Here is a 46,818-nt window from a genome sequence, read left to right on the forward strand (position 1 = left end):
TATCTTTTTTCCCATTCCTAACACTCCCCACATATTGTTTACGCCCCCCACGGCTTGGTCCACCCCGGCTTGCCGCCCGGGGGGGCGCGCCGCAACCCCCCCCCCCCGCCCGCGGCATTCCGGCTGAAAGTTTCGCGCGGACACGCCACCGAAAATATTTCGGCGACTGTCGGCCGTCTTAAATCTCTGAACATCCTGTCACAAGGATTGACGCAGGGCGATTTGCCCTGCCAAGGTGCCGAAAAGGATTTCGTCGATGCGCATCGGCTCCGCCCCCACCCTTGTGAAAGGGAGTCCGAACCATGCCCGGATCCAGAACCAACCGCCTGGTCGTCGCGGCCGTCGCCGCGCTCGGCCTCGTGGCCACCGGCGCCTTCGTGGGCACCGCGTCCGCCGGTGAAGGCACCATCCGAAGTGTCGGGGTGCCCGCCAACGACACCGCCAAAGGGCTCGTCTACGACGGCCTGCAGCGCCGGCCCGCCGGACCCTGCGGCGCGGGCCTGCTCGAGGTCAAGGGCACCAGCCCGATCATGTGCACGCACGGGCCGGACACCGCCCCCGCCGGCCTGTCGGTCAAGACCAGCGTGCCCGCCCTGGCGGGCACGACGGGCACCGCCGCGGCGGCGGCCGCGCAGACCCTCGCGGTCTGCGAGGGTGACGGCACCAGCGGCCGGCGGGTCGAGGTGCTGTACATCCACGGCACGACCAGCCGGTACTCGCAGTACCTGGAGACGTTCCGCACCCTCGCCGAGGGCGTGGACACGATCTTCAACGAGAGCGCCAAGGAGACGGGCGGCGAGCGGCACGTCCGGTACGTCACCGAAACCGTCAACGGCGCGTGCCGGCCGGTCGTGCGGGACGTGAAGATCGCCGACGCCGCGCTGAACGCCAACGACTGGGCGCCGCTGCTCAACGCCGTCAAGGCGGCCGGCTACAACCGCACGGACCGCAAGTACCTGCAGTTCGTCGACGCCAACGTGTACTGCGGGATCGGCGGCCTGGCCGGCGACACCCGCAAGAGCGACGCGAACCGGTCCAACACCGGGCCCGAATACGCGCGGGCGGACAACGGCTGCTGGTCGGCCGGGGTCGCGGCGCACGAGCTCGGTCACACGCTCGGCGCAGTCAACAACAACGCGCCGAACGCGTCCGGCTACGGGCACTGCACCGACGAGTGGGACGTCATGTGCTACAAGGACGGCGACAACGTCGTCATCCGCACGGTGTGCACGAACCGGTCCCACGACGACCGGCTCGACTGCAACCACGACGACTACTACCACACCAACCCGCCGGCCGGTTCCTACCTGGCGCAGTACTACAACGTCGCCGACAACCTGTTCCTCATCAAGGGCGGCGGCAGCAACCCCCCGCCGCCGGACAGCAACCTGGCCCGGTCGGCGACGGCAAGCGCGTCGTTCACCTCGGCGTGGGAGTCGGTCGCGGCGATCAACGACGGCATCGACCCGTCGTCGTCGAACGACACGGTCAACCCGCGCTGGGGCACCTGGCCGAACAGCGGCCAGCAGTGGGCCGAGCTGACCTGGTCCGCCAACGTCTCGCTCAGGCGGGCGCAGGTGTACCTGTTCGACGACAACCAGGGCATCGACCTGCCGTCGAGCTGGAAGCTGCAGTACTGGACGGGCAGCGCCTACGCCGATGTCCCCGGCACCTATCCGGTCGCGGCGAACACGTACAACACCGTCACCTTCACGGCGGTCAGCACCACCCGCCTGCGGGTCGTGCTGCAGTCCAACGGCACCAACTCGGTCGGCCTGCTCGAGGTCAAGGCGTACGCGAGCTGACCACCGCCGTGGGCCCGCGCCCGTCCGCAGTGGACGCGCGGGCCCACGCGACGACCGGCGGGACCAGCGTGCCGAGGACCAGCTCCTCGGCACGCTGGTCCCGACCGACCGCGTCAGGAACAACGCCACCGACACCCCGTTGCCGAACGTGTTTGATCAGCGTCGCACCCGCAGCGGCCCGGCCTCCGGAAGTATGCCCGTCATTAGACAAGACGTACGTACGGTTTGGGAAGTCGCCGCCGGGGCCTACTGTGCTGATCAACACGGACCGTCGCGCCGATGCTTGCAACGATGCAACGATGGGCGGACGGCAGAGCGCGTGACCTTGGAAGGATGACGGTGTCGGCACAGGAAAAACTTGACTCGATCTTCACCACGGTGGTCCGCCGCAATCCCGGCGAGAGCGAGTTCCACCAGGCGGTCCGAGAGGTGCTCGACAGCGTCGCCCCCGCCCTGGAGAAGCACCCGGAGTACGCCCAGGCGAAGATCATCGAGCGGATCTGCGAGCCGGAGCGGCAGATCATCTTCCGGGTGCCCTGGGAGGACGACCGGGGCGAGGTGCACATCAACCGCGGGTTCCGGGTCGAGTTCAACTCCGCGCTGGGACCGTACAAGGGGGGCCTGCGGTTCCACCCCTCGGTCTACCTGGGGATCGTCAAGTTTCTCGGGTTCGAGCAGCTGTTCAAGAACGCCCTGACCGGCATGCCGATCGGCGGCGGGAAGGGCGGGTCGGACTTCGACCCGAAGGGCCGCTCCGACCGTGAGGTGATGCGGTTCTGCCAGTCGTTCATGACCGAGTTGTACCGCCACATCGGCGAGTACACGGACGTGCCCGCCGGCGACATCGGCGTCGGCGGCCGGGAGATCGGCTTCCTGTTCGGCCAGTACAAGCGGATCACGAACCGCTACGAGTCCGGCGTGCTCACCGGTAAGGGCCTCGCCTACGGCGGTGCCCAGGTGCGCCGGGAGGCGACCGGCTACGGCGCGGTGTTCTTCGCCGAGGAGATGCTGCGCGCCGCCGGCGACAGCATGGACGGCAAGCGCGTGGTGGTGTCCGGCTCCGGCAACGTGGCGATCTACGCGATCGAGAAGGTGCACCAGCTCGGCGGCCGCGTGGTCGCCTGCTCCGACTCGTCCGGCTACCTGCTCGACGAGAAGGGCATCGACGTGGCGGCCCTCAAGGAGGTCAAGGAGGTCCGGCGGGAACGCCTCGGCGAGTACGCACGGCACCGCCCGCACGCGACCTTCGTGCCGGGTGGATCGCTGTGGCGGGACGTGCCGTGCGAGATCGCTCTCCCGTGCGCCACGCAGAACGAGATCGACGCGGACGACGCGGCCGCGCTGATCGCCGGTGGCTGCACCGCCGTCGTCGAGGGCGCCAACATGCCGACGACACCGGCGGCGGTCCGCCTGTTCACCGAGGCCGGCGTGCGCTTCGCGCCGGGCAAGGCCGCCAACGCCGGCGGGGTCGCGGCCAGCGCCCTGGAGATGCAGCAGAACGCCAGCCGCGACTCGTGGACGTTCGAGCACTCCGAGCAGCGGCTGCACGGCATCATGCGCGACATCCACGCCCGCTGCCACGCCACCGCCGAGGAGTACGGCATGCCGGGCAACTACGTCGCCGGCGCGAACATCGACGGATTCCGGATGGTCGCCGAGGCAATGCTCGCCCAAGGGCTGATCTGACGCACCTCACGCGTTCTGGCGCTCGGCGCGCTGCCGGATCAGCTCCTCGACCGGGGACGGCAGGGTGGTCTCGAAGTCGATGAGCTTCGCCCAGGTGGGGGTGACGACGACACGGACCATGCCGTCGTACAGGGAGCGGACCTCGGCCTCCCACTCGACACGCTGCTCGGCGGACATCTCATAGGTGCCGTTCATCTGCAGGTACTCCGCCGGGATGCCGTCGACGACGTCGAGCTCGGCGCGGCCGCGGATGAGCAGAATCCTCGGCGGGTGGACCTCGGTGTCGACGGTCAGGGCGACCATCGGGTTGGCGCGCAGCGCGTGCAGCTTCGGGGCGTTCTTCGTCGTGCACATGACGATCTCCACGCCGTTCCAGGTGAAGGCGATCGGGATGCTGCGCGGCGTGCCGTCCTTGGCGACGTACGCCAGGCGCGTGATGTCCCGCGCCAGCAGCTCCTGGCTGACCGGCCGGTTCAGGACCTCGGCGATCTCGTGCTGCTGCATGGTGGTGGCTCCTTCGTCGGCTCATGTCGTTTCCCCGGGACGGAGCCGACCGGCCGTTCTCGACAGCCGAGCCGCGGATATTTCGACGATCTACCGCTGAGCGGCGAGGAGGGTGTCGCCGGTCGGGGTGCGGTAGTAGAGGACCGAGCGGCCCGAGCGGCGCCTGGTGACGAGGCCGGCGTCGAGCAGAACGCGCAGGTGGCCGCCGACGGAGCCGAGGCCGGTGCCGGTCAGGGCGACCAGCTGGGTGGTGCTGAGCGGCGTGGCGAGCAGGGTCAGGACCGTGGCGCGCAGCGGGCCGAGCAGCCGGGCGAGGGCGTCGGACTGGGCAGGACCCGGCTCCGCGAGCCAGCCCGTGCAGGGATAGATGACGGCGTACGACGTGGGCGGCTCGTCCCACCCGACCCAGCCCCGGGCGGCCGTGGTGGGGATGAAGAGCAGCGACGCGCCGGTGACGTCCAGCGGCGCGTAGTCGTAGGTGTTGATCTGCAGGCGGCCGTCGCCGAGCCAGCGCATGCCGGGGCGCATCCCGTCCAGGACGGCCGCCCAGCCGCCCGTGCTGAGCCGGTCCGTCCGGGACACGATGTCGGCCTCGAAGACCCGCCGCAGCCGGGGCCAGCCCGGTCGCACCAGATGCGACCACACCCAGTCGACGAGGTCGGCGGCGCGGCCGGCGAGACCGGGCGCACGCAGCACGTCGGGCACGGCGCCGTCCAGGCCGAGGTGGGAGACGGCCAGCTCATCCGGCGTGCGGCGCAGCCGGGCCAGCTCGGTCTGCAACGTCTCGCCGGGCGTGGCGGGCGGCGCGACCAGGAAGTCCGCGATCCAGCCGGGGCGGATCGCGGCGCGCAGGAACGGGCGGACGAACGGGTCCCCGGCGAAATGCGCGTCGAACGCCGGACGGTGCGCGGCGAGCCACTCCCGCTGCGGCGCGGACACGGCGTGCTGGCCGCCGATCGCGGACAGGCACGCGACCGTCTCGGCGAGCGGGGACACGACGAACCGGCTCCCCGCGAGGACGTCGATCCCGATCCGCCAGAACCCCACGTTTCGCCTCCATCCGAAACTGTACGCGCCGCCGGTACCGGCGCCGCAGGATGCCGATCATGCGCACCTATCGACAACTGTTCGGCACGCCGGAGTTCACCGCCCTGTTCGGGACCCTGTCGGGGCAGGTCGCGGCGGGGACGGTGGCCGGCATCGGGCTCGGCACGCTCGTGTACGCGGCCACCGGCTCGCCGCTGCTGTCGGCGCTGAGCATGTTCGGCGCGTCGTTCGCGCAGCTGATCGGCGCGGCGACGCTGCTGTCGTGGGCGGACCGGGTGCCGCCGCGGGCCGCGCTCACCGGGCTCGCCGTGTTCGCCGCCGTCACCACCGCCGTGCTCGCCGTGCCGGGTCTGCCGATCGCGGCGCTGTTCGCCGTGGTGTTCGCCCAGGGCCTGGCCGCTTCCGTCGGCGGTGGCGTCCGGTACGGCCTCCTCGCCGAGATCCTCCCGGCCGACGGCTACATCCTGGGCCGGTCGCTGCTGAACATGTCGGTCGGCGCCATGCAGATCCTCGGCTTCGCCGCCGGCGGCGCCCTCGTCGCGGCCGTGTCACCGCGCGGCGCGGTGCTCGCCGGGGCGGCGCTGCAGGCGGTGTCGGCGCTGGTCGCCCGCTTCGGCCTCACCCGCCGCGCGCCGCGCGCCACGGACCGCCCGTCGGTGCGGGCCACCTGGCGCGGCAACCGTCAGGTATGGCAGCCGGGGGTCTACATCGCGATGTGGGTGCCGAACGGGCTCATCGTCGGCTGCGAGGCGCTGTTCGTGCCGTACTCGCCGGCCGCCGCCAGCGTCCTGTTCGTCACCGCCGCGATCGGCATGCTCGCCGGCGACGCGATCGCCGGCCGTTTCGTGCCGCCGCGGCTGCGGTACCGGCTGAGCGGCCCCATGCGCTGGCTGCTGGCCGCACCGTATCTGCTGTTCTTCCTCGAGCCGTCGCTGCCGGTCGCCGCGGCGCTCGCCGGGGTCGCGTCCATCGGCTACGGCGCCACGCTGCTGCTGCAGGACCGGCTCCTCGCCACCACCCCGCAGGCGCTGCACGGCCAGGCGCTGGGCCTGTTCGGCTCGGGGCTGCTCGCCATGCAGGCGGTCGGCGCCACCCTCGGTGGCCTCATCGCCCAGCACGTCTCCCCCGGCCGCGCGATGGGCATCCTCGCCGTCGGATCCCTGCTGACCTCGGTCGCCCTGTTCGCGGGCAACCGGTTCGCGGCGCCGCGCCCGCAGCCGGTCGTGGCGCGCTGACGCCGGGTGACCGCCGGTCGGCACCATCACCGGCATTGGCCGGTGAGGAGACGCTCGCGGGCGAGGACCGTCCCGCCGTGCACCGCGCCGCAGCCCTGCTCTACCGCCTGGTCGCCGACCTCGACACGCCGTGACCACCGCCGGACGCACCACCGTCGGCCGACCGGCGGTCGGTCGAGAGGCCGGTGAGTTCGCGGTACGCGCCGAAGATGGACGTCGTCAGCTCGGCCAGGTCCGTGGTCGGGTCGTAGTGCGCCGGTGTCGTGCCGTGCGGGTGGGACAGGACGGTGTCGGCACGGTGGACGGCGGCGACGGCGGCGCGGACGGCGGTGGCGTCGCGGATCAGGTCGACGCACTCGCCGGCGAGGCACTTCAGCACCTGGGCGCGGCGGGTGATCTCGGCCTCCAGGTCGGCCAGCGAGGTGCGGACGCGGGCGCGGCGGTCGGCGAGGGCTTCGCGCAGTGCCGTCGGGCCGGCGGGCAGCCGGGACTCGGCGAGGGTCAGGTCGGCGAGCTGCTCGTCGAGGGCCGCGCGGGTGTGCAGCAGCTCAGCGAGGGTCCACAGCGACCCGGCGAGCGCCTCGCGCGGCGTGGGCACGGGGGTCAGGTCGCCGAGGCGGGGCCACAGCAGCAGGATCGTCTGCGCGGCGCTGAACGCGTCGGCGAACACGGCCGCCTCGGCGGGGCGGCGCAGGGCGCGGTGGCGGTGCTCCCAGCCGTGCCGGAGCGCCGACGTGCCGGCCCGGCGCTGGGCGACGCCGACGAGCGGGGTGAGCAGGACCGACGCGGCGGTGCTGGTCGCCGGCCACGCCCCGGCGCGGCGGGGCGGGCCGGGGTGGGTGGTGGGGCGGTCCGGGATGAGGTGGACGATGCCGTCGCGGCCGGCGCGGGACACCGGCCCGGCGAAGGTCGGCTCGTCGAGCGCGACGACGCAACCGCCGGCACCGTCGAGCACGACGAACAGCAGGTCGTCCGCGGCCACAGCGCCAGTCTAACGACGGCCGGGCGATCGAATAGCATGGCTTCGTCGAAGGGACCGCCTTGAGCAATCTCACCCCGGCGCAGATCGGCCGGCTCCGGAAGGCGCGCCGCTGGTTCTGGATCGAGATCCTGGCCGCCGCGGTCGTCATCATCGGCGGCATCGCGCTCATGATCGTGACCGACTACGAGATCTGGGCCGCGGCCGGCGCCGTCGTCGGCGGGTTCCTGATCCGCGTCGCGTTCCAGCTCTGGTCGCAGCACGCGGTCAACGCCGGGCTCAACGCCCTCGGCGCGAAGGCCGCCCTCGACGCGGACCGGGACCGGCGCACCGGCCGTGACCAGCTCACCAAGCGGGAGCGGGCGAGGCGGGCGACCGTGCAGGCGAACATCATGACGGGCCTCGGCGTGCTGAGCGGGGCACTGCTGATCGCCGCGGTGGTCGTCTTCTTCCAGCACGCCGGACGGACCGCGGAGGAGGGCGCACCGCTGGACCTGTGGATCCCGATCAGCCTCGGGACCGGCGTCGCCGCCCTGATCGCGACGCCGCTGCTGCTGAGCCGGGCGAAACAGCTCCGCCCGAGGTAGACACGCTGCCGGGTGCGAAGGGAGCACCGTAGAGTGCGGCAATGGGGCATCCCGCACTGAGCGACGCCGTCAGCACGCCGTTCTGGCTGGACGGCGACAACCGAGCGCCGCACGCACCGCTGCGCGGGGCGACGACCGCGGACCTGGCGGTGGTCGGCGGCGGGTTCAGCGGGCTGTGGACGGCGCTGCTGGCCAAGGAACGCGACCCGGGGCTGGACGTCGTGGTCCTCGAAGGCCGGCGGATCGGCTGGGCCGCCACCGGGCGCAACGGCGGCTTCTGCGCGGGCAGCCTCACCCACGGGCTCGCCAACGGCGCGGACCGGTTCCCGGACGAGATCGGCACCCTGGAGCGGCTCGGCGGGGAGAACCTCGACGGGATCGAGGCGACGCTGCGCCGGCACGGCATCGACTGCGGCTTCGAGCGCACCGGCGAGCTGTCGGTGGCGACCGCGCCGTGGCAGGTCGACGGGCTCCGCGAGCACCTGGGCCTGGCGGAGCGGCTGGGGCGGCGGGTCGAGTTCCTCGACCGGGACGCGATCCGCGCGGAGGTCCACGCCGCGACCTACGAGGCCGGGGTGTGGGACCGCGACGGCACCGCGATGCTCGACCCGGCGCGCCTCGCGTGGGGGCTCGCCGACGCGTGCGCGAGGCTCGGCGTGCGCTTCCACGAGGGCACCCGGGTCACCGGCGTCTCGCCCGCCGGCGCCGGTCTGCGGGTGCGCACATCCGACGGTGAGGTGACCGCGGCGAAGGTGGCGCTCGGCACGGGGGCGTTCCGGTCGCCGTTGCGGCGGGTCCGGCCGTTCATCGTCCCCGTGTACGACTACGCGCTCATGACCGAGCCGCTGAGCGCCGGACAGCTCGCGTCGATCGGCTGGGCCCGGCGGCAGGGCATCGGCGACGCGGCGAACCAGTTCCACTACTACCGGCTCACCGGTGACAACCGCATCCTGTGGGGCGGCTACGACGCCGTCTACTACAACGGCGGCGGCATCCGTCCCGCGTACGAGCAGCGACCGTCCACATCGGACAAGCTGGCGGCGCACTTCTTCGACACGTTCCCGCAACTGGAGGGGCTGCGGTTCACGCACGCCTGGGGCGGCGTCGTCGACACGTGCTCGCGGTTCTGCGCGTTCTTCGGCACCGGGCACGGCGGGCGGCTCGCGTACGCCGCCGGGTACACCGGCCTCGGCGTCGGCGCGACCCGCTTCGGCGCGCAGGTGATGCTGGACCTGCTCAGCGGACGGTCCACGCCGCTGACCCGGCTGCGGATGGTCCGGTCGATGCCGGTGCCGTTCCCGCCCGAGCCGGTCCGGTCCGGGGTGATCCAGCTGACCCGCTGGTCGATCGCCCGCGCCGACGCGCACGAGGGCCGGCGCAACGCATGGCTGCGCACCCTGGACCGGCTCGGCCTCGGCTTCGACTCCTGACCCCACCGCAGCGCCGGGTTCGGCGCGTTCCTGGCCGGGGACCCGACGCCGCGGTGGAGGTCGCGGCTCAGATCGTGAAGCCGCCGTCGACGTTGACGGTGGCGCCGGTGATGTACCGGCCGTCGGGGCCCGCGAGGAACGCGACCGCGGCGGCCACGTCGGCCGGGTCCGCGTAGTGCCCGAGCGCGGTGAAACCGTTGATGGCGCCCGCGTCGGGGCCGTCGGCCGGGTTGAGGTCCGTGTCGGTCGCGCCCGGGTTGACGAGGTTGACCGTGATCGCCCGCGGACCCAGCTCCCGGCCGAGCGACTTCGTCAGGCCGATCAGCGCCGTCTTGCTCATCGCGTACAGCGCGAAGCCCGGAAACACGACCCGCTCCGCCACGTTGCTGCCGATGTTGATGATCCGGCCGCCCGCCGCCATGTGCCGCACCGCCGCCTGCGTGGCGACGAACGGCGCACGGACGTTGACCGCCACCGTCTGGTCGAACTCGCCGAGGCTCAGCTCCTCTATCGGGCCGAGCAGGAACGCGCCGGCGTTGTTGACGAGGATGTCGAGCCGGCCGAGCTCCTCCGCGGCGCGGTCGACGGCGCCGGTCACCGCGGCCGGGTCGGCGCTGTCGGCCTGGATGACCAGGGCACGGCGACCGGTCGCGGTCACGGCGCCGGCGAGTTCCGCCGCCCGCCGCCGGTCGTGCTGAAACGTGAGCGCCACGTCGGCGCCCTGGGCGGCCAGGCGCCGCACCACGGCGGCGCCGATCCCGCGCCCGCCGCCGGTCACCAGTGCCACCTTGCCTTCGAGCGTGTTCGTCGTCATGCGGATCAGCCTGCCGCGCACCACATGCGCCCGTCTGGCGGCGATCGGACGCGGCGTTGCGCTGCGGCATGCCGTGGTCATGACGGTGCGATCGGCGGCATTCGATCTCGACGGGACGCTGACGCGTGGGCCGGCATGTCTTGAGGCGACCGCGCTGCACGCCCAGCCGGCCGGCTACCCGCGGCCCGGCATGGCGCTGGGCCGGAGGCGTCCGGCGCTGCGCGTCTCCCGGTCTACTTCGTCGCGTGGATGCGTTCGATGGAGCCCGCCTTGCGCCGCTCCACCGCCACGACCTGGAACCCGGCGGCGCGGACGAGCGGCAGCTGCCGGCGGGTGAAGTATTCCCCCGCCGTGCGCCGGGTGACCTGCTCCAGCAGCCATTGCGCGGCCCGGATCGGCGGCCAGCTGCTGCCGATGTGGTCCAGCAGCAGCAACCGCCCGCCGGGCACGAGGACGCGGTGCATCTCGGCGACCGCGGCGGCCGGATCGGGGATCGTGCACAACGCCAGCGCGCACACCACCGCGTCGAACGACGCGTCGGCGAACGGCAGGTGCTCCGCGTCCCCTTCGCGCAGGTCCGCGTCGCGGCCCAGGTCGGCGGCGCGCCGGCGGGCGATCGCCAGCATCGCCGGGCTCAGCTCCACCCCGGTCAGCGCGACGCCGTCGCGGTAGTGCGGCAGGCTCCGGCCGGTGCCGATCCCGACCTCGAGGACCCGCCCCTCGGCGCGCGCACCGAGCCACTCCCGCCCACCGGTGAACCAGATGCGTTCGAAGAGGGTGATCTGCTGGTCATACGTGGCCGCGCTGCGATCCCACACCCGCCTGCGCAGCTCAGTCGGATTGTCACCCACGTTGCCGGCCATGACGGTCCCCCTCCCCCGCACATCCGACTCTACGGCCTCGCACCCCTCCAGGCTCGGGCACAAGATTCCGGCAAGACCCCCGAACGGCCGGTGCGCACCCTCTTCCCTCGTCGTACATTGACCACAACAACTCTCGGGGGAGACACCGATGCTGTTCCTCGTGCTCGCAATCCTGGTGGCCGGCTCCGCAGTCAGCGGCCTGATCCTGCTGTCCTCCCGGCGAAAGGTCGACGGCATCCCGCGCGACCTCCGCCGCGCCGGCGACGAAGAACCCACCACCCCGGGCACCACCTTCCGCCGCGCCTTCGGCCGCAGCGCCTGGCAGATGCACAGCCAGGGCTGACCCGCCCCGACGACCCCGCCGCGGGACCACTCGCCAGCGGCCGGTGCTCCGCCAGGAAGCACCGCCGCGCCCGCACCGGGTGGCGTCAACTTGCCTGCGGTAGACGCTCGGCACCACTCGACCGGGCGTCCCGGACAGCATCGGCGATCCTGCCCACGAGTTGCAGCGCCTGATCCAGGGTGATGTCGTGCGCCAGGTCCGTCCCTGACCGGGTCACGAATGTGATGCCGATGAGCGACCGTTCTCCGCTCAACAACCTCTCGACGTTGACCCCGCACCCGGCCCGGTCATCGAACGGCACCGTGCAGTCGGGCACGCCCCCGCCGGGCGTCGACAGGGTGCAATCGCGGCGTTCCACCTGTGCTCCTCCGTGCACTATTCTGGGCAATGTCTGATGCGCGGGACACTCTCGTTCGCGACCCGTGTCACGCATCGGGTTTCCTACGATGAGGAGACCGGAGAAACGACGCGACCGGCAGATGTCGACGTGGTGACTGGGCTTTGTCACCAGTTGATGTCACCAGGTGGAATTGGACATTTGAGCGCATGGCTGAGCGGCAGGGCGACGCGGCGGAGCTGCCCGTGTGGGCGCGTCGTATTCGTGCGGAGCGGGCGGCCCGAGGATGGTCGCAGAATCAGGCCGTTGCGGCGCTTCGCGCGCATGCGGGCGACGACGTCAGGCTCGCCGGGACGTCCAGCCTGCTGCGCAATTGGAAGCGCTGGGAGGCCGGGGACGCTGAGCCGGACGGTTTTTACAAGCCGTTGGTCGCCGCGACGTTCGGCACGGTGACCGCCGCGTTCTTTCCCGCGCCGCAGTCGGACGTCCGTGGCACGGACATTCTTGGCGGCTCGGGCATGGACACGTTGGAGATCCTTGCCAGGTTGGGTGCGTCCGATGTCTCGCCGGCGGTGCTGGACGGTATGCACGTCGCCGTTGAGCGGCTGAACACCGACTACTCCCACGTGTCCCCCGTGGTGCTTGTCGAAGAGGGACAACGGTGGCTTCGGCGGCTCATTTCGCTGCGGGAGGGCAGGCTGTCGCTCGCGCAGCATCGCGAGGTCCTGTCGCTCGCCGGTCAGGTCGCGCGGCTGGTCGGCTGCGTCGAGTACGACATGGGACGCCGGACCGCGGCGGAAGCGACCCGCCGCGCCGCGCTGTCGCTGGGGCTCGAATCGGGCGACGCCGACGTCGTGGGATGGGCGCACGAGATGCGCAGCTGGTTCTCGCTGACCGAGGGGGACCACCGGGCCGCCATCGCAGCCGCGCAGGCCGGGCTCGCCGCGGCAGGCACCGCGCACAGCGTCGGGGTGCAGCTGTGGGCGCATCAGGCGAAGGCCTGGGCGAGGATCGGCGACCGCCGCCAGGTCGAGGTCGCGCTCGACCGCGGACGCGGCCTGCTGGAGGGGCTGCCGTGCCCGCAGAACCCGGGCGACCACTTCGTCGTCGACCCCTCGAAGTGGGACTTCTACACGATGGACTGCTACCGCCACGTCGGCGAGGACCGGCTGGCCGCGACGTACGCGGAGGAGGTCATCCGGTCGTCGAGCACACCGGACGGCGCCGTCCGGAAGCCGATGCGGGTCGCGGAGGCGCACATCACGCTCGGCGTGGTCGCCGCCAGAGCGGGCGACCTCGAAGCGGCGCTGGCGGCCGGGCAGGCGGCGCTCGCCGGTGACCGCCGGTCCCTGCCGTCGCTGGTCATGAACTCCCGCGAGCTGGCCGCCGAGCTGCAGCATCGGTACCCGGACGACGGGCGGGTCGCCGGGTACGTCGGCGAGCTGCGAGCGGCGGCGGCGGCCTGAAGCCTTACGGGGAGACCGGCGTCAGTGCCCGGCGGAGGCGGTGCTCTACCCGGTCGGCGGTGGCGAGGAGGTCGGGGGCGCGCAGGTGGTGGACGCGGGCGTTGTCCGAGGTGGCGCCGTGGCGGGCGAGCATTTCGGTCATGCGGGTGCGGATGTCGACCCGGGCGCCGTCGGGGCCGACGGTCTGGTCGGCGTAGGTGAGGGCGTCGGCGACCGGGGAGAGCTCGCGGGGGAACTCGGTCATCTCGTGCCGCAGGCCGCGGACCTCGGCGACGTAGCAGGCGCCGGAGTGGTGGGCGACGAGGGCGTTGACGCGGGCGGCCCAGCCGGCGGCGCGCAGGAAGCGGGCACCGTCCAGGGGGTGGAAGCCGGTGTCGTGGACCGGGGCGGCGTAGCCGATGTCGTGCAGCCAGGCGGCGGCGACGACGCGGTCGCGGTCGGCGGGGGCCATGGCGAGGGCGGCGCACAGCTCGGCGGCCCGGCGGGCGACGCCCGCGGTGTGCGCCCAGCGCTGCGGCAGGTCGGTGAGCAGCGCCGAAGCGAGCTGCCTGGCGGCGGAGACGTCGACCCGCTGCCGCACCATGGTCGTCATACCTACGACCGTAGGACGCGCACCTGCCGGTGCGCAGAGTCCCGGACGGAGTTCATGTCCGCATCATCTGTTGTTCATCTTTAGGGACCGAACAAGAACTGGTATACGTGACCATGCGCATTCTCGCGATCGACCAGGGGACGTCGGGCACGAAGGCCGTGGTCACCGATGCCCGGGGGACGGTCCTGGCGATCGCGGAGGAGCCGCTGCGCCCTTCGTACGACGCCGGTGGCGCCGTCGAGCAGGACCCCGTGGCGCTGCTCGGCTCCGTGCTCACCGCAGGGCGGCGAGCGGCGGAAGGACACCAGATCGACGCGGTCGCCCTGGCCAACCAGGGCGAGACGGTGCTTGCCTGGGACCGGGCCACCGGGGCGCCGCTCACCCCGGCGATCGTGTGGCAGGACCGGCGGGCGGAGTCGGTCTGCGCCGACCGGAAACCGTCAGCGCAGCGGGTCGCCGAGCTGACGGGGCTGGTCCTCGACCCGTATTTCTCCGCGCCGAAGATGCGCTGGATCCGTGACAACCTGACCACCGACGGTGTCGTCACCACCACCGACACGTGGCTCGTGCACCAGCTGTGCGGCGTGTTCGTCACCGACGCGTCGACCGCCAGCCGGTCGCTGCTGCTCGACCTCGACACCGGCGGGTGGAGCGGCGAGCTGCTCGACGTCTTCGGGCTCGGCGCCGAGCCGCTGCCGGACATCGTGGCCAGCGACACGATCGTCGGCACGACCCACGCGTTCGGCGGCGGCGGAGGGGCAGGCGGTGGCGTGCCGGTGACCGGGCTCATCGTCGACCAGCAGGCGGCGCTGCTCGCCGAGGCGTGCCTGGAGCCCGGCGAGGCGAAGTGCACCTACGGCACGGGCGCGTTCCTGCTCGCCCAGCTCGGCGTGACCCCGGGACGCTCGACGCAGGGCCTGTCGACGTCGATCGCGTGGCGGCTGCGGGACCGCATCGAGTACTGCGTCGACGGCCAGGTGTACACGGCGGCGTCCGCGGTCCGCTGGCTCGCCGACCTCAGTCTCATCCACGATGCCGACCAGCTCGACACCACGGCGGCGGACGACAACGGCGGGGTGCTGTGTGTGCCCGCCCTCGCCGGGCTCGCCGCCCCCTGGTGGGACTCGGGCGCCACCGCCTCGCTGACCGGGATGACGCTCAGCACCGGCCGCGGCGAGATCGTCCGCGCCGTCCTGGAGGGCGTCGCCGCGCAGGTGGCCGCCGTCGCGCGGCTGGCCGGCGACGACCTCGGCGCGCCGCTGACCCGGCTGCGGGTCGACGGCGGGCTCACCCGGTCGCGGGTCCTCATGCAGGCGCAGGCGGACCTCGCGCAGCTCCCGGTCGAGGTGTACCCGTCGCCGCACGCCACCCCGCTCGGCGCCGCCGCCTGCGCCGCGCTCGCCCTGGACCCGGCGCTCACCGCCGCGGACGTCACGGGCGGGTGGCGGCCGTCCGCGACGTACGAGCCACGGTGGTCACCCGACCGGGCCGCCGAGCACATGGCCCGCTGGCACGCGCTGGTGCGGCCGTGACCGGGTATGACGTCGCGGTCATCGGGGGCGGGATCGTCGGCGCCGCGATCGCCCGGCTGCTCGGCGGCAGCAGTCTCAGGACAGCCCTGGTCGAGGCCCGTGACGACGTCGGCGACGGCACCAGCAAGGCCAACACGGCGATCCTGCACACCGGGTTCGACGCCACCCCCGGCACCCTCGAAGCGCGGCTCGTCGCCCGGGGGTACGCGATGCTCGGCGACTACGCGGCGGCCACCGGCATCCCGGTCGAGCGCACCGGCGCGTTGCTGGTCGCATGGAACGACGAGCAGCTCCGGACGCTGCCGAAGCTCCGCGAGAAGGCGTTGCGCAACTCGTACACCGGCTGCGAGATCATCGCGAGCGCCGATGTCTATCGGATGGTCCCCGACCTCGGGCCCGGCGCGCTCGGCGGCATGACCGTGCCCGGCGAGTCGATCACCTGCACGTGGACGACGAACCTGGCCCTCGCCACCGACGCGGTCAACCGGGGGGTCACGCTCCTGCGCGGGCACCGCGTGACGGCCGTCGAGGTCGGTCCTGATTTCAGCCGCCTCGCGTGTACGACCGGCGACATCACCGCCCGCTGGGTCGTCAACGCCGCGGGGCTCGGCGCCGACACCATCGACCGCCTGTTCGGCAACGAACGCTTCACGGTGACGCCGCGCCGCGGGGAGCTCTTCGTGTTCGACAAGGCCGCCCGGCCCCTGGTGCCGTGCATCGTGCTGCCCGTGCCGTCGGCGGCCGGCAAGGGCGTCCTCGTCAGCCCCACCGTCTACGGCAACGTCATGCTCGGCCCGACTGCCGAGGACCTCTCCGCCGCGGACCCCGCCGACCGGACCGCGACCGGCACGTCGGAGCGGGGCCTGCGGTTCCTGCTGGACAAGGGCCGCGAGCTGATGCCGCGCCTGCTCGACGAGGAGGTCACCGCCACCTATGCGGGGCTCCGCGCGGCGATCGACCGCGACGACTACCTCATCGACGTCGACGCGGCGCGGCGGTACGTGCTGGTCGGCGGCATCCGGTCGACGGGGCTGACCGCGGGGATGGCGATCGCCGCGCACGTGGGCGACCTGCTCGCGGGCCACCTGGACCTGACGCCCCGCACCGTCCTGCCGGACCCGCCACGGATGCCGAACCTCGGCGAGGCCTTCACCCGCCCGTTCCAGGACGCCGCGGCGATCGCCGCGGACCCTTCGTACGGGCGGATCGTCTGCTTCTGCGAGCGGGTCACCAGGGGTGAGATCCGCGACGCCTACCTGTCCCCGATCCCCCCTGCCGACCTGAACGGGCTGCGCCGGCGGACGCGCGCGATGAACGGACGCTGCCAGGGCTTCTACTGCGGCGCCGAGCTCCGGTCGCTGGTCGAGACCCGGGGCGGCTCCTTGTGAACGAGGTGAACGAGCACGTGACGGTCGTCGTGGTCGGTGCCGGGCCGGCCGGGCTCACCGCCGCCGCCGCGCTCGCCGGCCGCCATGACGTGCTCGTCCTCGAACGGGAGGCGGCGCCCGGCGGCATCCCCCGGCACAGCGACCACCTCGGTTACGGCATCCGCGACCTCCACCGGTTCGTGTCCGGTCCCGCGTACGCCCGCCGCCTCACCGCCGCCGCGCTCTCCTCGGGCGCCCGGCTGGAGACCGAGGCGACGGTGACCGGCTGGGCCGGGGACCGCGCGCTCGAGGTCACCTCGCCGCGCGGCCGGCGGATCATCTCCGCGTCCGCGATCGTCCTGGCCACGGGCGCCCGTGAACGCCCCCGCCCCGCCCGGCTCATCCCCGGCGACCGGCCCGACGGCGTCTACACGACCGGGCAGCTGCAGCAGCTCGTCCACCTGCGGCACCTCGACATCGGGAGACGCGCGGTCATCGTCGGCGCCGACCTCGTCAGCTGGTCGGCGGTCCTGACTCTCCGCCACGCCGGCTGCCGCCCCGTGCTCATGACGACCCCGTCGACGTATTCGACGCCGGGCCGGTTCCCGTTGTTCGTCCCCGTGCTCCGCCGGACCCGCGTCGTCGCCGTCAACGGCCACGGCCGCGTCACGTCCGTCGACATCGAGGACCTGCGCACCGGTTCGCGGCGCCGCATCCCTTGCGACACCGTCGTCGTCACCGGCGACTGGGTGCCCGAGCACGAGCTGGCCCGCCTCGCCGGCCTGCCCCTGGACCCCGGCACCCGTGGACCTCGCGTCGACACCGCCCTGGCCACCGGCCGCCCGGGCGTGTTCGCCGCCGGCAACCTGCTCCACCCCGTCGACACCGCCGACCTGGCCGCCCTCGACGGCCGCCACGTCGCCCCTGCCGTGACAGCCTTCCTGGCCGGCGTTCCGGACGACGCCCCCGACGATGTCCGAGGCGTCCTGCTCCGCTGCGAACCCCCGCTGCGCTGGATAGCCCCGCAGATCGTCCGCCCGGACGGCCCACCCCCGGTCCGCGGCCGGCTCCAGCTGTGGTCCGACGCGTACGTCAGGTTCCCCCGGGTGGTCGCCACCCAGGACGGCCGCCGGCTCGCCTCGACCCGCCTGCCCTGGCCGGCCGCCCCCGGCCGCGTCTTCCGCGTCCCGTTCACCCTCGTCGCCCGCGCCGACCCGACCGCCGGCCCGGTCACCGTCACCCTGACCTGAACGGCCACGCACCCCTGTGCCGGCGCGTGATCTGATGGGGTCTGTGCACCGACGATCGCTGGGCCGTCCGTTCGGGTGGCTGTGGGCCTCCTACGCCGTCAGCGCCTACGGGTCGGGGCTGGCGTTCGGGGCGTTGCCGCTGATCGCGGTGCTGGTCCTGCACGCGGGGCCCGCGCAGGTGTCCGCGCTCGCAGCGGTCGGGCCGGCGGTCGGGGCGTTGATCGCCCTGCCGCTCGGGCCGTGGGTGGAGTTCCACCGGAAGCGGTCGGTGATGATCGCGATGAACCTGGTGCGGTTCGCCGTCATGATGTCGATTCCGGTGGCGTACGCCCTGGGCCGCTTGACCTTCGTCCAGTTGCTGGTCGTGTCGGCGGTGGTGGCGTCGGCGCGGATCGCGTTCACCGCAGCCAGCGGCGCATACCTCAAGGCCCTTGTCCGCCCTGAGGACCTGCTCGTGGCGAACGCGCGGTTCGAGTCGACGACGTGGAGCTCCATCGCGATCGGCCCGCCGCTCGGTGGCGCGGCGATCGGCCTGTTCGGCCCGGTGACCACGGTCGTGGCGGACGCGGTCAGCTACCTGCTGTCGGCGCTCGGCATCACCGCCGTCCGCGGCCCCGTCGAGGAGCCGAAACGGTCCAGCGGTCTGCGCCCCGCTGACCTGCTCGACGGCTGGCGGCACCTGCTGACCCATCCCGGCCTGCGGCCGCTGTTCCTCAACCAGCTCGTCGTCAACGGTCTCATCATGGCCACCGAGCCGCTGCTGGCGGTGCTGATGCTGGGGCAGCTCGGGTTCGCGCCGTGGCAGTACGGGCTCGCGTTCGCCCTCCCGTGTGTCGGCGGCCTCATCGGCTCCCGCCTCGCGTCTCGCGTCGTCGGCCGGTACGGGCAGCCCACCATCCTGCGCGTCGTCGGCACGCTGCGGGTGGTCTGGCTGATCGGGCTCGCCTTCATCCAGCCGGGCGTCGCCGGTCTCGCCACGGTCATCGGCGTCGAGCTCGCCATCATCATCTTCATGAGCCTGTACAACCCGGTGCTGGCCACGTACCGGCTCGAACACACACCGAAGGACCTGACCGCCCGCACGCTGACGGCGTGGACGGTCAGCACCAGCGCCTCGATCGCGGTCCTGAGCGCCGTGTTCGGGCTGCTCGCCGCCGCCACCAGCCCCCGCACCGGCATCGCGGTCGCCGGCCTGCTCATCCTCGCCAGCCCGCTCCTCCTCCCCCGCCGACGCCGCCACCGCACCGAGGTGGACACGGCAGGCAGCGAGCAACCCGCGCGGGTGAGCGGATGACGCACCGGTCCGTGACGAGGTCCTGTGCGAACACGGCCAGGATCCCGTGAACTACCGTGCGGCGCGGAGCCAGCGGAGGGCGGCGTCGGCGGTGTCGTCCGGGGTGCTGTTGAAGGCGATCGCCGCGTCCGGGGCGTGCCGGCGGACGAGGTTGACGGCCTGTTCGAACAGGTGCAGGAGCGGCTCGTGTTTGCGGATGCCGCCGCCGACGACGACGCAGGTGTAGGGCTTGCGGGTGAGGGCTTCGACGATCGCGGCGGTGGTGTCCTCGTCGGGGGCGAGCAGGCACAGGTCGGCCTCGATGTCGTGCTCGGCGAAGCGGGCCTGGCCGCGGGCGATCGCCGCCACGACCGGCTCCGGGTCCCAGCCCGGGATTCTGGCCGGATCGAGGCCGATCACCAGGACGGGCCCCCGCGTCATGCGTTCCACGGACACGATGCTGCCACATGACGGCCGAGCTGGTGTGCGACGATCGCACGGTGAGTGCCGGATGGTTCACGGATTTCGCGGAGCGGGAGGCGCGCGGGGTTTCGCCGGTGTACGAGCGGCTGTGCCGCGCCGTCGCCGGGGACGAGGAGATCCTCGCGCTGCTGGAGACGCTGCCGGCCGCGAAACGGCAGCCGAACCTGCTGCTCGGCGTGGTGCGGCTGCTCGGCGGGCCGGTGCACGATCCGGCGGCGTTCCACGCGTTCACGGTGGCGAACTGGGCGGCCGTCGAGGCGGAGCTGCTCGTCCGCGCGACGCAGACCAACGAGGCCGGCCGGTGCGCGCTGCTGCTGCCGGCGCTCGCCGCGCTGCCACAGCCCCTGGCGTTGCTCGAGGTCGGCGCCGCCGCGGGGTTGGGGCTGTATCCGGATCGGTACCGCTACCGGTTCGACAACGGCGACGTCATCGGCGAAAGCGGGCCGGTGCTCGACTGCGCCCTCACCGGCGCCGCGGCGCCGCGGCGGTTGCCGGAGGTGGTGTGGCGGGCCGGGCTGGACCTGAACCCGCTCGACGTCACCGACCCGTCCGACGTCGCGTGGCTGGAGGCGCTGATCTGGCCGGAGCACCAGCACCGCCGCGACCGGTTGCGTGCCGCGGCCGCCGTCGCCGCCGCCGACCCGCCGCTGCTGCGGCGCGGGGACCTCGCCGACGACCTGCCGGGCCTCGCCGCGCGGGCGCCCCGCGACGCGACCCTGGTCGTGTTCCACACGTCGGTGCTCTATCAGGTGCCATCAGCGCGACGCGACGTTTTCGCAGGTGTGGTACGACAGCTGCCCGGTCACTGGATCGCCGTGGAGGCGCCGGACGTCCTCACGTACGACGGGATCCCACCGGCGCCGGACGGCCGGCTGCACAACGTGCTCGCCCTCGACGGCGTGCCGCTGGCCTGGACCCTGCCGCACGGCCAAGGGATGGCCTGGTTCGGTTAGCGTCCCAGGCGGGTCCGCACCACCAGGTCGTGCAGGGCGTCGACGGCCGCCGGGTCCGGGTGGTCCGGCAGCGCCGACGCGTCCCGCGCCGATCATGCCACCGCGCCCGGCCCGCTCACCCGGGAAGGCGGGTGAGGCGGCCGTGCAGGAAGCCGGTGATCTCGGCGCGAGCGGCCCTGGCGTGCGGGACGACGCCCGGCATGCTGAGGAACGCGTGGGTCGCTCCGGGGTGCTCGGTGAGGCGTGCCGGGGTGCCCGCGTCGCGGAGTCTGCCGGCGTACGCCCTGCCGTGGTCGGCCACCGGATCCAGGGTCGGCACCACGACGAGTGCCGGGGCGAGGCCCGCGAGGTCGTCGGCGTACAGCGGTGACACGGCTCGCGCGTCCGATCCTTCCGGGACGGCGAGCCGGCGGAACAGCTCCATCTGCGGCACGGTCAGCGTCGGGCTGTCCGCGTGCTCGCGCATCGACGCGTAGTCGAACGCCGTCGCGGTCAGGTCGACGCACGGGTTGACGAGGACCTGCGCGCGCAAGACCAGACCGGTGTCCCTGGCCCGGATCGCGGCGATGGCGGCGACCACGGACCCGGCGCTCTCGCCGAAGACCGCCGCGCGTGCCGGGTCGACGCCCCACTCGCCGGCGTGGCCGAGCACGTGCCGCAGCGCGTCCCAGCCGTCGTCGACGGCCGCCGACAGCGGGACCCCTTCGGCGAGGAGCCGGTGCTCGACGGACACGACGAGGGCGGGCAGGTGCGCCGCGAGGTGGCTGTTGATCCAGTCGCTCTGCACGGCCGTGCCGACGAAGCCACCGCCGTGCACGTGGAGCACGAGCGGCAGACCTTCGTGTGTGCCGCGGACCGGCCGGTACACGCGGATCCGGACCATCCTGTCGGGCAGCCGCAGCTCCTGCCAGCCGATCTCGGCGCCGCGGGCGGGGAACCCGGTGACGACCCGGATCAGCGGCGCGGACCGGCGGCGGTTCTCGGCGACCCGGAACGCGTCCAGGTCCTCCGCCGGCATCGCCGGCCAGTCGGGCTCCTTCCGCAGGGCCCGCAGCACCCGGATGCCCAGTGGTGCTCTCATGACGCGCCTCCTCCGCAATTACGCTACTTGAAGTATCGATACTATGAGTAGCACAACTGGGTAAGGTTTGGCCATGCCCACCAGACCACCAGGCCGCCCCCGCTCCGGCGTCGACGCCACGGTGTTCGCGGCGACCTTGAGCACGGTCCACGAGCTGGGCTACGCGCACGCCACCGTCGACCGCATCGCCGCCGCCGCGGGGGTCGCGAAGACGACCGTCTACCGTCGCTGGCCGTCCAAGGGCGCGCTGATCACGGCCTGCCTCGTCGACGCGTTCGGCCCCGTGCCGCTGACCGGCGCCGACCGGCCCTCGGTCCTGGCCTCAGCCATCCGCTGGATCGCGGGAAAGATCGGCGAGCCGGGCGTCGGCGCGGCGTTCGCGGGCGTGTTCACCGACGCCGTCAACGATCCGGCGCTGCGGCAGATCCTGTCCACGCGGCTGCAGGACCCGTACCGGATCGTGCTGCAGGACGCGCTGGACGAGCCGGAGCAGCGGGTCCTGTTCTTCATCGACGTCGTGGTCGGCACCCTGCTGCACCGGCTGGGCATGACCGGCGAGCCGATGACCGACGACGACGTCGACGCCCTCGTCGCCATGGTCCTGCACGCCCTGGGCTGACCCGCCCGGCCCGTCGGCGCCGGCGGGCGGCCGGCCGGCGACGGTCAGGCGCGCGGGCGGCGGGCCCGCTGCACGGCGCGGGCGATCGCCCAGCCGTCGGCGACCGGGCCCAGGTGGCCGAGCTTGTCCGGGTTCGCCACCGAGCGGATCATCTGGATCCGCCCGTCGAGCACGTCCAGCGTCACCGTGCCGGCCACGTTGCCGTCGCGGTCGCGGAGCACCGCGCCGGGCTGGCCGTTCACCTCGCGCCGCTCCAGGCTCATGTCGGTGCGGAACACCAGCGGGAAGACCGACGCGAGCAGCCGCGCCACGTTGGCCGCGCCGGACACCGCGTTGGCGAGGGCGGGCGCCTTGCCTCCCCCGTCGCCGACCATCTGCACGTCGGCGGCGAGCAGCTCGCGCAGCGCGGCGACGTCGCCGTCACGCAGCGCGTCGAAGAACCGGGCCGCCAGTTCGTCGCGTTCGTGGCGGTCGGCCTCGAAGCGCGGGCGCCCGACGTCCATGTGCCGGCGGGCCCGGACCGTCAGCTGCCGGCACGCCGCCTCGGACCGGCCGACCGCGGCGGCGACCTCGGCGAAGCCGAAGCCGAACGCCTCCCGCAGCACGAACACGGCCCGTTCCAGCGGCGTCAGCCGTTCCAGCAGGAGCAACGCCGCCATCGACACCGAGTCCGCGAGCTCGGCGGAGCGTGCCGGGTCGGCGTACGGGTCGGCGAGCAGCGGCTCGGGGAACCATTGCCCGACGTACGTCTCGCGGCGCACCCGTGCCGAGCGCAGCACGTCGATCGAGATCCGGGTGACCACCGCCGACAGGAACGCCTTCGTCGACGCGGGGCGGGTCTGCACCGAGGAGAACCGCAGCCACGTCTCCTGCACCGCGTCCTCGGCCTCCGCGACGCTGCCGAGGATGCGGTACGCGATCGCGAACAGCAGCGGCCGCAGCTCCTCGAACTCGTCCGACCGGCGCGTGCTCACGCCGCCACCTCCGCTACGCTCCGGCGTCGGCCTGAGCCGAAACCGCCACACGATGAGCGGCCCGAGCCGCTCCGCTGCCCGCTCACGCCGCCACCTCCGCTACGCTCCGGCGTCGGCCTGAGCCGAAACCGCCACACGATGAGCGGCCCGAGCCGCTCCGCTGCCCGCTCATGCGAGCGCCTCCTTGAAGCCCTGCCGCCACGTCGGGTACCGCAGCCGCCAGCCGAGGTCCCGCTTGGCCTTGGCGTTGGAGAAGCCGCGCCCCTCGACGAGCGCGCCGACGGCCATCTCGCCGGCCAGGAGCCGGGCCAGCCACACGGGGATCCGCCGCGGCGGCTTCGCCCCGACGCATCCGGCGAGGTACGGCAGCCACTCGCTGACCGGTGCCGGCTCGTCGTCGACGATGTTGAACACGCCGTGCGCCCGCCGCTCGACCGCCAGGACGGTGGCCTCCGCGGCGTCGTCGATGTGCACCCACGAGACGTGGCCGGTGCCGCGGCCCACGATCGGGACCAGCCGCTTGCGGATCAGGTGGACCTGGTCGTCGTGGGCGCCCTCGCCGTAGAAGCCGCCGTACCGCAGGACCGCGCCGCCGGCCGCGACGACCGCCTGCTCGAGGTGGGTGATCGCCCTGGTGCCCTCCACCACTTCGAGGGGGTCGTCCTCGGTCTTGACCCAGCCGCCGCTGCGCCCGCCGTTCATGCTCGCGTGCCCCTGCGCGACGAGGTGCGACACGCCGGTCGCCTCGGCCGCGGCGAGCAGGTGGTCGACGCCCTCGCTGCGCAGCCGGTTGGTGGCGGCGAAGAACCGGTCGGGGCGGCGCGGGTTCGGCTTGCCGGAGTGCCCGGCGGACAGCGCCGTCATCTGGTGCACGATCGCGTCCGGGCGCGCCGCCGCGACCGCCTCGCCGACCGCCGCGCCGTCGAGGCCGTCCATGACGACGCCCTCGGCGCCGAGCTCTTCGAGCAGCGGCAGCTTCGCCGCGGTGGTCGTCGTCGCGGTCACCTGATGCCCGCGGGCCACCAGCAGCGGCACCAGCCGGCGCCCCATGACCCCGCTCCCGCCTGCCACGAACACGCGCATGTCGTCATCCTCCTCGTCCCGGGGTGCCGCGGAAGGCGCCCTCAACCCCGAGACGAGACAGCGCGCCGACCTGTGACACGGCACGGCACGGCACGGTCAGGAATGCGCGAGCACCATGCCGCCGGTCGCTCCCCCGCTCGCGTGGTGCAGGAGACGGACCTCGGTGCGGAAGCCGGCCCCGTCCAGCCACGAGACCATCCGTGCGAATGTCATCCAGCCAGCCGGTCCCCGTCATGGCGGCCGACTTTACCGGCGGCTTCCGGGTAGGGTACGACCGATGATCCGATCTGCGTTCCTGGATGCCGCCGCGATCACCTCGACCCTGCTGCGCGAGCCGGGACTGGCCGAGCGCTGGTCCGCCCCGAGTGCCCTGCCCGACCTCTCCACCGGCGGGCTCGCCCGTCACCTGGCCAATCAGGTCATCGCGACCCTCCCGCGTCTCGCCACGCCGCCGGGCGACACTGCGATCCCGCTGCTGGAGCACTACACCGGCAACGCGTGGGTGACTTCCGGCATCGACGGCGGCGACAACGTCACCATCCGCCGCCGCAGCGAGGAGCTGGCCTCGGCCACGACCCCGGCCGCCCTGGCCGACGAGGTCGACGCCGCGCTGGCCGACCTGCGCTCGACCGTGCCGGCCCAGGCCCCGGAGCGCGTCGTCGACCTCGGCGACTACGGGCTGCGGATCGACGACTTCCTGCTGACCCGCGTCATGGAGCTGGTCGTGCACGCCGACGACCTGGCGGTCAGCCTCGGCGTGCCGACCCCCGCGATGCCGCAGGACGCGACGACGGCGACGATCCACCTGCTGAGCAGCATCGCCGCCTGGCGGCACGGCCCCTTGGACGTGATACGCGCCCTGTCCCGCCGCGAACGCGCGCCCTCGTCGATCGCCGCGCTCTGACGCGGTCGCGGGGCACGTCAGGCCGGCGGCTGGAACGGCGGCAGGCCCAGGGCGGTGAGGAAGCGGTCCGTCTTGTCCTCGACGAACGGTGAGTCGTCGGCGGGCTCGTCGTCCTCGTCGTCCTTGGCCAGGTACAGCAGCACGGCCGCCGCCTTGGCCGCGAGGTCGGCGCCCGTCACAGCGTCGCGGCGGGCGGCCCACCAGGCGGCCAGGCCCGCGGCCTCGCGGTGCACGTCGGTGGGCGGGGACGCGGCCGGGTTCTCGAAATACACGCGGGGCGTGAAGCCGAGGAACGCCACACCGGTGCCCGGGCCGGCGGGCCGGTACGTGACCGCCGCGAAGTCGCTGTCATGGATGTCGACGTGGAGCCAGGGGCCGCCGCCCGGAGCGACGACATCGTCGATGTCGACCTCCGTCCAGGTCTGGCCGTCGAACAGGAACCCGCCGAAGAAACCCACTTCACCCATCTCCGTAGTGGATCAACGTTTTGCCATGATCGCACAACGGGTACGCGCCGTGCTCGCTTGACCTGGAGCGCGCTCCAGGTGCCAGGGTCGAGGCATGACGCAAACGACGCAGTCCCCGCTGGTGCTCGGGGCGATGATGTTCGGCACCACCATCGACGAGGACACCTCGTTCGCGCTGCTGGACCGGTTCGTCGAGCGCGGCGGGGTCTGGATCGACACCGCGGACTGCTACGCGTTCTGGGCCAGCGCCAGCGGCCACGGCGGCGACAGCGAGCGGGTCATCGGCCGCTGGCTGGCCGCGCGCCCGGGCGTCCGCGAGCGGGTGAGGATCGCGACGAAGCTCGGCGCGGAGCCGGTCGAGCCCGGGTCGTGGCCGGACCGGCGGGCCGGGCTGTCGCCGGACGCGGTGCGGTCGGCGTTCGCCGGCAGCCTCGACCGGCTCGGGATCGACCGGGTCGACCTGCTGTGGCTGCACCAGGAGGACCGGTCGGTCCGCATCGAGGACACCGTCGAGGCCCTGGCCGGCCTGGCCGCGGACCGCTTCGGCGTGTCCAACCACCCGTCGTGGCTGGTCGAGCGCGGCCGGGTGCACGCGACGGCGATCGGGGCGGTGCCGTTCGACGCGCTGCAGCTCAACGCCACCTACCTGCGGCCGCGGCCCGGGACCCTGCCGCCCGGCGTCGAGCACCGCTTCGGCGTCCTCAGCGACGAGCAGGCCGACTACGCCGCCGAGCACGGGATGGACGTGTGGGCCTACACGCCGTTGCTGTCCGGCGCCTACGACAACCCGGAGAAGGTGATTCCCGAGGTGTACGACCATCCGGGCAACACCGCCCGGATCGCCGCGCTGGACGCGGTGGCGGCCGAGACCGGCGCCGCCCGCGGCCAGGTCGTGCTGGCCTGGCTGCTCAGCCGCGGCCTGCGCCCGATGCTCGGCGGCAGCAAGGTCGGGCAGCTCGACTCGGCCCTCGACGGCGTCGCGCTCACCCTGGACGCCGGGCAGCTGCAACGCCTCGACGCCGCGGACCGCTTCGCGTGGGCCTCGCCGTACGCCAAACGCTGAGGACCCGGGCCTCGCGTCACGTGACGCCGCCGTCCTCCGACGCGTCCCGGTGCCCGGTGACGCGGTCCGGGGTGACGGTGGCGCCTGCCGGATCCCTCGCGGAGCGTCACCAGGGTCCCGGGTCTATAGTGCCGCCGTGTCCGAGACAGTGTGCGTGACCGCGGCGGTCACCATCGGGGCGCCGCGCCTGCGGGCGTGGCTGGACGCGCCGGTCAGGCCGGCGTCGAGCTGGCAGGACTGGGCCGGCGTCGCCGCCTCCTCGCACGACGAGCTGCCCGCCGCCGTCGAGGAGTGCGACGGGTGGCTCTCCGGCGACCACGCCGGCGTCCTGCGCGACCTGGTCGAGGACGAGCTGCTGCTCCGGTACGACGAGAGCACCGGCGCCCTGGTGGTCGAGTTCGCGTCCAGGGCCGACTTCCGGCTCCCGGCGCTCGTGTGGGCGTGCGCCGTGCTGCGCGGCCTTGCCGACTTCATGGCGGACGACGACCGTGGCCTGGTGACCGTGACGAACGACTGGGACGACGGCACCGTCCTGCTGCACCTGGGCGCGGGCGGTTCGGCGTTCCTGGACCGGGCCCGCGACGCGCGGCGCATCGCGGAGGCGCACGGCTGGGAGATCGACGTGCGAGCCGCGGCCCTCGACGCCGACGAGGACGTCGATTGGCTGCACGGCGTGCCGTAGGCTCTCCGGCCATGCACCGCCGTCCCCTCCTCGGCTGGGTCCTGCCCGCTGTCATCACCGTGGTGATCGCCGTGTATCTCGGCGGTGCCCTCGCCGGCCGCTGGGACCCGACGGCCACGAGCGGCGCCGACGCGAACACGGCCGCGGTTCCCGAGTCGACGGACCCCGGGCACCGCAAGGCCCAGCAGGAGCTGTGCCCGCTGATCAGCGAGCCCGAGATCCTGGCGATCGTCGAGCAGCCGCCGACGAACAAGGGCACCGGCACGTCGTACGACCCGGGCGGCGCCTGGCACCAGTGCACCGTGTCGCTGCCGCACAGCGCGCTGCGGCTCAACGTGTCCCGCGACGGCACCCGCATCGCCGACTACCAGAAGCTGTTCAACGAGGCGCAGCCCCGCACCGTGCTCGGCCGGCCCGCCCTCTGGCTCGTCGACCCCGCGCCGGTGGTCAACATCCCGTTGAAGAGCGCGTCGCTGCTCGTCGCGTGGGACCGCGGCGACACGGGCGGGATGGTCGAGGTCTCGATCCTCCGCGACACCATCGACCCGGCCGACGAGCCGAAGGCCACGCAGATCGCCGAGCGGCAGCTCCCGGGCCTGCCCGACTGGCCCTGACCACCACGGCTCCCAGCTCCGCGCGCCGGCAGGTGCGGGCGGTCCCGGTCCTGAAAAATCGTTGGCCGCCCGGCGGTGGACGGCGTCGCATCGTGGGGGTGGGGATCGCTGTGGTGGACGAGCTGGACAGCGGGGCGCGGCGGAAGGTCCGCTCCGCGCGACCGCTCGTCGGGGCGGTCCCGCCCGACCGGGTGCCGGCGCCTCTCTACGCCGTGCTCACTGCGGCGGACCCAGCTCACGGTGCACCGCGGCGATGATCGCCGCGGGGGTCGCGCCCGTGGACAGGGCGCGGTGGACGAAGTCCGCGGCCGCGAGCCGCAACAGGTCGGCGGCGGCCGGCACGGGGACCGCGGTGGCGACGCTGGTGCCGCCACCGCGGCGCGACTCGACCAGGCCGGCGGACTCCAGCTCGCGGTAGGTGCGCGCGACCGTGCCCACCGCCAGGCCCAGGTCGCCGGCGAGCTGGCGCAGCGGCGGGAGGCGGGCGCCCGCGGGGAGTGCCCCGGTGGTGATCAGCGCGGCGAGCTGGCGGCGGAGCTGTTCGTACGGCGGTGTCGGGTCGGACGCGACCACCACCAGCTCGGTCACCGGGCGGCCACGGCAGGCACCGTGCCGGCCGCTGTAGGTGCCGTGGGCGGGATGAGCAGCGCCGCCCCGAACCAGCCCAGCGCGAGCACCGCCAGTGCGGCGAGCACGAGCAGGCCCTGACCCGCGGCGGTCCACCAGGAGTGGCCGCAGGTGTCCGCCAGGCGGTGCAGGGCCCAGCCGCCGCTCACCGAGACCGCCGCGAGGGGTGCCGATACCAGGACGCCGGACGCGGCGGTCACGGTGCGCGCGGAGCGGCGCCGGGCCGCGTCGTCGTCCAGCCACGGCCGGCGCGTGACCCGCCGGAGGGTGAGCGCGGCGAGCAGCAGTCCCCCGCCGACGACGGCTCCGGTGGGGACGGTGGAGTACGCGCCGGGAAACGGCCCGACCGCGGCGCCGCCGCACTCCAGCAGCCGCCCGTGCCCGGCGAGCGAGGTCGTGCCGGTCGACACGCCGAGCAGCAGCAGCGAGGCGCAGCCGGCGACCGTGGCGGGCGCGGGCGGCAGATAGTCGGTGACGCGGCGGACGCGCAACGAGGCCCGCCGGACCGCTCCCCCGGGCCGGGGCGCGAAGAGCTCGCCGAGCAGCACCCCGGCCACGATCCCGGTGCTCAGCAGCGGCACGGCGAGGAGCACGCCCGTCCCGGAACGCACCGCGACCCACGCCGCCACCACACCGGCGAGCACCCCGGCAGCCCTGAAGACCGACATTCGGCACCCCCTCTTGTATCAATCATCTGATACAAGAGGGGGTGCGCGCAAGGTCAGCAGGTACGTCGCGGTGAGCGCGACCGCGCGGTCCGGATCGGCGGTCAGCTCCGCGAGGGCCCGGGTCGTCGTGGCGCCCGGAATCTCGGCAAGGGCCTGGGTCAGCCGCCGCCGCGCGGCGGGCTCGGCGGTGCCGCCGGACAGCCGGCCGACGAGCCCCGAGGCGATCCCGTCCGCCAGCGCGGGATCCGCCGCCAGCGCGCCCAGCGCATCGGCCGCGTCGGTGTCGTTCACCCCTTCGACGATCATGTCGATCAGGGTCGGGACCGCCGCGGCGCCCCCTCGCGCGCCCAGCGTCATCGCCGCGCGCCTGCGGACCGCGACGTCGGCGTTCGTCAGGGCGTTCTGCAGCAGTACACCTGCCGCGTCGTCGCGAAACGCGGCGATCGCCTCCACGGCGCGCCGCCGCACGCCGGCGTCCGCGGCGGTGACGGCAGAGGCCAGCAGCGAAAGGCCGCGGTCGCCGGACTGCGCCAGCGCCCACCGCAGCGCCCCGGCGACGTTCGGGTCGGTCTCGTGCAGCGCCGCCTCGACCAGGGCCTCCACCGGCACCGGACCGTCGTCGGGCGGGGTCAGCGCCGCCCGCAGCCGCTGGTCGGGGCTCGACGACCCGAGGCCCTGCAGCAGCGCGACGACCTGCAGCACCTCCTGCCAGTCCTCCGGCTCCGCGGCCCCGATCCGGCTGAGCCGGTTGAGCAGCTCGTTCTCCGCCGCGATGCGGTCGCGGGTACGGTCGATGAGATCGCCGACGAGTGCCGCCGGCGTGAAGGCGGGGTCGTCCAGGGCGCGCCCGACCTCGCGCAGCGACAGTCCGAGCGACCGCAGCATCTCGATGTGGAAGATCCGCCGGATGTCCTCCCCGGAGTACTCGCGGTAGCCGGACCCGGTCCTGCCCGTCGGCCGGACCAGGCCCAGCGTGTCGTAGTGCCGGAGCATGCGGGCGCTGACCCCGGACCGTCGCGCGACGTCACCGATCAACACTGCCTGTCATCCCTCCTGAGCGTCGGGCCCCAGTGCCACGATGCGCTTCGCCTCCTCGATCGCGAACTCGAATCCGGCGTCCGGGTCGCGCAGGAGCTTTTCCGTCGCGGCCGCATGCCGCCGTACGCGCGGGTCAGGGCTCGCCGTCGCGACGCTCAGCGCGGGCCTGACCACCTCACCCAGGGCGGTCAGCGCCCGGCTGAGGCTCAGCTGCGTCTCCCGCCCGCCGCGACCGAGCTGGGTCACCAGCACCGCGGCCAGTCCGGCCGCTTCGCCTCCGACCCTCGCACCTGAGGCCGTCTCACCTGACGCAATCTCACCCGAGGCAGTCGCACCCGAGGCAGTCGCACCCGAGGCCGTTTCGCCCGAGGGCAGTAGCACGACCGCCGCCCGCCAGGCGCTGCGCGCCACCTCGTCGGCGGGGTCGGTCAGCAGCGCCCGGGTGATCGCCGGCCACGCCCGCTTGTCCCCGATCTTCGACAGCGTGTGCAGCGCCTGGCTCCGGGCCTGCGGGACCGCCGAGCCGAGCTCCGCGACGAGCCGCGGCACCGTCGTCGCCGCCGGGTGGCGGGTGAGCGCCCAGGTGAGCATGTCGCGCACGTAGAAGTCGGGCTCGACCGCGCACCGCTCGACGAGCGCTTCGATCAGCCCGGGGTCGGGGTGCGTGCCGACGGCCAGCGCCGCCTGCAGCCGCACCGACGCCTTGCCGTGCTCCAGCGCCCGCATTGCCTGTGTCGTGGTCATGGCCACAGTCAAGAGGTTGTCACGGTGTCAAGGTCAAGCCTCGATGACGGTGGTCAGCTTCTTCAGCAGCCGGTTGAGGGTGGCCAGCTCCCGCTCGGACAGTGCGCCGAACAGCTCCTCCTCGGCGCGGCCGCGCAGCATCATGGCGCGCCGCCACACGGCGACGCCGGCGGTGGTGGCCTCGATGGTGACGCTGCGGCGGTCGGTGGGGCTGGGGGTCCGCTTGACGTAGCCGGCCTTTTCCAGCGTGTCGAGCCGGCCGGTCATCCCCGCCGGGGAGACACCCAGGTCCTCGGCGAGCGTGCGCGGCGAGGCGGTGCCGGGCGTGTCGCGGATCATCAGCTGGTGCAGCGTCTCGTACTCGAACGGCTGCAGGGCCACCTCGGCCGCCGCGGCCTGCATGCTGTCGCGGAAGTGCCGGGCGATCCGCGCCAGACGGACCGTGGCGGTCTCGATCGCGTCGTCGAACGGCACGTCGATCCAGTGGTCCCGCCAGCGGGCGACGTGGCGGTCGGCGAAGTCCTGGCCCATGACCGGATCCTAACAGTCTTTCGGTAGCGAACAGTTCGTTGACAAAAGGTTCGCTGGCGAAATACTTTCGAGGACATGCCCACTGTTCTGGACCGGCCGCACGAGACGGCGTCCCCGTGGCGGTCGGGACCCTTCCGCTGGTTGCTCGCGGGCCGGACGCTGATCGGCCTCGGCTCGGCGATCACGCCCGTGGCGATGGCCCTCGCCGTGCTGCACCTCGGCGGCTCGGCGACCGACCTGGGCCTGGTCGTCGCCGCGTATGCGCTCGTCGACGTGGTCACCACGCTGTTCGCCGGCGTGCTCGGCGACCGGTTCTCCCGCAAGCTGCTGATGCGCGGCGCCGCGACCCTCGCCTGCCTGTCGCAGGCGGTCGTGGCGGTGAGCCTGGCGACCGGGTCGGCGACCGTGCCGATGCTGGCCGTCATGAGCGCCGTCAACGGCGGGCTCGCCGCCGTCGCCGGCCCGAGCTCGCGCGCCGTGGTGCCGCAGACGGTGCCCGCCGCGGCGCTGCCGACCGCGATCTCCGTGCTGCGACTGTCGCAGAACACGGCGATGGTGCTCGGATTCAGCGCCGCCGGCCTGCTCGTCGGGCTGTTCGGGCCCGGCTGGGCGATCGCCGTGGACGCCGCGACGTTCGCCGCGGCGGCGGTCTGCTTCACCGTCATGCGGGTCGCCCCGGTCGCGATCCCCGCGGCCCGCTCGATGCTGGAGGACCTGCGCGCCGGCGCCCGCGAGGTGTTCCGCCACACGTGGCTGTGGACGCTGCTCGTCCAGGCGCTGATCTACCACCTGATGTACGGCGGCGCCCAGGGCGTCCTCGGCCCGGTCCTGGTGACCCGGCGCTTCGGCGACGCGGCGTGGGGCTGGGCCCTGGCAGCGCTCATGGTCGGCTTCATGGTCGGCGGGGTCATCACGCTGCGGTACCGCCCGAGCCGGCTGCTGCTGTCGGGCACCGCGTTCCTCGGCCTGACCGCCTGCTTCCCCCTCGCCATGGCGCTGCCGGTCCCGCTGACCGTCGTGATGGCGGGCGCGTTCCTGCACGGGCTGGGCCTGGAGATCTTCAGCGTCAACTGGGACCTGGCGATCCAGGAGAACGTCGCCCCCGACAAGCTCGCGCGGGTGTTCGCGTTCGACCAGGTCGGCTCGTTCGTCATGCGCCCGCTCGGCCTGGCGCTCACCGGCCCGGTCGCCGCGAGCGTCGGCGAGCACACCTGGCTCCTGGTCACCGCCACCGTCATGGCCGCGGCCGCCCTCGTGGCGCTGGCGCCGTCGTCGGTGCGCCACCTGCGCCGCCTACCGGAGGGTGGCGGGCGACACAGCGCGTGACTGGATTCCATCACGCCCGGGCGCGTAGCGTCGGAACCGAGCTTCTGAATCGATCCAGAAGCCCGACCGATGGAGGAGCAGACATGTTGCCGCTGCCGTACGTGCAACCCACCGCCGCCCGCCGGCTCATCCGCGACGCGTGGCGCCGGCTCGACGGCTGGACCCTCCGGGCGTTCAACCCGGTCTGGCCGCCGCGCCAGCGTTCAGCGCCGCGCAGTCCGACAGGGGTAGCGACGGTCACGGATGCATATTACATATAAGATCGACTGACTTAATAGGGAAATCTGGGCCGTCATGTTGGCTATGTCATAGTCAGGAAGATCCGGCGTCGGGCGGGATGTTACCGGTCGTCATGAGCCGACTCTTCGCTCCGCTGACCCTGCGTGGCGTCACGTTCCCCAACCGCGTCTGGGCCGCCCCGATGTGCCAGTACTCGTCCGTCGACGGGCACCCGACCGACTGGCACCTCGTGCACCTCGGCGGCATCGCCCGCGGCGGCGCCGGCGCGGTCATCGCGGAGGCGACCGCGGTGCGCCCCGACGGCAGGATCTCCCCGCAGGACGCCGGGATCTGGAGCGACGCGCACGCCACCGACTACGCGCGGATCACCGCGTTCATCCGCGGCCAGGGTTCGGTGCCCGGCATCCAGCTGGCGCACGCCGGCCGGAAGGCGTCGACGTTCGCGCCGTGGCTGGGCCGCGGCAGCGTGCCGCAGACCGAGGGCGGCTGGCCGACCGTCGCGCCGTCCGCGGTGGCGTTCGACGGCTACGCGACGCCGGTCTCGCTGACCGTCGAGGAGATCCAGGCGCTCCTGCGGGACTGGTCCGCGGCCGCCCGCCACGCCGCCGACGCCGGCTTCGACGTCATCGAGATCCACGCCGCGCACGGCTACCTCATCCACGAGTTCCTGTCGCCGCTGTCCAACCTGCGCACCGACGCGTACGGTGGCGACCTCACCGGCCGGTCCCGCCTCCTGCTGGAGGTCGTCGACACCGTCCGCGCCGCGATCCCGGACCGCCTGCCGCTGGTCGTGCGGGTCAGCGCCACCGACTGGGTCGAGGGCGGCCTCACCGTCGACGAGGTCGCCGAAGTGGCTTCGGTCCTCGCCGGCCGCGGCGTCGACCTGGTCGACGTGTCCAGCGGCGGCAACGACGCCGGCCAGCAGATCACCCTCGGCCCCGGCTACCAGGTGCCGTTCGCCCACGCGGTCCGCTCCCGCAGCGGCCTTCCGGTCGGCGCCGTCGGGCTCATCACCGAGCCGGGCCAGGCCGAGAAGATCCTGGCCGAGGAGTCCGCCGACGTCATCCTCCTGGGCCGCGCCCTGCTCCGCGAGCCGTCCTGGCCGCAGCGCGCGGCCCGTGAGCTCGGCGCCGCGCTCGATTGGCCGCGGCAGTACCGCGCCGGCATCCCCCGCGGGTAGCTGGGTAGGTGGGTGAGATGTCGACGCTGCCGCTGACCCCCGACGAGCTGCTGACCACGACCCGGTCGGTGCGCAAGCGCCTGGACCTCACCCGGCCGGTGCCGATCCCGCTCATCCGGGAGTGCCTGGAGATCGCCCTGCAGGCACCGTCCGGCTCCAACGCGCAGAGCTGGCACTGGATCGTCGTCACCGATCCGGGGCGGCGCGCGGCGATCGGCGAGATCTACCGCCGGGCGTTCCGCTCGTACGCCTCGGCCGGCGGCACCCGTGCGGACCGCTACGCCGGCGATCCCGCCCGCCAGGCGACCCAGCTCCGGGTCGGCGAGAGCGCGGCCTGGCTCGGCGAGCACATGGGCGACGTGCCCGTGCTGGTCCTCGCCTGCCGCCGCGTCGCCCGACTGTCCGCAGGCAGCCAGGCCGACGTGTGGGGCTCCCTGCTGCCGGCCGCGTGGAGCTACATGCTCGCCGCCCGCGCCCGCGGCCTCGGCACCGCGTGGACCACCCTGCACCTCGACCATGAGCAGGAGGTGGCCGACCTCCTCGGCATCCCTGACGACATCCGTCAGGGCGTCCTCATCCCGACCGCCTACTACACCGGCGAGACGTTCAAACCGGCCCCGCGCGACCCCCTCGACACCGTCCTGCACCTCGACCACTGGTGACCGTCTCCCGCCGGTGGCCCTCACGACGCCGCAGCCCATGGGGCGCGGCCGAGCGCTAATGCGATCGACGCGCCGGGCGCGGCGTGTGATCCTGCCCGGATGACCGACGGGGACGCGGTGGCCGCGGACGGGCACGGACCCATGCCACGGCGCAGGCCGGTGGGCGGGCTGCTGCGGACCCGGAACTTCGCCCTGCTGTGGACCGGGCAGTCCACCAGCGCGATCGGATCCGCGATGACGACGGTGGCGCTCCCGCTGGTGGCCGTCACGACCCTGCACGCCGGTCCGGCCATGGTCGCCCTGCTCACCGCCGCCACCTGGTTGCCGTGGCTGCTGATCGGGCTGCCGGCCGGGGTCTGGGTCGACCGGTGGCCGCGCCGGCGCACCCTGCTGATCGCCGACGTCGTCTCCGCGGCGGTGCTCGTCGTCATCCCGGTCGCGGCCTGGACCGGCGTGCTGAGCATGACGATGCTGGTGGCGGCCGCGCTGCTCGCCGGGACCGCCGGCGTCTTCGCCACCGTGGCGTTCAACGCGTTCCTGCCCCGTCTCGTCCGGGCGGAAGACCTCATGGAAGGCAACGCCAAGCTGCAGACCAGCGCGTCGGTCGCCCTGGTCGTCGGGCCGGGCCTCGGCGGGCTGCTGGCCCAGGCGGCCGGCGCGGTCAGCGGCGTCCTGATCGACGCCGTGACGTTCCTGGTGTCGGCGGTCTGCCTGCTCGGCCTCCGGTCCGAGCCGGAGCCGCGCCCTGCCGCGGGCGACCGTCCGGGCATGCCGCGCCAGATCGCCGAGGGCATCGCCTTCATCATGCGCGGCCGCCTGCTGCAGGCCATGCTGGTCGTGGCGGCGGTGACCAACTTCGCGATGCTGGGCATCACGGCACTGCGCGTCGTCTTTCTGGTGCGGACCGAAGGCGCCGCGCCCGGAACGGCGGGCCTGGTGATCGGCGTGGGCAGCCTCGGCGCCGTCCTCGGCGCGGCGCTCGCATCGCGGGCATCCCGGCGCTTCGGCAGCGCCCGCACCTATCTGGTGGCGAACCTGGCGGCCGCGCCGTTCGTGCTGTTGCTGCCGCTCGGCGGCCACGGACCGCGCCTGACGCTGTTCGCGGCGGGCTCCTTCATCGCCCTGGCCGGAGCCACGATGTCGAACGTCATGACCATGACGTTCCGCGGCACCTTCGTCCCCGCGCACCTGCTCGGCCGGGTCACCGCGGCATCGCGGATCTTCGTGTTCGGCACCGTCCCGTTCGGTGCGGCCACCGCCGGCCTCCTGGCCTCGGCGTTCGGCATCCGGTCCGCCATCTGGGCACTCGCCGTCCTCTACGCCACCGCCCCCCTGCCCCTGCTCGCCACCGAGGCCCGCACGCTGCGGGACCTCCCGGCCCACGGCACCCCGGCCGCCGTTGCGTGACGCGCACGTGTACACCGTCGGCGGCGGGGTGAGCCTGGCGCCGGGCGCGTTCCTGGCCCTCGACGTGGAGAGCGCATACGGCCTCGGCAGCGCTGACAGCGTCCGGCTCTACCAGCCTGACGGCACCCTCGTCGATTCCTACTCCTGGTCCGGCCACGCGGGCAAGACGTACGGCCGCTGCCCGAACGGGAGCTGCCCGAACGGGACCGGGGCGTTCGTCGGCACGAGCGCCGCGACGAAGGGCGCCGCGAACGCGTGCCCGCCGCCGGCGCCGGGCGCGTGGCCGGGCGGGTCGACGGTCGCCGACGCCGACGCCGACGCGGGCAACGCCTTCGGCGAGAACCTCAGCGGCCTGTCGTACGAGTCCGCGTCGGTCGTCTGGGCCGTGCGCAACGGCGCCGGCACGCTGTACCGGCTGACCCCGAGCGGCTCGGGGTGGCAGAAGGCAACGACAACAGCCACGCGCTGCGCGGCGGCACCCTGTCCTGCTGACGCGTCAGACGGCGTAGTCGAACCAGTCGAACCGGACGGTGCCGGAGACGGCATACATGCCGATGACCCGGCCGGTGAAGCCGCCGGCGACCTCCGTGGACAGGTAGCGGCCGTCGAGCGTGGCCCCGGACGTGAGTGTCCCGTCCGGGGCCACGACGCCGAACTCCAGCACATCGGGTCCGCGGCGAGGGTCGTCGCTCGGCTGCGCCGGCGTCACGTCGACCCCGAGGACGACGGGTCCGGCCGGCACGGACCACGACGCGACCACTCCACGCAGCGGACCTATCCGGGCCAGCACGGTGGCCGTGCCGGCGAAGACCTCGATCTCGTAATGGTGGTCCTCATCCAGGCGGACCACCAGGCCACCGCGACCCGTCCCCGGGTCGAGCAGCGTCCTGACCCGGCAGGAGAGGTGCTGCTGGCGCCGGGCGACCAGCGTGACGTCCGGGTCGTCGAGCGAGCCGCCTGCCGCGTGCAGGGTCAGCCAGCCGGGCCGGTCCGCCGTCACGTCCGGCGGCCGCCGCAGCGACACCCATCGCGGATGCAGGGGCCCGTCGAAGTCGTCCCGCACCGGCAGGTCGACGACGGGGGACGGCCCGGAGGACAGCGGGCCGACGACCGGCCAGCCGTCGTCCCACCGGACCGGCGCGAGGAACGTCTCCCGGCCCAGGACGTGCCAGCCGGGCGTGCCCCCACCCGGGCGGACGCCGAGCAGCACCATCCACCACGAGCCGTCGGGCGCCTGCACCAGGTCGGCGTGGCCGGTGTTCTGGATCGGGTGGTCGGTGCCCCGGTGCGTGAGGACGGGGTTGGACGGGCACGGCGTGAACGGGCCGGACGGTGACGGGCCCCGGGCGACCGACACGGCGTGGCCGCGCTCCGTGCCGCCCTCCGCCAGCAGCAGATACCACCAGGAGCCGATCCGGTAGAGGTGCGGCGCCTCCGGTGCCTTCGCCCCTGGCGTACCCGACCAGATCCGCCGCGCGGGACCGAGCACCGACCCGGTCGACGGGTCGATCCGCACCTGCGAGACACCGGCGACGGTGCAGTAACAGGTGCCGTCGGTGTCCCACGCGAGGTCCGGGTCGATGCCGGCGACCTCCGGCAGCGGCACGGGACCCGACCAGGGACCGGCCGGGTCGATGGTGGTGTAGAGCTGGTTGCCTCCGCCGCTGACGTTCGTGACGATCAGCCAGAACCGGCCGTCGTGGTGGCGCAGCGTCGGCGCGTAGATGCCGCCGGACGAGGGGGTGTCCGCGCGCAGCGGCACCCGGTCCAGGACGTTGCCGATCTGCGTCCAGTGCACCAGGTCACGGCTGTGCAGGATCGGCACGCCGGGGAAATACTCGAAGCTGGAGCAGGCGAGGTAGTAGTCGTCGCCGGCCCGGCAGATGCTCGGGTCGGGGTGAAATCCTGCGACGACGGGTTCGGTGATGACCCGCATCCTCGCACAGCCGGGCGGACGGTCTATTATTCCACCAAACGTTCGTTTAGTTCTCGGTTGGTTGGAGAGCCGCCATGACCACTCCCCTGCTCCGGAACCATGTCCTCGGCACCTGGCACACCGCCGGCGACGACGGCAGGCCCGTCCACGACGCGGTCACCGGCGAGGAGGTCGCGCGGGTGTCGTCCGCCGGCGTCGACTTCGCCGCCGCGCTGGACTACGGCCGCCGCACGGGCGGCCCGGCGCTGCGGGAGCTCACCTTCCACCAGCGGGCCGCGCTGCTCAAGGCGCTCGGCCTGCACCTGCGCGAGCAGCGGGAGCGGCTCTACGCGGTGTCCGCGCGGACCGGCGCGACGCTCGGCGACTCCAAGTTCGACGTCGACGGCGGCATGGGCGTCCTGCTCTCCTACGCCAGCAAGGCCAAGCGCGAGCTGCCCAACGACACGGTGTATGTCGACGGCGCCGTCGAGCCGCTCGGCCGCGGCGGCACGTTCCTCGCCCAGCACGTCTGCACCTCGCTGCGCGGCGTCGCCGTCCAGATCAACGCGTTCAACTTCCCGGTCTGGGGGCCACTGGAGAAGTTCGCCCCGGCGTTCCTCGCCGGCGTGCCGACCATCGTCAAGCCGGCCACCCCGACCGCGTTCCTCACCGCCGAGCTCATCGAGGTCATCGTCGAGTCCGGGATCCTGCCCGCCGGGACCCTGCAGTTCGTCTCCGGCAGCCTCGGCGACACGTTCGAGCACCTCACCGGCCAGGACCTCGTCTCCTTCACCGGGTCGGCGTCCACCGCACAGCTGCTGCGCACGCACCCGGCGCTGGTGCGCAACTCCGTGCGCTTCAACGCCGAGGCGGACTCGCTCAACCTGTCGGCGCTCGGCCCCGACGCCGTCCCCGGCACCGCCGAGTTCGACCTGTTCGTCAAGGGTCTCGTCGCCGAGATGACGGTGAAGGCCGGGCAGAAGTGCACCGCCATCCGCCGCGCGTTCGTGCCCGCCCACCTCGTCGACGCCGTCGTCGAGGCCGCGTCCGGCCGCCTCGCGCGCACCGTCATCGGCAACCCCGCGGACGGGACCGTCCGCATGGGGGCCCTCGCCAGCCTCGACCAGCGCGACGAGGTCCGCCGCAGCGTCGGCGCCCTCACCGGCGCCGGCCGCATCGTCTACGGCGACCTCGACAAGGTCGACGTCGTCGACGCCGACCCGGACCGCGGCGCGTTCCTCTCCCCGATCCTCCTCGTCGGCGACCCGGACCGGGCCGAGCCGCACGAGATCGAGGCGTTCGGCCCCGTCGCCACCGTCATGCCCTACGACACCGTCGACCAGCTCGTCGACTACGCCGCCCGCGGCCAGGGCAGCCTCGTCGGCTCGGTCGTCACCGCCGACACCGCGTTCGCCCGCGACGTGGTCCTCGGCGTCGCCCCGTGGCACGGCCGGCTGCTGATCCTCAACGACCGCGACGCCCAGGAGTCCACCGGCCACGGCTCTCCCCTGCCGATGCTCGTCCACGGCGGCCCCGGCCGCGCCGGCGGCGGCGAGGAGATGGGCGGCATCCGCGGCGTCCTGCACCACATGCAGCGCACCGCCGTCCAGGCCGACCCCGACACCCTCGCCGCGATCACCGGCCGCTGGGTCACCGGCGCCTCCCGGCGCACCGGCGACGTCCACCCCTTCCGCAAGCACCTCGAAGAGCTGCGCCCCGGCGACACGATCGTCGCCGGCCCGCGCCGGGTCACGCAGGAGGATGTGGAGCACTTCGCCGAGTTCACCGGTGACACGTTCTACGCCCACATGGATGCCGAGGCCGCCGCCGCGAATCCGCTCTTCGGGGAGCGTGTCGCCCACGGATACCTGGTCGTCAGCCTCGCCGCCGGGCTCTTCGTCGACCCCGACCCGGGCCCGGTCCTCGCCAACTTCGGCGTCGACTCGCTGCGCTTCCTCACCCCGGTCAAGTTCGGCGACGAGCTCACCGTGACGCTGACCTGCAAGCAGATCACCCCGCGCGAGTCCACCAACTACGGCGAGGTCCGCTGGGACGCCGACGTCACCCGGCAGGACGGCTCGTCGGTCGCCCAGTACGACGTGCTGACCCTCGTCGCCAAACTTGCCTGACGGGCGCGGCCGGCCTCCCCGGTACAGCCGCGACGAGCTGCTCGAAAAGGTCGTCACGGTCTTCAACGAGCGCGGCTACGAGGCCACCTCCATGGAGGACCTCGCCCGCGCGACCGGCCTCAACAAGTCGTCGTTCTACCACCACTTCAACGGCAAGGAGGAGCTGCTCGGCCTCGGCGTCGGCCGGGCCCTCGACGCCCTCGCCGCCGTGCTTGCCGAGCCCGCCGCGTGTTCGGGCCCGCCCGCGCGGCGCCTCGAGCACGTCGTGCGCCGCACCGCCGAGGTCCTCGTCGCGGAGCTGCCGTTCGTGACGCTGCTGCTGCGCGTCCGCGGCAACACCGAGGTCGAGCGGGAGGCGCTGGGCCGCCGCCGCGACCTCGACGCCCGCGTCGCCGACATGGTCCGCGCCGCCGCCGACGCCGGCGACATCCGCCCCGACATCGACCCCCGTCTCGCCACCCGGCTTCTCTTCGGCATGGTCAACTCCATCACCGAGTGGTACCGCCCGGACCTCCGCCCCACTGCCGGCCCGGCCGTCGTCGACGCCGTCGTCACCCTCGCCATGCACGGCCTCTCGACGCGCTCAGCGCAGTAGCCGGCGAGGGCCGCCGACCGCGGTGAGATCATGACGCGATGAGATTCGAGGCCGGGCAGCGGATCGTGTTCATCGGCGACAGCATCACCGACTGCGGGCGGCGGGACGTGCGGGCGCCGTACGGCGACGGCTACATGAGCCTGGTCCGGGCGCTCATCACCGCCAGGTTCCCCGACGTGCCGCTGACCTGGGTCAACCGCGGCGTCAGCGGCAACACGGTGCGCGACCTGGCCGCGCGCTGGGACCGCGACGCGGTCGCCGAGCGGCCCGACTGGCTGGTCGTGATGATCGGCATCAACGACGTGTGGCGGGCGTTCACCGGGCAGCCCGAGCACGCCGTGCCCCTGGAGGAGTACGAGGCGACCCTGCGCACCCTGCTGCGCCGCGCGGTCGACGCCACCGGCTGCCGGTTGCTGCTCGCCGGCCCGTACCTCATCGAACCCGACCGCACCGAGCCGCAACGCGCGCAGAGCGACCGCTACGCCGCCGCGATGGCCGAACTGGCCACGGAGTTCGGCGCACCGCTCGTGGCGGCACAGGAAGCGTTCGACGCCGTCCTGGCCGTCTCCCCGCCGGCGCTGTGGGCCGACGACCGCGTCCACCCGGACCTCCCGGGCCACGCCGTCCTCGCCGAGGCGTTCCTGCGCGTCATCACCGGATAGCGTCAGCGGGTGCGGCCGGGCGGGCGCAGGAAGTCGGTGTCGGCCCGCCCCGGCACGTCGGCCACCCCGAACTCCTCCGGCGCGGTGTCGAGCCTGCGCTGCACCGCCGCCCGGATCGCATCCGCGTCCTCGGCCGCGTTCTCCGTCGCGTTCTCCATCGCGTCGGGGTCGGCGTGCACACCGCGCAGCAGCGCCGACAGCTCCGTGAGGTCGAGGTAGTCGGCACCCCGCACCGCGGCGTCCAGCCAGTCCGGCGGGAACTCGTCCAGCACGGCACCCGCACCACCGCCCATGGCCCGGTTGTGCACCCCCAGCACCCGCGCCAGGTGCCGCACGCCGGCCGGGCCCGTGTCCGCCGCCGGCCCCTCGGCGGCGATGCGCAGCCACAGGTCCCCGGAAGCGTCCCAGAGCACCTCCATGAGGTCCCGCAGCAGGTATCCGCGCCGGTGGTCGACCCAGGCCTGCGCGGGACGCCAGCGGCGGGTGGCGCGCAGGTGGTCGAACCCGCCGCCGGACGTCACCGTCTCCAGGGCGTCGATCGCGTGCCGGCACGGCAGGATCGATGCCCGCGGCACGACCCCCGCCATGCCGGTCAGCGACACCCACGACCAGCCGGGCTCGTCGGAGTCGACGAGGTCGTGCCAGCGCCCGCCGTCCAGCAGCGCGACCTGGCAGTGGTTCGCGTCGACGACCGACACGACCACCGCCACGCCGCGGTCCTCATCGCGCCAGGTGTACGAGGGGTCGTCGCCCGGCTCGGCCACGGCCAGCATCCGCTGGATGTCGCCGGGTGCGGTCGGCTGCAGGGTACGGGTGATGCCGAAGATCCGGTGCTCGATCACGAGCCACTGTAGACGTCAGTCCCAGGTCCACCGGTCGCCGCGGTCAGCGCGGTTGCCGGCGCCGGTGCCGAGCTGGACGCCGGAGCTGGTCTGCGAGACGTCGGTCCCCCGGGAGATCGGCGTCGATGGGACAAGTCTTTGACTTAACCTCCTTTAGCTGACTTACTCGGTTCAGTTCGCAACCGACCGCCAGCGGAAGGAACCCCTCATGCTCCCTGTCCGAAAGCTCGGCGCCGCCCTCGCGGTGTCGGCCGTCGTCTGGGCCGGCGCCGCCGTCGCCGCGCCGAAGCCCGCCTCGGCGGCGCCGACGCCCACCGGCACCGCCACCGTCGCCGACGTCGTCAACTACCTGCAGAGCATCACCGGCCGCAACATCCTGTCCGGCCAGCAGGACGGCCCCAGCTCGGCGCCGAACACCTGGCAGCAGAAGGTCCGCGACATCACCGGCGAATACCCGGGCTCGTGGGCCGGCGACTTCGCCTTCGAGCAGAACGACATCAACGCCCGGCCGGCGGTCATCGCCCAGGCGAAGGCGGTGTGGGCGGCCGGGTCCATCCCCGCGCTGGTGTGGCACATGTGCCCGCCGACCGTCGCCCTGTCCTGCCACTGGGACTACGGCACCGGCGCCATCATGAGCAAGCTGACCGACGCGCAGTGGACCGAGCTCGTCACCGACGGCACCACGCTCAACACCGCCTTCAAGCGCCGCCTCGACGAGGCCGTGCCCTACCTGCAGGACCTGAGGAACACCGGCATCCCGGTGCTGTTCCGCCCGCAGCACGAGATGAACGAGGGCTGGTCCTGGTGGGGCGGGCGGCCCGGCGCGAACGGCAGCCGCAAGCTCTTCCAGATCACCCATGACTACCTGTCCGGCACCAAGGGCCTGGACAACCTCGTCTGGGTCTGGAACCTCAAGGACATCGCCGGCGGCGAGAGCCACGTCGCCGACTACTGGCCAGGAGCGTCCTATGTGGACCTCGCCACGCTCGACGCGTGGTCCAACAAGCAGCCGACGCAGGCCTGGTACAACGCCATGCTGAACATCGCGGGCGGCAAGCCGATCGGGCTGTCGGAGGTCGGCACCGTGCCGACCCCGGAGACCATCACCGCCCAGCCGCGCTGGACCTTCTTCAGCGTCTGGATCAGCTGGCTCACCGACCCCGCCTGGAACACCAACGACGCCGTCAAGCGCACCTACTACGACCCGCGCGTGCTCAACCGCGGCGAGATCCACTTCGGCGGCACGACCCCGCCGACCGGCACCGGCCCGGTCACCGGCCTGGCCGGCAAGTGCCTGGACGTCGCCGCCGCCGGCACCTCGAACGGCACGAAGATCCAGCTGTACGGCTGCAACGGCACCACCGCGCAGCGCTGGACGGCCGGCACCGACGGCACCCTGCGCGCCCTCGGCAAGTGCCTCGACGTGGCCGGCGGCGCCGCCGCGGACGGCACGAAGGTGCAACTGTGGGACTGCAACGGCAACGGCCACCAGCGCTGGACCCGCAACGGCCAGCGCCTCGTCAACCCGGACACCGGCCGGTGCCTCGACGTGACCGGCCAGTCCACCGCCGACGGCGCCCAGATCCAGATCTGGACCTGCAACAACCAGACGAACCAGAACTGGACCCTGCCGTAGGACCACCCTGGGGAGCCGTGCTGCGGGAGCACCCGTGATCTGGCTCCGGCCGCGACCCGGGACGCCCAGCCCGGGCCGCGGCCCTACACCTCGCCGGCTCCGTCCGTGTCGCCGGCAAGCACCGCGTAGAGGTCGGAGTCTCGCCACGCCCCGTTGGTGAAGACATGGCCACGGAGCCGACCCTCGTATCGCATGCCCAGTCGCGACACCACGGCAAGCGACGCCTGGTTGTCCGGGCCGACGGCCGCTGATATGCGGTGCAGACGCAGGTGCTCGAACCCGAATGCAACCAGGGTCCGAGCCGCGTCGGTGGCGTAGCCGTGCCCCCACTGGTCGGCCCGGATCGCATAGCCGAGTTTGGCCGCCTGAACACCGTTGAAACCCAGCCGGGCAAAGCCGATGAGTTCGTCGCCGGGGAGGGTGACGGCGAGGTAGTACTCGGTCCGCGGCCGCAGCCTCGCACGTTCGATCGCCGCGTTGATGATGGCGGTGACTTCTTCGGGAGTACGACTGTCGAAGGAGAGGGAGGCGGTGACGGCGTCGTCTCCGAAGATACGAAAGGCTCCGGCCGCATCGTCGGCGCGGAATTCGCGGAGCACGACGGCGCGGCCGGTGAGAGTGACGGGGTACATGCCCTGATCCTCGCTCAGCGGGTAATGGCCTTCAGCGGCGTCCTCGTAAATGCCTCGATCGCGTCGACAAGACCAGCGGCGTCTTGGGCGAGTCCGGCACGGATCACTGCGGCCTGGACGCGGAGCACGGACTGGATGATGCCGTTGATGCGCTGCTCGGGAGGCAGGTCAAGGACCGGTGCGATGGCCTCCTCGGCGCCTCCGACGTTGTGGTCGGCGAGTCGGGCGATGGCGAGGTTCGCGTGTGCGCCGGCCTGGTCACCGAACGCCCAGGACGGATCGTTCGGGTTGCTGAATGCGTCCACGGCGCTGGTGGAGTACCTGATCGCATCGTCGGCCTGGCCGGGTAGCCACGCGAGGGCGTCAGCGGCGTAGTAGAGCGTCCGGGGCTGGTTGAAGACGCAGATACCGCCGAGCTCGTCCAGCTCGTCGACAGAGACCCGGTCCCACGCGCCCTCGGCGCCGCGGATGGCGAGAATTGCCTGCTCAGCGTTGCCAAGTGCCGCATGCGCCCGTGCCGCGCTCAGCGGCAGCCAGACCGCAGTCGTGCCGCCGGCGTCGGCGACGAAGGACGAGCCCTGCTCCGCGTAGCGCAGGGCCTCGCGGTAGCGTCCGGCCCAGTAGGCGACCAGCGACTGGAGACCGCGAAGCCACGCACGCAAACCGGCGTGGTCGGCCTGATCGGCACAGAGGATCGCGGTCCGCGCCTGGATCATCGCCGCGTGTGGCTCGCCGGAATCCTGGGACGCCTTGGCGAGGAGCCCGCTCGTGACGGCAGCGAGGAAGTGCAACTGCCGTGCCTGGGCGAGCGGCTGTTGCCGTTCCAGCAGGGTGAACAGCAGCTCCTGCGTCTCGACCAGGTCGCCGAGTAGATCGGTGACAGGGCGTTGCGGGTAGGCGAGGGCGAGTCGCGCTACATCGGAGCGTAGTTGCTCGATGAACTCGGGGGCGGTTGCCTGGGCCGTGTTCAGCGTGAACCGGCGAGCCCTGTCAGCGGCCATGGTGAGAACGCTCCTGTCGACATCGACCACGATCAGCCCTGTTGAGCTGGCCTCGTGGTTGCGGACCGTGGGAACGTCAGCCGGTGACCATGGGCGAAGCAGTTCCTCAACAGGTAGCGAAAACATCGCCTGAAGCGCGCGGCGGGTTGCCGGGTTCGTACCGGCCATCCCCCGCTCGCCGCGGGCAAGCCTGCCGAGGTGCCGGGCGCTGATCGGCACCCGCTCCCCGGTGCGGCCGATCTCGTCGGCGAGTTCCTCATACGTGTTGTCTCGCTGCTGGATCAGATGCTCCAGCAGCGTACGGGGCTCGCGCCGTGCAGTCGTCACGGATGCCTCGTCTCCTGCGTCATGGGCTGACCTGCTCACCGTCGCTTACCGCACCACGTCGGCTCAATCGATGTCCCTCAGGTGTCCGGCCCTGGTCCTTCAAAGGTCCTCAACCGGACCTCGATGGGTCCGACGCCACTACTCCATGCTTCCACTGCGTCGCAGACGAGTGACATTCCGACAGGCTTGCGGAACGCGACTTTCGACCGGATTCAACAACCTGGCCCCATGGCCAGAACGAACGGAGACGAACCAATGAGAGCGTCAGCGTCCCGGGTCGCAGGGACACCGGTCGCGCCACAGCCGGATCTCGACCTTGACATCCGGACGCTGCGGTCATGGCTCGCGGTCGATGACGACGGCGATCCGGTGCTCGTGGTCAAAGACGACGACGTGACCGTGGTCGTCGACTACGGCCTCGGTGGCTCGTGGGACACCGCCATCCGAGCGGCCGAACGACTCAGTGACACGTCCCTCGCCTACGCGGCGAGGCTTCGCGAGGTGATGGCCGCTCAACAGACGCCGGACCGGAATCTGTCAAGATCATTGAGACAAGATCTTTTTAGTTGTTCTGTATGACTGTTTCCAGGGCTGGTCGGTTGATCCAGACCTGCTGCGGGAGG

48 protein-coding genes and 1 pseudogene are annotated in these 46,818 nt (G+C 73.0%); 26 read left to right on the forward strand and 23 right to left on the reverse strand.

Annotated features, from left to right (window positions below):
- Positions 1-302: 302 nt before the first annotated feature.
- Complete coding sequence (locus ABZS58_RS45080) at positions 303-1,805, forward strand: hypothetical protein (protein WP_354790363.1); 1,503 nt, start codon at positions 303-305, stop codon at positions 1,803-1,805.
- A 339-nt stretch (positions 1,806-2,144) separates the two neighbouring features.
- Positions 2,145-3,491 carry an NADP-specific glutamate dehydrogenase gene (gene gdhA / locus ABZS58_RS45085; RefSeq protein ID WP_354790364.1) on the forward strand — a complete coding sequence of 449 codons (1,347 nt, stop codon included), beginning with the start codon at positions 2,145-2,147 and terminating at the stop codon, positions 3,489-3,491.
- 6 nt (positions 3,492-3,497) lie between these two features.
- On the opposite strand, the gene ABZS58_RS45090 is transcribed toward gdhA, so the two are convergent.
- Together ABZS58_RS45090 and ABZS58_RS45095 are read right to left on the reverse strand one after the other, a co-directional pair.
- A complete protein-coding gene (locus ABZS58_RS45090; protein WP_354790365.1) occupies positions 3,498-3,995 on the reverse strand; it encodes a pyridoxamine 5'-phosphate oxidase family protein in 498 nt (165 codons plus the stop codon).
- Positions 3,996-4,085: 90 nt separating this feature from the next.
- Positions 4,086-5,042: a transcriptional regulator gene (locus ABZS58_RS45095; RefSeq protein WP_354790367.1), complete on the reverse strand. Its 957-nt coding sequence runs from the start codon at positions 5,040-5,042 to the stop codon at positions 4,086-4,088.
- Positions 5,043-5,101: 59 nt separating this feature from the next.
- Between ABZS58_RS45095 and ABZS58_RS45100 the strand changes: the two genes are divergently transcribed.
- Complete coding sequence (locus tag ABZS58_RS45100) at positions 5,102-6,277, forward strand: MFS transporter (protein ID WP_354790369.1); 1,176 nt, start codon at positions 5,102-5,104, stop codon at positions 6,275-6,277.
- Between the two features lie 100 nt (positions 6,278-6,377).
- Here ABZS58_RS45100 and ABZS58_RS45105 read toward each other — a convergent pair whose 3' ends face one another.
- Positions 6,378-7,259, reverse strand: coding sequence for a hypothetical protein (locus ABZS58_RS45105; protein WP_354790370.1), 882 nt, complete (start codon positions 7,257-7,259; stop codon positions 6,378-6,380).
- 59 nt (positions 7,260-7,318) lie between these two features.
- Here ABZS58_RS45105 and ABZS58_RS45110 point away from each other — a divergent pair, with 59 nt between their 5' ends.
- Both ABZS58_RS45110 and ABZS58_RS45115 read left to right on the forward strand, forming a co-directional pair.
- Positions 7,319-7,843, forward strand: coding sequence for a hypothetical protein (locus tag ABZS58_RS45110; RefSeq protein ID WP_354790372.1), 525 nt, complete (start codon positions 7,319-7,321; stop codon positions 7,841-7,843).
- Positions 7,844-7,884: 41 nt separating this feature from the next.
- Complete coding sequence (locus ABZS58_RS45115; RefSeq protein WP_354790374.1) at positions 7,885-9,273, forward strand: FAD-dependent oxidoreductase; 1,389 nt, start codon at positions 7,885-7,887, stop codon at positions 9,271-9,273.
- A 67-nt stretch (positions 9,274-9,340) separates the two neighbouring features.
- Here the strand turns inward: ABZS58_RS45115 and ABZS58_RS45120 are convergent, their stop codons facing one another.
- Complete coding sequence (locus ABZS58_RS45120) at positions 9,341-10,087, reverse strand: SDR family oxidoreductase (RefSeq protein ID WP_354790375.1); 747 nt, start codon at positions 10,085-10,087, stop codon at positions 9,341-9,343.
- Positions 10,088-10,320: 233 nt separating this feature from the next.
- Positions 10,321-10,950: a class I SAM-dependent methyltransferase gene (locus ABZS58_RS45125; RefSeq protein WP_354790377.1), complete on the reverse strand. Its 630-nt coding sequence runs from the start codon at positions 10,948-10,950 to the stop codon at positions 10,321-10,323.
- A 148-nt stretch (positions 10,951-11,098) separates the two neighbouring features.
- On the opposite strand from ABZS58_RS45125, the gene ABZS58_RS45130 reads away from it, so the two are divergent.
- Positions 11,099-11,293 (forward strand): hypothetical protein, encoded by a 195-nt coding sequence (locus tag ABZS58_RS45130; protein ID WP_354790379.1) that lies wholly within the window; start codon positions 11,099-11,101, stop codon positions 11,291-11,293.
- 85 nt (positions 11,294-11,378) lie between these two features.
- On the opposite strand, the gene ABZS58_RS45135 is transcribed toward ABZS58_RS45130, so the two are convergent.
- Positions 11,379-11,651 carry a hypothetical protein gene (locus ABZS58_RS45135; protein ID WP_354790380.1) on the reverse strand — a complete coding sequence of 91 codons (273 nt, stop codon included), beginning with the start codon at positions 11,649-11,651 and terminating at the stop codon, positions 11,379-11,381.
- Positions 11,652-11,839: 188 nt separating this feature from the next.
- On the opposite strand from ABZS58_RS45135, the gene ABZS58_RS45140 reads away from it, so the two are divergent.
- Positions 11,840-13,096, forward strand: a complete 1,257-nt coding sequence (locus ABZS58_RS45140; RefSeq protein ID WP_354790382.1) for an XRE family transcriptional regulator — start codon at positions 11,840-11,842, stop codon at positions 13,094-13,096.
- 4 nt (positions 13,097-13,100) lie between these two features.
- On the opposite strand, the gene ABZS58_RS45145 is transcribed toward ABZS58_RS45140, so the two are convergent.
- A complete protein-coding gene (locus ABZS58_RS45145; protein WP_354790383.1) occupies positions 13,101-13,688 on the reverse strand; it encodes an HD domain-containing protein in 588 nt (195 codons plus the stop codon).
- 113 nt (positions 13,689-13,801) lie between these two features.
- On the opposite strand from ABZS58_RS45145, the gene ABZS58_RS45150 reads away from it, so the two are divergent.
- From ABZS58_RS45150 to ABZS58_RS45165, 4 genes are read left to right on the forward strand one after another with little or no spacing between them, the layout of a single operon-like run.
- Positions 13,802-15,220 carry an FGGY family carbohydrate kinase gene (locus ABZS58_RS45150; protein ID WP_354790434.1) on the forward strand — a complete coding sequence of 473 codons (1,419 nt, stop codon included), beginning with the start codon at positions 13,802-13,804 and terminating at the stop codon, positions 15,218-15,220.
- Entirely contained in the window at positions 15,217-16,608 is a 1,392-nt protein-coding gene (locus ABZS58_RS45155) for an NAD(P)/FAD-dependent oxidoreductase (protein WP_354790384.1), read from the forward strand. Before ABZS58_RS45150 ends, ABZS58_RS45155 begins: the two co-directional genes overlap by 4 nt.
- A gap of 17 nt (positions 16,609-16,625) precedes the next feature.
- Complete coding sequence (locus tag ABZS58_RS45160; protein ID WP_354790386.1) at positions 16,626-17,837, forward strand: FAD-dependent oxidoreductase; 1,212 nt, start codon at positions 16,626-16,628, stop codon at positions 17,835-17,837.
- Positions 17,838-17,880: 43 nt separating this feature from the next.
- Positions 17,881-19,131 (forward strand): MFS transporter, encoded by a 1,251-nt coding sequence (locus tag ABZS58_RS45165; RefSeq protein WP_354790387.1) that lies wholly within the window; start codon positions 17,881-17,883, stop codon positions 19,129-19,131.
- A gap of 51 nt (positions 19,132-19,182) precedes the next feature.
- Here the strand turns inward: ABZS58_RS45165 and ABZS58_RS45170 are convergent, their stop codons facing one another.
- Positions 19,183-19,551: a hypothetical protein gene (locus tag ABZS58_RS45170; protein WP_354790436.1), complete on the reverse strand. Its 369-nt coding sequence runs from the start codon at positions 19,549-19,551 to the stop codon at positions 19,183-19,185.
- Positions 19,552-19,577: 26 nt separating this feature from the next.
- Here ABZS58_RS45170 and ABZS58_RS45175 point away from each other — a divergent pair, with 26 nt between their 5' ends.
- Positions 19,578-20,546 carry a DUF2332 domain-containing protein gene (locus tag ABZS58_RS45175; protein WP_354790388.1) on the forward strand — a complete coding sequence of 323 codons (969 nt, stop codon included), beginning with the start codon at positions 19,578-19,580 and terminating at the stop codon, positions 20,544-20,546.
- Here ABZS58_RS45175 and ABZS58_RS45180 read toward each other — a convergent pair.
- Both ABZS58_RS45180 and ABZS58_RS45185 read right to left on the reverse strand, forming a co-directional pair.
- Positions 20,543-20,638: pseudogene (locus ABZS58_RS45180) on the reverse strand (nucleotidyltransferase domain-containing protein); the annotation flags it as partial. The gene ABZS58_RS45175 and the pseudogene ABZS58_RS45180 overlap by 4 nt on opposite strands.
- 23 nt (positions 20,639-20,661) lie before the next feature.
- On the reverse strand, positions 20,662-21,627 hold the full coding sequence (locus ABZS58_RS45185; RefSeq protein WP_354790389.1) for an alpha/beta hydrolase: 966 nt from the start codon (positions 21,625-21,627) through the stop codon (positions 20,662-20,664).
- A gap of 73 nt (positions 21,628-21,700) precedes the next feature.
- Between ABZS58_RS45185 and ABZS58_RS45190 the strand changes: the two genes are divergently transcribed.
- The gene (locus ABZS58_RS45190) at positions 21,701-22,246 is read left to right on the forward strand and encodes a TetR/AcrR family transcriptional regulator (RefSeq protein ID WP_354790391.1); all 546 of its coding nucleotides are present in this window, start codon (positions 21,701-21,703) and stop codon (positions 22,244-22,246) included.
- A 44-nt stretch (positions 22,247-22,290) separates the two neighbouring features.
- On the opposite strand, the gene ABZS58_RS45195 is transcribed toward ABZS58_RS45190, so the two are convergent.
- Together ABZS58_RS45195 and ABZS58_RS45200 are read right to left on the reverse strand one after the other, a co-directional pair.
- A complete protein-coding gene (locus tag ABZS58_RS45195; protein WP_354790393.1) occupies positions 22,291-23,220 on the reverse strand; it encodes an RNA polymerase sigma-70 factor in 930 nt (309 codons plus the stop codon).
- A gap of 168 nt (positions 23,221-23,388) precedes the next feature.
- Positions 23,389-24,303: an NAD(P)-dependent oxidoreductase gene (locus tag ABZS58_RS45200; protein ID WP_354790395.1), complete on the reverse strand. Its 915-nt coding sequence runs from the start codon at positions 24,301-24,303 to the stop codon at positions 23,389-23,391.
- A gap of 277 nt (positions 24,304-24,580) precedes the next feature.
- On the opposite strand from ABZS58_RS45200, the gene ABZS58_RS45205 reads away from it, so the two are divergent.
- Positions 24,581-25,207, forward strand: a complete 627-nt coding sequence (locus ABZS58_RS45205; protein WP_354790397.1) for a maleylpyruvate isomerase N-terminal domain-containing protein — start codon at positions 24,581-24,583, stop codon at positions 25,205-25,207.
- Between the two features lie 17 nt (positions 25,208-25,224).
- Here ABZS58_RS45205 and ABZS58_RS45210 read toward each other — a convergent pair whose 3' ends face one another.
- Complete coding sequence (locus ABZS58_RS45210; RefSeq protein WP_354790399.1) at positions 25,225-25,674, reverse strand: hypothetical protein; 450 nt, start codon at positions 25,672-25,674, stop codon at positions 25,225-25,227.
- Positions 25,675-25,768: 94 nt separating this feature from the next.
- Between ABZS58_RS45210 and ABZS58_RS45215 the strand changes: the two genes are divergently transcribed.
- The 3 genes from ABZS58_RS45215 to ABZS58_RS45225 all read left to right on the forward strand — a co-directional run bounded on the left by ABZS58_RS45215 (position 25,769) and on the right by ABZS58_RS45225 (position 28,033).
- Positions 25,769-26,737: an aldo/keto reductase gene (locus ABZS58_RS45215; RefSeq protein ID WP_354790401.1), complete on the forward strand. Its 969-nt coding sequence runs from the start codon at positions 25,769-25,771 to the stop codon at positions 26,735-26,737.
- A 136-nt stretch (positions 26,738-26,873) separates the two neighbouring features.
- A complete protein-coding gene (locus ABZS58_RS45220) occupies positions 26,874-27,419 on the forward strand; it encodes a hypothetical protein (protein ID WP_354790402.1) in 546 nt (181 codons plus the stop codon).
- An 11-nt stretch (positions 27,420-27,430) separates the two neighbouring features.
- Positions 27,431-28,033, forward strand: coding sequence for a hypothetical protein (locus ABZS58_RS45225; protein WP_354790404.1), 603 nt, complete (start codon positions 27,431-27,433; stop codon positions 28,031-28,033).
- A gap of 216 nt (positions 28,034-28,249) precedes the next feature.
- On the opposite strand, the gene ABZS58_RS45230 is transcribed toward ABZS58_RS45225, so the two are convergent.
- From ABZS58_RS45230 to ABZS58_RS45250, 5 genes are read right to left on the reverse strand one after another with little or no spacing between them, the layout of a single operon-like run.
- Positions 28,250-28,621, reverse strand: a complete 372-nt coding sequence (locus ABZS58_RS45230; protein WP_354790406.1) for a GntR family transcriptional regulator — start codon at positions 28,619-28,621, stop codon at positions 28,250-28,252.
- Positions 28,618-29,328 (reverse strand): hypothetical protein, encoded by a 711-nt coding sequence (locus ABZS58_RS45235; protein WP_354790407.1) that lies wholly within the window; start codon positions 29,326-29,328, stop codon positions 28,618-28,620. Before ABZS58_RS45235 ends, ABZS58_RS45230 begins: the two co-directional genes overlap by 4 nt.
- An 18-nt stretch (positions 29,329-29,346) precedes the next feature.
- Positions 29,347-30,366, reverse strand: coding sequence for a MerR family transcriptional regulator (locus ABZS58_RS45240; protein ID WP_354790409.1), 1,020 nt, complete (start codon positions 30,364-30,366; stop codon positions 29,347-29,349).
- A 6-nt stretch (positions 30,367-30,372) separates the two neighbouring features.
- Positions 30,373-31,110 (reverse strand): HEAT repeat domain-containing protein, encoded by a 738-nt coding sequence (locus tag ABZS58_RS45245; RefSeq protein WP_354790410.1) that lies wholly within the window; start codon positions 31,108-31,110, stop codon positions 30,373-30,375.
- 33 nt (positions 31,111-31,143) lie between these two features.
- A complete protein-coding gene (locus ABZS58_RS45250; RefSeq protein WP_354790412.1) occupies positions 31,144-31,641 on the reverse strand; it encodes a MarR family transcriptional regulator in 498 nt (165 codons plus the stop codon).
- Between the two features lie 75 nt (positions 31,642-31,716).
- Between ABZS58_RS45250 and ABZS58_RS45255 the strand changes: the two genes are divergently transcribed.
- The 4 genes from ABZS58_RS45255 to ABZS58_RS45270 all read left to right on the forward strand — a co-directional run bounded on the left by ABZS58_RS45255 (position 31,717) and on the right by ABZS58_RS45270 (position 36,456).
- Positions 31,717-32,967: an MFS transporter gene (locus ABZS58_RS45255; protein ID WP_354790414.1), complete on the forward strand. Its 1,251-nt coding sequence runs from the start codon at positions 31,717-31,719 to the stop codon at positions 32,965-32,967.
- A 352-nt stretch (positions 32,968-33,319) separates the two neighbouring features.
- Entirely contained in the window at positions 33,320-34,387 is a 1,068-nt protein-coding gene (locus ABZS58_RS45260) for an NADH:flavin oxidoreductase/NADH oxidase (protein WP_354790416.1), read from the forward strand.
- A 17-nt stretch (positions 34,388-34,404) separates the two neighbouring features.
- Positions 34,405-35,049 (forward strand): nitroreductase family protein, encoded by a 645-nt coding sequence (locus tag ABZS58_RS45265; protein WP_354790417.1) that lies wholly within the window; start codon positions 34,405-34,407, stop codon positions 35,047-35,049.
- Between the two features lie 99 nt (positions 35,050-35,148).
- Positions 35,149-36,456 carry an MFS transporter gene (locus ABZS58_RS45270; protein WP_354790419.1) on the forward strand — a complete coding sequence of 436 codons (1,308 nt, stop codon included), beginning with the start codon at positions 35,149-35,151 and terminating at the stop codon, positions 36,454-36,456.
- A 138-nt stretch (positions 36,457-36,594) separates the two neighbouring features.
- Here the strand turns inward: ABZS58_RS45270 and ABZS58_RS45275 are convergent, their stop codons facing one another.
- Positions 36,595-36,918 carry a hypothetical protein gene (locus tag ABZS58_RS45275; RefSeq protein ID WP_354790420.1) on the reverse strand — a complete coding sequence of 108 codons (324 nt, stop codon included), beginning with the start codon at positions 36,916-36,918 and terminating at the stop codon, positions 36,595-36,597.
- 34 nt (positions 36,919-36,952) lie between these two features.
- Positions 36,953-38,392: a glycoside hydrolase family 43 protein gene (locus tag ABZS58_RS45280; RefSeq protein WP_354790422.1), complete on the reverse strand. Its 1,440-nt coding sequence runs from the start codon at positions 38,390-38,392 to the stop codon at positions 36,953-36,955.
- Between the two features lie 74 nt (positions 38,393-38,466).
- Here ABZS58_RS45280 and paaZ point away from each other — a divergent pair, with 74 nt between their 5' ends.
- Genes paaZ through ABZS58_RS45295 form a run of 3 tightly spaced genes read left to right on the forward strand, consistent with a single transcriptional unit; the run spans position 38,467 to position 41,757 of the window.
- Positions 38,467-40,500: a phenylacetic acid degradation bifunctional protein PaaZ gene (gene paaZ / locus ABZS58_RS45285; protein ID WP_354790424.1), complete on the forward strand. Its 2,034-nt coding sequence runs from the start codon at positions 38,467-38,469 to the stop codon at positions 40,498-40,500.
- Entirely contained in the window at positions 40,493-41,095 is a 603-nt protein-coding gene (locus ABZS58_RS45290) for a TetR/AcrR family transcriptional regulator (RefSeq protein ID WP_354790425.1), read from the forward strand. The genes paaZ and ABZS58_RS45290 overlap by 8 nt, the downstream gene beginning before the upstream one ends.
- Positions 41,096-41,133: 38 nt before the next feature.
- Positions 41,134-41,757 (forward strand): SGNH/GDSL hydrolase family protein, encoded by a 624-nt coding sequence (locus tag ABZS58_RS45295; protein WP_354790427.1) that lies wholly within the window; start codon positions 41,134-41,136, stop codon positions 41,755-41,757.
- A 2-nt stretch (positions 41,758-41,759) separates the two neighbouring features.
- Here ABZS58_RS45295 and ABZS58_RS45300 read toward each other — a convergent pair whose 3' ends face one another.
- Positions 41,760-42,599: a hypothetical protein gene (locus tag ABZS58_RS45300; protein WP_354790428.1), complete on the reverse strand. Its 840-nt coding sequence runs from the start codon at positions 42,597-42,599 to the stop codon at positions 41,760-41,762.
- Positions 42,600-42,807: 208 nt separating this feature from the next.
- On the opposite strand from ABZS58_RS45300, the gene ABZS58_RS45305 reads away from it, so the two are divergent.
- Positions 42,808-44,235 (forward strand): lectin, encoded by a 1,428-nt coding sequence (locus ABZS58_RS45305; RefSeq protein ID WP_354790429.1) that lies wholly within the window; start codon positions 42,808-42,810, stop codon positions 44,233-44,235.
- An 83-nt stretch (positions 44,236-44,318) separates the two neighbouring features.
- Here ABZS58_RS45305 and ABZS58_RS45310 read toward each other — a convergent pair whose 3' ends face one another.
- Together ABZS58_RS45310 and ABZS58_RS45315 are read right to left on the reverse strand one after the other, a co-directional pair.
- Positions 44,319-44,867: a GNAT family N-acetyltransferase gene (locus ABZS58_RS45310; protein ID WP_354790430.1), complete on the reverse strand. Its 549-nt coding sequence runs from the start codon at positions 44,865-44,867 to the stop codon at positions 44,319-44,321.
- A gap of 14 nt (positions 44,868-44,881) precedes the next feature.
- On the reverse strand, positions 44,882-46,195 hold the full coding sequence (locus tag ABZS58_RS45315; protein WP_354790431.1) for a hypothetical protein: 1,314 nt from the start codon (positions 46,193-46,195) through the stop codon (positions 44,882-44,884).
- A gap of 255 nt (positions 46,196-46,450) precedes the next feature.
- Here ABZS58_RS45315 and ABZS58_RS45320 point away from each other — a divergent pair, with 255 nt between their 5' ends.
- Entirely contained in the window at positions 46,451-46,774 is a 324-nt protein-coding gene (locus tag ABZS58_RS45320) for a hypothetical protein (protein ID WP_354790432.1), read from the forward strand.
- The last annotated feature ends 44 nt before the right edge of the window (positions 46,775-46,818 follow it).

It is taken from the genome of Dactylosporangium sp. NPDC005555, assembly GCF_040605635.1.
Taxonomy (GTDB): Bacteria; Actinomycetota; Actinomycetes; order Mycobacteriales; family Micromonosporaceae; genus Dactylosporangium.

Excerpts from the sequence above, each read along its gene's own strand:
- ABZS58_RS45145 (WP_354790383.1), bottom strand. The coding sequence starts at position 13,688 with ATGACGACCATGGTGCGGCAGCGGGTCGACGTCTCCGCCGCCAGGCAG.
- ABZS58_RS45320 (WP_354790432.1), top strand. The coding sequence starts at position 46,451 with ATGAGAGCGTCAGCGTCCCGGGTCGCAGGGACACCGGTCGCGCCACAG.
- ABZS58_RS45175 (WP_354790388.1), top strand. The coding sequence starts at position 19,578 with ATGACGGCCGAGCTGGTGTGCGACGATCGCACGGTGAGTGCCGGATGG.
- ABZS58_RS45255 (WP_354790414.1), top strand. The coding sequence starts at position 31,717 with ATGCCCACTGTTCTGGACCGGCCGCACGAGACGGCGTCCCCGTGGCGG.
- ABZS58_RS45270 (WP_354790419.1), top strand. The coding sequence starts at position 35,149 with ATGACCGACGGGGACGCGGTGGCCGCGGACGGGCACGGACCCATGCCA.
- ABZS58_RS45185 (WP_354790389.1), bottom strand. The coding sequence starts at position 21,627 with ATGAGAGCACCACTGGGCATCCGGGTGCTGCGGGCCCTGCGGAAGGAG.
- ABZS58_RS45120 (WP_354790375.1), bottom strand. The coding sequence starts at position 10,087 with ATGACGACGAACACGCTCGAAGGCAAGGTGGCACTGGTGACCGGCGGC.
- ABZS58_RS45090 (WP_354790365.1), bottom strand. The coding sequence starts at position 3,995 with ATGCAGCAGCACGAGATCGCCGAGGTCCTGAACCGGCCGGTCAGCCAG.
- ABZS58_RS45265 (WP_354790417.1), top strand. The coding sequence starts at position 34,405 with ATGTCGACGCTGCCGCTGACCCCCGACGAGCTGCTGACCACGACCCGG.
- ABZS58_RS45260 (WP_354790416.1), top strand. The coding sequence starts at position 33,320 with ATGAGCCGACTCTTCGCTCCGCTGACCCTGCGTGGCGTCACGTTCCCC.
- ABZS58_RS45305 (WP_354790429.1), top strand. The coding sequence starts at position 42,808 with ATGCTCCCTGTCCGAAAGCTCGGCGCCGCCCTCGCGGTGTCGGCCGTC.
- ABZS58_RS45295 (WP_354790427.1), top strand. The coding sequence starts at position 41,134 with ATGAGATTCGAGGCCGGGCAGCGGATCGTGTTCATCGGCGACAGCATC.
- ABZS58_RS45150 (WP_354790434.1), top strand. The coding sequence starts at position 13,802 with ATGCGCATTCTCGCGATCGACCAGGGGACGTCGGGCACGAAGGCCGTG.
- ABZS58_RS45250 (WP_354790412.1), bottom strand. The coding sequence starts at position 31,641 with ATGGGCCAGGACTTCGCCGACCGCCACGTCGCCCGCTGGCGGGACCAC.
- ABZS58_RS45170 (WP_354790436.1), bottom strand. The coding sequence starts at position 19,551 with ATGACGCGGGGGCCCGTCCTGGTGATCGGCCTCGATCCGGCCAGAATC.
- ABZS58_RS45200 (WP_354790395.1), bottom strand. The coding sequence starts at position 24,303 with ATGCGCGTGTTCGTGGCAGGCGGGAGCGGGGTCATGGGGCGCCGGCTG.
- ABZS58_RS45205 (WP_354790397.1), top strand. The coding sequence starts at position 24,581 with ATGATCCGATCTGCGTTCCTGGATGCCGCCGCGATCACCTCGACCCTG.
- ABZS58_RS45100 (WP_354790369.1), top strand. The coding sequence starts at position 5,102 with ATGCGCACCTATCGACAACTGTTCGGCACGCCGGAGTTCACCGCCCTG.
- ABZS58_RS45280 (WP_354790422.1), bottom strand. The coding sequence starts at position 38,392 with ATGCGGGTCATCACCGAACCCGTCGTCGCAGGATTTCACCCCGACCCG.
- paaZ (WP_354790424.1), top strand. The coding sequence starts at position 38,467 with ATGACCACTCCCCTGCTCCGGAACCATGTCCTCGGCACCTGGCACACC.
- ABZS58_RS45115 (WP_354790374.1), top strand. The coding sequence starts at position 7,885 with ATGGGGCATCCCGCACTGAGCGACGCCGTCAGCACGCCGTTCTGGCTG.
- ABZS58_RS45125 (WP_354790377.1), bottom strand. The coding sequence starts at position 10,950 with ATGGCCGGCAACGTGGGTGACAATCCGACTGAGCTGCGCAGGCGGGTG.
- ABZS58_RS45235 (WP_354790407.1), bottom strand. The coding sequence starts at position 29,328 with ATGTCGGTCTTCAGGGCTGCCGGGGTGCTCGCCGGTGTGGTGGCGGCG.
- ABZS58_RS45080 (WP_354790363.1), top strand. The coding sequence starts at position 303 with ATGCCCGGATCCAGAACCAACCGCCTGGTCGTCGCGGCCGTCGCCGCG.
- ABZS58_RS45215 (WP_354790401.1), top strand. The coding sequence starts at position 25,769 with ATGACGCAAACGACGCAGTCCCCGCTGGTGCTCGGGGCGATGATGTTC.
- ABZS58_RS45225 (WP_354790404.1), top strand. The coding sequence starts at position 27,431 with ATGCACCGCCGTCCCCTCCTCGGCTGGGTCCTGCCCGCTGTCATCACC.
- ABZS58_RS45310 (WP_354790430.1), bottom strand. The coding sequence starts at position 44,867 with ATGTACCCCGTCACTCTCACCGGCCGCGCCGTCGTGCTCCGCGAATTC.
- ABZS58_RS45190 (WP_354790391.1), top strand. The coding sequence starts at position 21,701 with ATGCCCACCAGACCACCAGGCCGCCCCCGCTCCGGCGTCGACGCCACG.
- ABZS58_RS45210 (WP_354790399.1), bottom strand. The coding sequence starts at position 25,674 with ATGGGTGAAGTGGGTTTCTTCGGCGGGTTCCTGTTCGACGGCCAGACC.
- ABZS58_RS45245 (WP_354790410.1), bottom strand. The coding sequence starts at position 31,110 with ATGACCACGACACAGGCAATGCGGGCGCTGGAGCACGGCAAGGCGTCG.
- ABZS58_RS45130 (WP_354790379.1), top strand. The coding sequence starts at position 11,099 with ATGCTGTTCCTCGTGCTCGCAATCCTGGTGGCCGGCTCCGCAGTCAGC.
- ABZS58_RS45140 (WP_354790382.1), top strand. The coding sequence starts at position 11,840 with ATGGCTGAGCGGCAGGGCGACGCGGCGGAGCTGCCCGTGTGGGCGCGT.